This window comes from Paenibacillus sp. BIHB 4019, from assembly GCF_002741035.1.
In the GTDB taxonomy this organism is placed as follows: domain Bacteria; phylum Bacillota; class Bacilli; order Paenibacillales; family Paenibacillaceae; genus Pristimantibacillus.
The window spans coordinates 3,405,344-3,463,014 of the sequence record NZ_CP016808.1; the positions used below are offsets into that span (position 1 = coordinate 3,405,344).

At 48.4% G+C, this 57,671-nt stretch carries 45 protein-coding genes and 1 pseudogene (1 of these 46 cut by a window edge); 40 read left to right on the forward strand and 6 right to left on the reverse strand.

Annotation, left to right across the window (positions count from 1 at the left end; genetic code table 11):
- From moaC to BBD42_RS14590, 7 genes are all read left to right on the forward strand, one after another.
- Positions 1–329, forward strand: partial view of a cyclic pyranopterin monophosphate synthase MoaC gene (moaC, locus tag BBD42_RS14560; RefSeq protein ID WP_056043561.1) — the 3' portion only. It extends 166 nt beyond the left edge of the window; the window shows 329 of its 495 coding nt (coding positions 167–495); its start codon lies off the left edge, out of view; the stop codon is at positions 327–329.
- Positions 330–394: 65 nt separating this feature from the next.
- Complete coding sequence (locus tag BBD42_RS14565; RefSeq protein ID WP_046229101.1) at positions 395–889, forward strand: MogA/MoaB family molybdenum cofactor biosynthesis protein; 495 nt, start codon at positions 395–397, stop codon at positions 887–889.
- 92 nt (positions 890–981) lie between these two features.
- A complete protein-coding gene (locus BBD42_RS14570) occupies positions 982–1,998 on the forward strand; it encodes a molybdopterin-binding protein (protein WP_237163520.1) in 1,017 nt (338 codons plus the stop codon).
- Positions 1,999–2,039: 41 nt separating this feature from the next.
- Positions 2,040–2,270, forward strand: a complete 231-nt coding sequence (tatA, locus tag BBD42_RS14575) for a twin-arginine translocase TatA/TatE family subunit (protein ID WP_056043563.1) — start codon at positions 2,040–2,042, stop codon at positions 2,268–2,270.
- A gap of 37 nt (positions 2,271–2,307) precedes the next feature.
- Positions 2,308–3,123 carry a twin-arginine translocase subunit TatC gene (tatC, locus tag BBD42_RS14580; protein ID WP_099518729.1) on the forward strand — a complete coding sequence of 272 codons (816 nt, stop codon included), beginning with the start codon at positions 2,308–2,310 and terminating at the stop codon, positions 3,121–3,123.
- Positions 3,124–3,363: 240 nt separating this feature from the next.
- The gene (locus tag BBD42_RS14585; protein WP_099518730.1) at positions 3,364–4,521 is read left to right on the forward strand and encodes a YhgE/Pip domain-containing protein; all 1,158 of its coding nucleotides are present in this window, start codon (positions 3,364–3,366) and stop codon (positions 4,519–4,521) included.
- A 71-nt stretch (positions 4,522–4,592) separates the two neighbouring features.
- Positions 4,593–5,180 (forward strand): TetR/AcrR family transcriptional regulator, encoded by a 588-nt coding sequence (locus BBD42_RS14590; RefSeq protein ID WP_099518731.1) that lies wholly within the window; start codon positions 4,593–4,595, stop codon positions 5,178–5,180.
- A gap of 114 nt (positions 5,181–5,294) precedes the next feature.
- Here BBD42_RS14590 and BBD42_RS14595 read toward each other — a convergent pair whose 3' ends face one another.
- The gene (locus tag BBD42_RS14595) at positions 5,295–5,939 is read right to left on the reverse strand and encodes a GntR family transcriptional regulator (RefSeq protein ID WP_099518732.1); all 645 of its coding nucleotides are present in this window, start codon (positions 5,937–5,939) and stop codon (positions 5,295–5,297) included.
- A 227-nt stretch (positions 5,940–6,166) separates the two neighbouring features.
- Here BBD42_RS14595 and BBD42_RS14600 point away from each other — a divergent pair, with 227 nt between their 5' ends.
- From BBD42_RS14600 to BBD42_RS14660, 13 genes are all read left to right on the forward strand, one after another.
- Positions 6,167–7,402: an MFS transporter gene (locus BBD42_RS14600; RefSeq protein ID WP_099518733.1), complete on the forward strand. Its 1,236-nt coding sequence runs from the start codon at positions 6,167–6,169 to the stop codon at positions 7,400–7,402.
- 339 nt (positions 7,403–7,741) lie between these two features.
- On the forward strand, positions 7,742–8,644 hold the full coding sequence (locus tag BBD42_RS14605; protein ID WP_099521615.1) for a carbohydrate ABC transporter permease: 903 nt from the start codon (positions 7,742–7,744) through the stop codon (positions 8,642–8,644).
- A gap of 30 nt (positions 8,645–8,674) precedes the next feature.
- Positions 8,675–9,514 carry a carbohydrate ABC transporter permease gene (locus BBD42_RS14610; RefSeq protein ID WP_099518734.1) on the forward strand — a complete coding sequence of 280 codons (840 nt, stop codon included), beginning with the start codon at positions 8,675–8,677 and terminating at the stop codon, positions 9,512–9,514.
- A 192-nt stretch (positions 9,515–9,706) separates the two neighbouring features.
- Positions 9,707–11,116, forward strand: coding sequence for an ABC transporter substrate-binding protein (locus tag BBD42_RS14615; RefSeq protein WP_099518735.1), 1,410 nt, complete (start codon positions 9,707–9,709; stop codon positions 11,114–11,116).
- A gap of 15 nt (positions 11,117–11,131) precedes the next feature.
- Positions 11,132–11,365 (forward strand): hypothetical protein, encoded by a 234-nt coding sequence (locus BBD42_RS31560; protein ID WP_150131554.1) that lies wholly within the window; start codon positions 11,132–11,134, stop codon positions 11,363–11,365.
- Positions 11,366–11,912: 547 nt separating this feature from the next.
- Positions 11,913–13,766, forward strand: a complete 1,854-nt coding sequence (locus BBD42_RS14620; protein WP_099518736.1) for a cache domain-containing sensor histidine kinase — start codon at positions 11,913–11,915, stop codon at positions 13,764–13,766.
- A complete protein-coding gene (locus BBD42_RS14625; protein WP_099518737.1) occupies positions 13,759–15,405 on the forward strand; it encodes a response regulator transcription factor in 1,647 nt (548 codons plus the stop codon). Before BBD42_RS14620 ends, BBD42_RS14625 begins: the two co-directional genes overlap by 8 nt.
- A 457-nt stretch (positions 15,406–15,862) precedes the next feature.
- Entirely contained in the window at positions 15,863–17,896 is a 2,034-nt protein-coding gene (locus BBD42_RS14635) for a heparinase II/III family protein (protein ID WP_172455503.1), read from the forward strand.
- A gap of 345 nt (positions 17,897–18,241) precedes the next feature.
- Complete coding sequence (locus tag BBD42_RS14640) at positions 18,242–19,396, forward strand: glycoside hydrolase family 88 protein (protein ID WP_099518740.1); 1,155 nt, start codon at positions 18,242–18,244, stop codon at positions 19,394–19,396.
- Positions 19,397–19,467: 71 nt separating this feature from the next.
- Positions 19,468–20,658, forward strand: a complete 1,191-nt coding sequence (locus BBD42_RS14645; RefSeq protein WP_237163480.1) for a DUF2264 domain-containing protein — start codon at positions 19,468–19,470, stop codon at positions 20,656–20,658.
- 403 nt (positions 20,659–21,061) lie between these two features.
- The gene (gene groES / locus BBD42_RS14650; protein WP_046229112.1) at positions 21,062–21,343 is read left to right on the forward strand and encodes a co-chaperone GroES; all 282 of its coding nucleotides are present in this window, start codon (positions 21,062–21,064) and stop codon (positions 21,341–21,343) included.
- A gap of 91 nt (positions 21,344–21,434) precedes the next feature.
- Positions 21,435–23,069: a chaperonin GroEL gene (gene groL, locus BBD42_RS14655; protein WP_056043601.1), complete on the forward strand. Its 1,635-nt coding sequence runs from the start codon at positions 21,435–21,437 to the stop codon at positions 23,067–23,069.
- A 540-nt stretch (positions 23,070–23,609) separates the two neighbouring features.
- The gene (locus BBD42_RS14660; protein ID WP_099518741.1) at positions 23,610–31,058 is read left to right on the forward strand and encodes an InlB B-repeat-containing protein; all 7,449 of its coding nucleotides are present in this window, start codon (positions 23,610–23,612) and stop codon (positions 31,056–31,058) included.
- A 277-nt stretch (positions 31,059–31,335) separates the two neighbouring features.
- Here the strand turns inward: BBD42_RS14660 and BBD42_RS14665 are convergent, their stop codons facing one another.
- Positions 31,336–32,313, reverse strand: coding sequence for a tRNA dihydrouridine synthase (locus BBD42_RS14665; protein ID WP_099518742.1), 978 nt, complete (start codon positions 32,311–32,313; stop codon positions 31,336–31,338).
- Between the two features lie 424 nt (positions 32,314–32,737).
- On the opposite strand from BBD42_RS14665, the gene BBD42_RS14670 reads away from it, so the two are divergent.
- The 12 genes from BBD42_RS14670 (at position 32,738) to BBD42_RS14725 (ending at position 45,859) form a co-directional block, all read left to right on the forward strand.
- A complete protein-coding gene (locus BBD42_RS14670) occupies positions 32,738–34,129 on the forward strand; it encodes an MATE family efflux transporter (protein WP_099518743.1) in 1,392 nt (463 codons plus the stop codon).
- 48 nt (positions 34,130–34,177) lie between these two features.
- Positions 34,178–34,963 carry a DeoR/GlpR family DNA-binding transcription regulator gene (locus BBD42_RS14675; RefSeq protein ID WP_099518744.1) on the forward strand — a complete coding sequence of 262 codons (786 nt, stop codon included), beginning with the start codon at positions 34,178–34,180 and terminating at the stop codon, positions 34,961–34,963.
- 365 nt (positions 34,964–35,328) lie between these two features.
- Complete coding sequence (locus tag BBD42_RS14680) at positions 35,329–36,303, forward strand: CehA/McbA family metallohydrolase (protein WP_099518745.1); 975 nt, start codon at positions 35,329–35,331, stop codon at positions 36,301–36,303.
- Between the two features lie 2 nt (positions 36,304–36,305).
- On the forward strand, positions 36,306–37,268 hold the full coding sequence (locus BBD42_RS14685) for a CehA/McbA family metallohydrolase (protein WP_099518746.1): 963 nt from the start codon (positions 36,306–36,308) through the stop codon (positions 37,266–37,268).
- 8 nt (positions 37,269–37,276) lie between these two features.
- On the forward strand, positions 37,277–38,386 hold the full coding sequence (gene phnW, locus BBD42_RS14690; RefSeq protein WP_099518747.1) for a 2-aminoethylphosphonate--pyruvate transaminase: 1,110 nt from the start codon (positions 37,277–37,279) through the stop codon (positions 38,384–38,386).
- On the forward strand, positions 38,376–39,197 hold the full coding sequence (phnX, locus tag BBD42_RS14695) for a phosphonoacetaldehyde hydrolase (RefSeq protein ID WP_099518748.1): 822 nt from the start codon (positions 38,376–38,378) through the stop codon (positions 39,195–39,197). Before phnW ends, phnX begins: the two co-directional genes overlap by 11 nt.
- Positions 39,178–40,536 carry a (R)-1-hydroxy-2-aminoethylphosphonate ammonia-lyase gene (gene pbfA, locus BBD42_RS14700; RefSeq protein ID WP_099518749.1) on the forward strand — a complete coding sequence of 453 codons (1,359 nt, stop codon included), beginning with the start codon at positions 39,178–39,180 and terminating at the stop codon, positions 40,534–40,536. The genes phnX and pbfA overlap by 20 nt, the downstream gene beginning before the upstream one ends.
- A 148-nt stretch (positions 40,537–40,684) precedes the next feature.
- Complete coding sequence (locus BBD42_RS14705) at positions 40,685–42,064, forward strand: extracellular solute-binding protein (RefSeq protein WP_099518750.1); 1,380 nt, start codon at positions 40,685–40,687, stop codon at positions 42,062–42,064.
- 82 nt (positions 42,065–42,146) lie between these two features.
- Positions 42,147–43,085, forward strand: a complete 939-nt coding sequence (locus tag BBD42_RS14710) for a carbohydrate ABC transporter permease (protein ID WP_099518751.1) — start codon at positions 42,147–42,149, stop codon at positions 43,083–43,085.
- Between the two features lie 9 nt (positions 43,086–43,094).
- Complete coding sequence (locus BBD42_RS14715) at positions 43,095–43,925, forward strand: carbohydrate ABC transporter permease (protein WP_099518752.1); 831 nt, start codon at positions 43,095–43,097, stop codon at positions 43,923–43,925.
- A complete protein-coding gene (locus BBD42_RS14720; protein WP_099518753.1) occupies positions 43,922–45,037 on the forward strand; it encodes an ABC transporter ATP-binding protein in 1,116 nt (371 codons plus the stop codon). The genes BBD42_RS14715 and BBD42_RS14720 overlap by 4 nt, the downstream gene beginning before the upstream one ends.
- Before the next feature lie 18 nt (positions 45,038–45,055).
- Positions 45,056–45,859, forward strand: coding sequence for a histidinol-phosphatase HisJ family protein (locus BBD42_RS14725; RefSeq protein ID WP_099518754.1), 804 nt, complete (start codon positions 45,056–45,058; stop codon positions 45,857–45,859).
- 22 nt (positions 45,860–45,881) lie between these two features.
- Here the strand turns inward: BBD42_RS14725 and BBD42_RS14730 are convergent, their stop codons facing one another.
- Positions 45,882–46,934, reverse strand: coding sequence for a Gfo/Idh/MocA family protein (locus BBD42_RS14730; protein WP_099518755.1), 1,053 nt, complete (start codon positions 46,932–46,934; stop codon positions 45,882–45,884).
- Between the two features lie 219 nt (positions 46,935–47,153).
- Complete coding sequence (locus tag BBD42_RS32850) at positions 47,154–47,234, reverse strand: putative holin-like toxin (RefSeq protein ID WP_425320167.1); 81 nt, start codon at positions 47,232–47,234, stop codon at positions 47,154–47,156.
- A gap of 275 nt (positions 47,235–47,509) precedes the next feature.
- Between BBD42_RS32850 and BBD42_RS14735 the strand changes: the two genes are divergently transcribed.
- Complete coding sequence (locus BBD42_RS14735) at positions 47,510–47,707, forward strand: hypothetical protein (RefSeq protein ID WP_099521617.1); 198 nt, start codon at positions 47,510–47,512, stop codon at positions 47,705–47,707.
- Between the two features lie 88 nt (positions 47,708–47,795).
- Here the strand turns inward: BBD42_RS14735 and BBD42_RS14740 are convergent, their stop codons facing one another.
- Positions 47,796–48,113 carry a hypothetical protein gene (locus tag BBD42_RS14740; protein WP_099518756.1) on the reverse strand — a complete coding sequence of 106 codons (318 nt, stop codon included), beginning with the start codon at positions 48,111–48,113 and terminating at the stop codon, positions 47,796–47,798.
- A 469-nt stretch (positions 48,114–48,582) separates the two neighbouring features.
- Here BBD42_RS14740 and BBD42_RS14745 point away from each other — a divergent pair, with 469 nt between their 5' ends.
- From BBD42_RS14745 to BBD42_RS32860, 7 genes and pseudogenes are all read left to right on the forward strand, one after another.
- Positions 48,583–50,256: a response regulator transcription factor gene (locus BBD42_RS14745; RefSeq protein ID WP_099518757.1), complete on the forward strand. Its 1,674-nt coding sequence runs from the start codon at positions 48,583–48,585 to the stop codon at positions 50,254–50,256.
- A gap of 21 nt (positions 50,257–50,277) precedes the next feature.
- Complete coding sequence (locus BBD42_RS14750) at positions 50,278–52,005, forward strand: sensor histidine kinase (RefSeq protein WP_099518758.1); 1,728 nt, start codon at positions 50,278–50,280, stop codon at positions 52,003–52,005.
- Positions 52,006–52,271: 266 nt separating this feature from the next.
- The gene (locus tag BBD42_RS14755; protein WP_099518759.1) at positions 52,272–53,981 is read left to right on the forward strand and encodes an ABC transporter substrate-binding protein; all 1,710 of its coding nucleotides are present in this window, start codon (positions 52,272–52,274) and stop codon (positions 53,979–53,981) included.
- Positions 53,982–54,031: 50 nt separating this feature from the next.
- Positions 54,032–54,979, forward strand: coding sequence for an ABC transporter permease (locus tag BBD42_RS14760; RefSeq protein WP_237163521.1), 948 nt, complete (start codon positions 54,032–54,034; stop codon positions 54,977–54,979).
- A gap of 19 nt (positions 54,980–54,998) precedes the next feature.
- Positions 54,999–55,922, forward strand: coding sequence for a carbohydrate ABC transporter permease (locus tag BBD42_RS14765; RefSeq protein ID WP_481855953.1), 924 nt, complete (start codon positions 54,999–55,001; stop codon positions 55,920–55,922).
- Positions 55,923–55,972: 50 nt separating this feature from the next.
- Positions 55,973–56,134 carry an endo-1,4-beta-xylanase gene (locus BBD42_RS32855; RefSeq protein ID WP_481855975.1) on the forward strand — a complete coding sequence of 54 codons (162 nt, stop codon included), beginning with the start codon at positions 55,973–55,975 and terminating at the stop codon, positions 56,132–56,134.
- Positions 56,100–56,243, forward strand: a pseudogene (locus BBD42_RS32860) (endo-1,4-beta-xylanase); the annotation flags it as partial. The gene BBD42_RS32855 and the pseudogene BBD42_RS32860, both read left to right, overlap by 35 nt.
- Positions 56,244–56,327: 84 nt before the next feature.
- Here the strand turns inward: BBD42_RS32860 and BBD42_RS14775 are convergent.
- Positions 56,328–57,566 (reverse strand): MFS transporter, encoded by a 1,239-nt coding sequence (locus BBD42_RS14775; RefSeq protein ID WP_099518760.1) that lies wholly within the window; start codon positions 57,564–57,566, stop codon positions 56,328–56,330.
- Between the last annotated feature and the right edge of the window lie 105 nt (positions 57,567–57,671).

A 57,671-nucleotide genomic window follows, 5' to 3' on the forward strand; every position in this document is an offset into this window, starting at 1 on the left:
TTTCGCAGGTTGCAGCTATTATGGCCGCAAAAAAAACATCGGACGTCATTCCAATGTGCCATCCGCTTCCATTGACTGGTGTGGATGTACGCTTTGACGACAATGGCGCAGATGAGCTGTACATACAGGCATCCGTGAAAACAACAGGTAAAACAGGGGTCGAGATGGAGGCACTGACGGCGGTTTCGATCGCTGCGCTTACCGTTTACGATATGTGCAAAGCAATCCAGAAGGATATGGTGATTGGCCCGACACATCTTGTTTCAAAAACCGGTGGCAAAAACGGCGATTACCAGTTTCAAGCGGAAGCAGACTCGAGAGAAAAATAAAGCAGGGCGGCTGTTTCCAGCGATGGAATCACCCATGATCGGACAAGGGATGGGAGGAACGGTAAATGCAGTGGAAAGTGGCTATTTTGACGGCTAGTGATAAAGGCTCGCGCGGTGAACGTGAAGATACGAGCGCTCAAGTTATCAGGGAACTGGTAGAGGAGGAGCTTGGCGGCGTTATTGTCGATTATCGCATCGTTCCGGATGAGCAGGATGAAATTATGGCAGCCATCATTGAGATGACCGAATATTATCAGGCGGATTTACTGCTTACAACGGGAGGGACAGGTCTTGCAATCCGTGATGTGACGCCTGATGCTACATTGCGCGTGGTCGATCGGGTCATTCCAGGGCTGGCAGAAGCGATGAGATTTGGCGCTATTCAAAAGACGAGAAGCGCGATGCTGTCCAGAGGCGTATGCGGCATCCGTGGCAAATCGCTGATTGTGAATTTGCCGGGCAGCCCGAAAGGCGTCCATGAAAGCTTAATGGCCATTATGGATCAGCTGCCTCAGGCGCTTGAGATTATTTCCGGCACACAAGGCGAGGACGTATTATGAGCAGTTCCGGACAGCAAGAGCAACAGCAGAAAGAGCAACAACAGCAACAACAGCAACAACAAGAGCAGGCAGTTACAGCGGCTGAGCTGAGTTTGGAAAGCAAGACGGTGCTAAAGGAAGTGTCCGTCTATGATGCCATTGGTTTGCGGCTGGCTCATGATCTGACCCGCATTGTGCCGGGAGAGTTTAAAGGCCGCATTTTCAAAAAAGGCCATATTATAACCGAAGCCGATATTCCGAATCTGCTCGATATTGGCAAGGAGCATATTTACATTATGGAGCTAGCCGCTGGCGAGCTTCATGAGGATGATGCTGCAAGCAGGATGGCAAAGGCGCTTAGCGGAGACGGCATATGGCTTAGCGAGCCGCATGAAGGCAAAGTAAGCATGAAATCCGAGCTGCTGGGGCTCGTCGAGGTTGACGAAGCACTTGTGCATGCGATTAATTCGCTCGGCGAAATTGCGCTTGCAACGGTAAAAACGAATAGCGTAGTGAAGAAGGACGGGCAGCTCGCGGCTACTCGCGCTATACCGCTTGTCGTACCGGAGTCTAAGGTAGAGGAAGTGGAGCGGCTGGCGGCTGAGTATCGCTTGGCGCATAAGGGCGCTGCGCCGCTTCGGGTAAAGCCGTTTCGCAAGCTGCGAGTGGGTCTGCTTACGACGGGTGGAGAAGTATACGGCGGGAGGATCGAGGATAAATTCGGTCCCGCCGTCCGCAGCAAGCTGGAAGCCTTCGGCTCAGAGGTCATCGAGCAGCGGTTTGCCCCCGACGACAAGCAGGTGATCGTTAATGAAATTAACTATTTGCTAGGACAAGATTATGATATGATATTGGTAACAGGCGGAATGTCTGTCGATCCTGACGACCGCACACCAGGCGCAATTAAGGCGTCGGGTGCACACATTGTTAGTTATGGAACGCCGATGCTGCCTGGCTCCATGCTGTTAATGGGTTATTTGAACGAAGTGCCAATTCTTGGCTTACCGGGATGCGTCATGCATGACCCGTTTACTTCATTCGATGTCCTGCTGGCACGCATACTTGCTGGGCATCAAATTGTGAAGGAAGATATTACAAAGCTCGGTTATGGCGGTTTGTACGGGTGCTGAGTTTGGACAGACATCGAAGAGTGAGAAGGAGGTAGACAATTATGCCATCTATTGGTGCAACGGGAATTATTTTGCTGGTGCTAGTGGCCCTGCTGTTGTTTGGTCCTAACAAGCTTCCTGAATTGGGTAGAGCTTTCGGTCGGACGCTTAAGGAATTTAAAGCGGGTGCAAGAGATGTATTGGATGACGAGCCTAAGGAAAAAGAGGAGAAACGGATCGACGTTTCCAAATCAGAAAATACTGAGTCGAATAACAAGCGGCTGCCGGATTAATCGGGCCCGCTTTTTTTCTGGAAGGAGATTGTGACAGATGGGAATCAGGCAAGACAAAGCTACCGAACAACCCTTTAATCGCGAACGGCTGCGTGAGGAAGGCCTGATGCCGCTGCTGGAGCATATCGGAGAGCTTCGCAAACGGATTTTTTATATGCTGCTTGTTATTTTGGCCGGTCTTATTGCCGGATTGTTTGTGGCCAAGCCTGCATACGATTTCATTATGAGCCTTGAGCCAGCGCGCTCTCTGCCGATGCATACGTTTTCCTTGTGGGATGGCGTCGGCGTCTATATGAAATTTGCGCTCGTCATTGCGCTTATTATTACAATCCCGTTTACGGCGTATCAGCTATGGGCATTCGTTAAGCCGGCTTTGCATGTGAAGGAGCAGCGGGCAACGCTTAAATATATTCCATTCGCTTTATTGATGTTTTTGGTGGGATTGTCGTTTTCTTATTTTGTCGTTTTTCCACTCGCGTTCCATTTCACCAGAAATGTATCGGACAGTTTGAATCTGGTGGAGACGTTCGGAATTATTCAATATTTCACCTTTATGTTTAATATTTTGATTCCGATTTCGCTGTTATTTGAGCTGCCGCTGGTCATCATGTTTTTGACCGCAATCCGGATTTTGAATCCGATTCGTTTGCGCAAAATGCGCCGTATCTCTTATTTTATTATGATTTTTATTGGGGTTGTAGTGACGCCGCCCGACTTTGTATCGGATGCGCTCGTTGCCATCCCATTAATCGGCTTATATGAAATGAGCGTCTTCCTGTCCGCTGCAATATACCGCAAGCAGCTTGCGGCAGACAAACTGCGGGAAGAGGAAATGAACGAAGAAGCGTCATAGCTTCATGCGCGACCGGCGTGATAAAAATCCCTGTATCCGTTGCTTTTATGGCAGCGGGCACAGGGATTTTTATCATTTATTTGGCTGAAGCTCAGCTTAATAAGCTAGCTAGCTGGATATCATAATTTTCAGGTTGACAATTTTTGAAGCAAAATATAATATTAAAACAGTTGTTTAAATCGATTGTTTAAAACATTTGTTTAAACCGGATAAATAGACACAGACAGGATGGGATTGGCGATGAAGAACACGATTCAAGCTTTTATGAAGCGTCCGACAACAATTGTTGGTATTATTACGGCGCTTATGTTTCAAATTGTATTTTCAGTTATATGGATGACAGGTTATAATGGAGTGACCGATCGTATTGATAAACTGCATATTGCAGTGGTCAATGAGGATCAACAGTTCGGCACGCAAATTGCAGGCTCCTTGGTCAGCAGCTTGCCTTTCCAAATGTCGCAGCCATCCAGTCTTGAGGATGCGAAGCAGCAGCTTAATGCACGCGAGCTGCAAATGATTATTTATTTCCCTGCTGATTTCACGCAAAAGGCGATGGCAGCAGATGGCAAAGCGGATATTGGCTATATTATTAATGAATCCAATCCTGCATTAATTAAATCTATTATGAGCGGCGTTGCCGCAGAAGTAACGAAAGAAGCCAATGTACAGGCGATAGAGCAAGGTATTGCCGGTACGCTTGGCAAGGCGGGTGTTCCGACAGAGCAGGCGGCGATTGCCGGCCAAAGCTTAGCGGAACGTATTACGGCGAACATTGAATCGACCAACCAAGTCAAAGGCATGAACAATCAGATGGTTCCGATGATGATGGTACTAGCTTCTTATGTCGGCGCGATGATTATGGGGATGAACCTGGAGCAATCGTCGATGATGGTTAGCGCTGGTGCAGGCCGCTGGAAGCGTTTTGCAGCTCGCAGCATCATTACGGCCGGATCGGCAGTTTTCGTTTCTCTGATTGGTTCTTCTTTGCTAGCTGCATTCAATGGACAAATGGAGCAGGGCTTCCTGAAGCTGTGGCTGTTCCAGCTCATGTTCGTGCTTGCTTTTATGTTTGTTTCTCAAATGTTCCTGTACGTGTTCGGCATGGCTGGCATGCTGTTTAATATTATTGCTCTGTCTGCGCAGCTCGTTTCTTCCGGCGCAATTGTGCCGCGTGAGCTGCTCCCAGATTTCTATGTAAAGCTTGGAGAAGCGCTTCCTGCAACTTATGCAGTTGAGGGGCTAATGAATGTGCTGTTCGGTGGCACGGGCATCGGAAGCGAGGTCGCAGCACTGGCTATTATTGCGATCGTCGGATTTGTGATCAGCATGGCAGCGGTTGGCTTGAAGAAGCAAGCTGCGATGAAGCCAGGACAGATGGCAATGAAGTCTAATTAATTCGTTTCCGCGCTTTCTGGTCAGCCCCGAGTGCTTGCGTCAAATAAAGTGGTTGCCGTTAGGAGGCTGAGATGAAAGCTGCGGATATCGATGTGAAAATGAGAATTTTGCTGGCAGCGAAAAAGCTGTTTGCCGCTCAAGGCTTTGACAGGACATCCGTCCGGCAAATTTGTGAGGAAGCGGGCGCGAATGTGGCGCTGATCTCTTATTATTTTGGCGGAAAAGATAATTTGTTTTTCGCCCTATTTGAAGCTTTTTTTCCTAGCAGGGGCATCGCTTCTATCGCTCAGGATATGGAACCGCTTGAAGGCATGAAGCTCGTTATTCGGGAGCTGCTCACCTTTCGTTATCAGGATGCTGAGCTATCTTACATTATTCAATGCGAGTTTGCGCTGCTCACTCCGCGTATTGAAATGATTCAGGAGCGTGTCCTTCCGCTATGGCAGCTGATTCATAAATGGCTGCTGGAGGGGCGGGAGCAGGGAATATTTGAATTCAATTCGATTCATATGGCTTTTACGGCGGTTAGCTCAACCCTGCTTTTTCCGAAAGGAAATATCCACATGCTGGTGCTTATGGGCGAGGATACGACTACGCTGGAGGAGCGGATTGCAGACACGACAACCTTTATTCTAAAAGCATTAAAACCGTCGGAATAAGCCGAATAACATGATCCATAAATACGAGAAAACCAACTTCAACTCCGTTTGAACAAACGGGGAGTGAAGTTGGTTTTCTTTTTTACCTAAGATGAGCCAATTCAAGCTTTGTGCCTAAGTATGAATGCTTACATTTTTCTTCATCATCAGGGAAGCGGCTTCCGCATCACGGGCTTCCAGCGCGTCAATGATCGCCTGATGCTCTTTAACTCCTACCTGTGCAATCGAAGCAGGCCGTTTGATAAATAAATACTTATAGCGGCGGATGTGCATTTGCAGCGAGGAGGTAAAGGATTGAATATAGGCATTATCCGCCAGCTCCAAAATGACATTATGGAATTCCTCATCATATTCCAGCGCTTCATAAGGCTTGTTTTCCTGAATGCATTTCGCAAACTGTGCATTCAGCTCGCTAAGGCGCGTTATGTGCTCCGGCTGAATATGCGGCACTGCTAGCTCGGCCGCGAGCGCATGCAGCGCAACAAGCGGCGCATAAAGCTTAGGCATGTCCTCTTCCTCAATCATCGTCACTCTTGTTTCCTTGCTGGGCAGCATTTGTACAAGCCCTTGTACTTCAAGCAATTGCAGCGCTTCGCGAATCGGCGTCCGGCTGACGCCAAGTGCATCTGCAAGCTCGCCATCGATCAGCTTCTCTCCGGGCTGAAGCGTGCCTTCTATAATCCATTTCTGGAGCTGGGCTAAAGCCCGGTCCTTCGCAGATATTCGCAGCGGCGAGGAATAATTAGTCGGTATCGGCATTGCATCACCTTCTTCAAAAAATTCGAGCCGCAGCTCCTAAACGGCGTTATTGGCTACTTCCTATCATATATCGAAGCAGCAAGAGGGCGCAAATGGATTAAAGTAAGCTTGGTTTAGACAAAAAGCAGTCGCGAAAATAAATCTTGCTATATCATACACAATCAGAATATAATATGCAATATATCGCATATCAAACGTCGATTTTTACTTCGAAAAAGGAGAACCTAATGTCAACCAATCAAGCTGCTATTCGGCCGGCCAATGTGGCGGCCACCACTTTTTTCCCGATTTTGTTTGCTGCAAGCTCGGTGCATTTGCTCAATGATACGATTCAATCGATTGTGCCTGCGCTGTATCCGGTACTTAAAGATTCTTTTTCGTTAACCTTCTCGCAAATTGGTTTTATTTCTTTAATTATTAATTTGACGGCAGCGATTTTACAGCCGCTCATTGGTATTTTTACCGATAAACGGCCGATTCCAAGGCTGCTGCCGATTGGCATTCTTTTCACCCTGGCTGGTGTGCTGGTGCTGTCCTTCTCGGCGTATTATTGGATGATACTCGCTGCGGTTATGCTAATTGGGATCGGCTCAGCGATATTCCATCCAGAGTCGGCGCGGGTAGCTTATGTGGCAGGCGGGGCGCGCAAAGGACTGGCGCAATCGATTTTTCAATTTGGCGGAAATATTGGACAAGCGCTTGCTCCGATTATGACAGCGATGCTGTTCGTGCATACGGGGCAAAAGGGTGTCGTCTGGTTTTCCCTGCTGCTTGTTGTCGGGTTCATGCTGCAAAGCTATGTCGCCCGCTGGTACACGAAGCACTTAAAGGCGGAGAAGGAGCGCAAGGGGACGGTGCAAAATCATCCGTTCGCAAGAAGCGGCCTCTCTAAGGCAAGAGTTGCAGTTGCGGTTACGATTATTATGATTTTGGTATTTTCTAAATACGTTTATATTTCAGCGATAACGAGCTATTATTCTTTTTATGCCATAGAAAAATTCGGGGTATCGACGAGCCAGGCACAATTGATCTTATTCGTGTTTCTGGTTGCAAACGTTATTGGGCTGCTGTTCGGCGGCATGCTGGCGGATAAATTCAGCCGCCGTGCGCTCATTTGGTTTTCGATTTTGGGCACGGCACCCTTTTCACTTGCCCTGCCGTATGCGAATTTGACGCTTTCGGTTATTTTGATCTTTTTTGCGGGGCTGATTTTGGCTTCGGCGTTCTCGATCATTATGGTGTATACGAACGAGCTGCTGCCAGGCAAGGTCGGGCTCGTATCCGGCATTTTCTTCGGCCTTGCCTTCGGGCTTGGCGGTGCGGGATCGGCGATTCTCGGCAATCTTGCTGATGCGACAAGCATTGTGTTCGTAATCCAGTGCTGCTCGTATTTGCCGCTGCTGGGGCTGTTCACCGTATTTCTCCCGTCTGACAAAAAGAATAAGCCGCTGCAAGCAGCATAAGCGGAACAAGGAAAGAGCGATGATTGGCGCCATAGGGTGCTGGTCATCGCTTTTTTTAATTATAAGAATTTATAAGGTGTGCCCTTATAATCGGCTTATAGTTCAGCGCGAAACGGTAGCTTTGCCGTCAGAAGATGGCGATAGCCGTTTACGCTTGCTTGCCAGAGGTTTAAGCTTGTCTGCGATAAAGTCAAAATAATGATATAGGTTGGCAAAATACCGTCACAGCGCGAGCGCCATTTTTTCTATGATAAAGGTATCCATTATAGATCGAGGTGAAGGCTCATGAATCCGCTACAACAAACAACGACCAAGCAGAAGCATTCAGGCAAACAGCAAATGGCGGCGAGGCGGTCAAGCGGCGCGATCCAACGAAAAGAAACGCTCGCAGGTTTTCTGTTCGTAGGCCCGATGCTCATAGGAGTGACGGTGCTGACGCTGCTGCCGATACTCGCTACCTTCGGGCTGTCGCTGGCGGACTGGAATTTTATCGCTGGCTTTGATGGCCTGAAATGGGTCGGCTTCGATAATTTCGAGCGGCTGGCGAAAGATGCGGCATTCCTAAAATCGCTGAAAAATAATGCTTATTTTCTACTGACCGTGCCTGCTTATTTGGCGGTTTCAATGTTTCTCGCGATTATGATCGACAAGCATGTGTATTTAAAAGGCTATTTCAAGGTTGCGTATTTCATGCCGTACATTTCCAGCATTGTAGCGGTAGCTATCGTCTGGCAGGTGCTTTTCCACCCGTCGGCGGGACCGGTTAATCAACTGCTCATGGCGCTTGGTATTGAAAATCCGCCGAAATGGATTGCTGATCCCAAATATGCGCTTCCATCGCTCATGATGATTACCGTCTGGACGGCTATCGGTTTTAATATGATCGTGTACATTGCAGGACTGCAATCGATTCCGCGGGATTTGTATGAGGCAGCCGATATTGATGGAGCAAACGCTTGGGTAAAATTCAAAAGCATTACGTTCCCGCAGCTGTCGTCAACTTCCTTCTTCCTGCTTGTAACAGGCATTATTTCGACGTTCAAGGTGTTTGATTTAATAGCGATTTTGACCAAAGGCGGGCCGCTTTCCTCGACCAGCATGATCGTCTGGTATTTGTATGATACGGCATTCGTCAATTTGAAAATCGGCTATGCCTCCTCGATGGCAGTCGTCCTGTTCGCTTGTGTGCTGCTCATTACCCTTCTGCAATGGGTCGGCCAGAAAAAGTGGGTGAATTATTAATAGCATTTCTATAAGGGAGGCAAGAAGAGAATGAACCAAAAAACGATAAATACGGTTCGCAAATCGATTTTCACGGTGCTTATGATGGGCATGAGCATTTTGTTCCTGCTGCCCTTCGTCTGGATGCTGTCCACTTCCTTCAAAATTGAGGCGGATGTATTCACTTATCCGATTCAGTGGATACCGAAAACGTGGCATGTCATTGAAAATTACAAGGAAGTGTGGAATGGGCAATTTCCATTCTATAAATACTATTTGAATTCCATTAAAATTACAGTAGTCACGACGATATTATCGTGCATCGTATCCGCGCTTGCCGCTTATGGCTTTTCCAAAATCCAGTTTGCAGCAGGAAAATATTTGTTTCTTATCGTACTCGCCACTTATATGATTCCGCAGCAGGCGATTTTGGTGCCGCAGTTTATTTTGTATCGCTCGATTGGTTTTTTCGACAGCCATGCGGGACTTATTTTGCTCGGCAGCTTCAGCGTGCTTGGCACCTTCATGCTGCGCCAGTTTTTTATGGGCGTTCATAATGAATATATTGAATCGGCGAAAATCGATGGGGCGGGACATGCCCGGATATTTATGCAAATTGCGTTTCCGCTTGTGCGTCCAGCCGTTGCGACGTATGCGATTTTGCGCTTCATTTGGACATGGAACGACTACCAAAATCCGCTGATCTTCCTGCGGACGGACAGCTTGTACACGATTCAATTGGCGATGCAAAAGTTTACGACCATTAACGGCGAATTTTATTCGCTCATTATGGCGGCCGCCGTATCGTCGATCGTGCCGCTGCTGATTATTTTTGTCATTGGGCAAAAAAGCGTCATCGAAGGTATTGCACTGGGCGGTGTAAAGGGGTAGTTTAATCAGTTGCAAGATGTATAACGGCAGGCACTGCCCCAAGCGGGCTGCTAGGGGAAGTCAAAATAGTCGTAAATGTAGTCAATATTGTAGTATAGGAGCGGGCAGCCGCATTGCTACAATAACGATAGATAGAAAGCGCATACACACTTATTTCACACAGCTATCGTTATTTTCATGAGGAGGGTTTGCATGTTTAGAAAAATGAAATGGTTATCGCTTATGCTGATGTCGATCATGATGGTGGCGGCGGGCTGCTCATCAGGCGGAAACGCAGAGAGCGGCGGGGCAGCGGCTTCGCCAGCAGCGAGCAGCAGCACGGAAAGTCCGGCGCAGGGGGCGGCTGATGAAGAGGTTACGATCAAGCTGCATACGTTCGGCAACGAAGCGAGCTATAATTGGAAGCAGACGATTGCGGCATTTGAGGAGAAAAATCCAAACATCAAGGTTGATGTCGTCGTATTGAGCGAGAAGGGCGATACGCAGGAAGCGATTCAGAAGCTGGATCTTGCCGCTTCCTCCAATGAGCAGATGGACGTCATTATGTTCAGTGACCCGGCCGGCTATGCGCAGCGCGTTGGTCTTGGCATGGTTGCTCCGATTGACGATTTTATTGCTAAAGAGGGCTTTAAGGTTAATGAGGAGTACAAGGTTGATACGATGCTGGACGGCAAATATTATGCGCTGCCAGGCAAGTTCAACCCTTGGTATGTTCTGCTGAACAAAACGCAGCTGGCCGCTGCTGGACTAGATGTGCCAACCGAATGGACATGGGATGACTTTATGAGCTATGCGAAGACGCTTACGACAGGCGATGGCGCATCGAAGCATTACGGCACGTATTTCCATGGTCCGCAAAATGGCGGCTGGATGGAATTTCTGAAGCTGGCGCTGGCGAACCAGCCGGATAATACCGAGTTTTTGAAGGCGGATGGCACGTCCAATTTGGACAATCCGCTCATGCGCAAAACGCTGGAGCTGCGCGTGCAAATGGAGAAGCAGGACAAATCGGCATCTCCTTACACCGATATGATTTCGCAGAAGCTGCATTACCGCAATCAGTTTTTCAATCAAGCAGTCAGCATGATCATGATTGGAAGCTGGATGAACACGGAGCTGGGCGGAACTGAGCAATTCCCGCTTAACTTTGAAGTAGCAGTCGCTCCTATTCCAAAAAATGCAGCCGCAGACGAAGGCGGCTACACGATGGTAACGACGGATTATGTGTCGGTTGCGGCTTCCTCCAAGCATAAGGATGCAGCGTACCAGTTTGTTCGCTGGTATACGACCGAAGGGCAGATCGCTCAAGGTAAAAATGTTCCGTCCTGGAATGGCATTGACGATTCCCAGCTGGAATCGATTATTGATACGATTTTGAGCGGCACGGCAAATCCGGAGAAGGTTGACAAGCAGTCGCTGCTGTCGGTGCTGAAAAACGCCAAATCGTCCAAAATCATTCCGCCCGTTACGTATCAAGCGGAAATTTATAAAGTGATCAATGAGGAGTACGAGAAGCTGATCTTTGATCAGCAGGACGTTGATCAAACGATTGCCGCCATGCAGGAGCGTGTGCAGCAGGTGATCGATTCGAACAAAAAGTAGTAGTGGGAGCGTGTGGTGGAAGAAAGTCTGCTGCGCAAAAGATGGGCTTCCGATCGCCGTTATCGTCAAATTTCCTTTGCTTATAGCAAGGGGAATGGTAGAAATTTGACGATAAAAGCGAGCGCTAACGCTTCTCCAGTCCAATCTTATTGCTACGCAGACCTTTTCACCACACGGGTAAAAGGTATAGGGAGAAGTGCAGAGCTGTTGCTGCACTTCTTTTTGCCTGAAACCGCAGAAAATCAATGATTTTGCTGTATAGGTTGAGCTAAAGATTCCAGCCACCCTACTCCTTCTTTGACCAAGTTGCTGCAACTGGGACGGATCTTTTCTGCTGGATGACATTCACTTGGTTCGTACAGCTTTAGCTATTACAGCTGTGGCCCCAACGGCTTTGTAACGTGGCGATCTTGGTATAATTGCGGTCTTTGCGTTGCTCGCGGACTGTAAAGCCCTTATTGACCCATTTTCGTCCTTTTTCACATCGCTGCGGACTGTGAGGCCGTTATATCCCTCAAACTAGGCTCATTGCATGTTAGGCAGCACATATAGCGGCTTCTGAGTCCGCGAGCACGGCCAAAGCTTGCTATTCTCACAAATAACGGCCACACTGTCCGACACAAAGCCAGTTCCAGATTAAGCAGCTTAATCTCAGGGCCAATGCTGATCGACTGATGCTTCCCGATCTTATATGTTCTAGTCCAATCAATACAGAAAAAATCTTAAGGGAAAACGGCGCGGAGATGGTGAGTTTCAGTTACACTTGAAAGAACGACGAAAAAAAGGGGTGGGGGTTATGTCTAGTCAATGGCTGTCGCTGCTGCGGCTGAGGTCGTTTCGCTATCGGCTGATGGTAGCGGCTGTCGTCTGCCTGCTCCTCCCCGCTTTAATTACGCTTGCCGTCTACAATATGCTGACGAAGGATGCGATGAAGCAGGAGGCGGTCACGCAATCGCAGCAAAAGCTGGAGCTGGTGGATGGCTACGTGTCGAATCTGTTTAATTATATGTTTTATATCGCCAATAACGTGCAGTTGGACTCGGAAATGAACCGGATTATGAAAGCGATTGCTTCAGGCAAAACCTATGAAGGCGCGAGCGCGGAATATGACCGCTATCTCGATCGCATGAAGATTATGAATAAAATTGAAAATATGACCGTCGTCGGCGACAAGGCGTATGTGACGATTTTGCTGAAGGACGGGACGAATTTTGCCAATTATTCGTTTGATGAATACGACCCCGGCTTGTTTCGCGAGGAGCCTTGGTTCGCGCAGTTAAATGGGCTGTCCGGGCTGCAATCGTTTTGGCCGGGTGCTACGCCGACGGTGTTTGACAGTGATAAAAGCCGCAGTCCCTACCAGCTGTCCATTGCCCGGGCATTGCGCGGCGACAGCGTAAATCCCTACGGCTACGTCATCGTGACGATACTGGAAACCAAGGTGAGCGATATTTTCCGGAAAATCGAGCTGGAGCAGGAGACGATGCTGCTTGGCAGCGAGGACCACATTTTATCGCATCCCGACGCCACGCGTGTGGGCGAGATTTTTCCTTATGCAACGCTTGCAAGCGAGAAGTCGGACCCGCATATTTTGCAAATTGAAAACGAGGATTATTTAATGGCTTGGCATACGAATTCGCTTACGGGCTGGAAGCTGGTGTCGCTTACGCCGTATGATCGCGCCGTATTTAAGCTGAATGTCATTTTTAAACGCGTCTTTACGTTCCAGCTCGTATCTTTCTGCTTATTTATGGTGCTGCTGCTTTATTTGCTGGGCAAATTCACACGGCCGCTCGTTCGTCTAGGGCGGGTAGCGGAGACGGTGCAGCGCGGCAATTTGGAGGTGCGCTCGGGCATTCGCGGGGAGGATGAGATCGGCTATTTGGGCCAGTCCTTCGATCTAATGCTCGATAAGGTGAAGGAGACGATTGGCGAAATTACGAAGACGCAGGTGCGAAAGCGCAAGGCGGAGCTTGCGATGCTCCAGGCGCAGATCAACCCGCATTTTCTGTTTAATGTGCTGAATTCGATTCGAATGAAGGTGCTGCGCAAAGGAGATTCGGAAAGCGCAGAAATGATCAGCTCGCTATCGAAGCTGCTGCGGATGACCATTAGCCAGGATAAAGGCGTCATTCCGCTTCATGAGGAAGTCGATCTTGCCATTGATTATGTGAGGCTGATGAATATGCGGCAAAAGGAGAAGGTGGAGCTGACGCTCGACCTGTCGCCTCTGAGCCTAACGGCACTCGTCCCGCGCTTCTGCCTGCAGCCAATTATTGAAAATGCGCTCATTCACGGCTTCAGCCAGCAGGCCGGCTTAATGACGATTAGTGCGAGCGAAGCGGAAGGCGGCTATCAAATAACGGTAAGCGACAGCGGCCAAGGCATTGAGAAGGGAAAGCTTGAACGGCTGCGGTATAAGCTGGGCGCAGAAGCTTTAGACAAGCTGGAGCAGGGAGCCGCAGGCGAGGAAGAGAGTGAAACAGGCGCCTTAGCGGGCAAGTTTTCAGGCATTGGACTTGTTAATGTGTATGAGCGGATGGGCATAACCTACGGCGAGCGCTTCCAGATGACGATAGACAGCGATATCGGGCAAGGCACAGTCATTACGCTGTACATTCCGAAGCAGGTGGTGGATTCTGATGGTTAAGGTGATGCTGGTTGATGATGATTATCCTGTGCTGGATCTGCTGGCTTTTGCCATTGAGTGGGAGGAGCTTGGCTTTCGGCTGTTAGGCATGCATGAGAACGGCGAGGTCGCGTTGGCAGCGGCGCTGGAGGAAATGCCGGATATTCTGATTACAGATATCGGGATGCCGCGCATGGACGGGCTGGAGCTCATACGCCGGCTGAAGGAGCGCAAACCAGAGCTTCGCGTAGCGGTGCTCTCCTGCCACGATGAGTTTCGTTATGCCCAGCAGGCGCTCAAGCTGCAAGTGCAGGATTATTTGCTGAAGGATACGCTTGATCCTTCAGATATACGCAAGCTGTTGCTGCAATTTCAGGCGGAGCTGAATGTGACGAAAGATTTGCATATGGAGCAGCTCCGCAAGGAGCATATGGTCGATCGCAATAAGGCGCTGCTGAAGGAGCAGTTTATTAAGGCGACGCTTCATCAGCCGATGCTGGATCCCGAAAAATGGCAGCAGGAGCTGGGAGCATTCGGCCTGCCGTTCGGAGCTTGCGAGCGGGTCATTCCCGTACTGGGCATCATCGACGATTACCCGCGGGCGCTGCAGCGTTTTCGCTCGGAGGAGGTGCTGCGTTTTGTAGTGGACAATGTTACCCGCGAGGTGATGGCGAGCAGGGAGACGGGCTGCCCCGCTGCCCATTTTGTGTACAGTCCACAGGAATCCTTCTTCATGCAGGTATGCCCGCACGGATTGAAAATAAACGGCTTCGACGAGGTGAAGCTGCTGCTCGCGGAAGTGCAGCGTATGCTCAAAAGCTCGTTGAAGCTGACGATGTCTTTTCTGATCGGCGATAGCGCGAGCGATCCTTTAAGCTTGCGGGAATCGCTGGCGGAGCTGCTTTCCGGGGCGGAGGCGCGCTTCTACCGCGCGCCTGGCTCTATTGTGAAGGCAGGCGCCGTGCAGGCGGCGCAGCCTGCAAAGCCAGGCAGCGACAATCCGCTGCTGGAAAGGTTTGGCGAGGCGGCCGAGCTGCTGCGGGAGGCGCTGCTGGGCCATAAGCGCGAGGCGGCAGAGGAGCTGGTGCGCCAGTGGCTGTCGCTCGCGGAGCAGCGAAGGCTGCCGCCCGAGCAGGTGAAGGATTGGGTGTTTAAGCTGCTGCTGGACGTAAAGCTCAAGCTTCAATTGATGCAGCATACCCGCTCAGCAAGCTCGATTGACGTCAGCCACCATGAGGTGTGGGAGTTGGGCAGCCTCTCCGAGCTGCAAGCGTGGCTGATTGCCCACTGCCTGTCAGCGATAACCGCCTCCGAAAATGGCGTCAGCGGCAGTAAGCGGGCAGAGGTCATCGACGCGTGCGAATACGTTTCGCAGCATTTGGACAAAAAGATCAGTCTCGACGAGGTCGCCGACCAGCTGTTTATGAACCCCAGCTATTTCAGCCGCCTGTTCAAGAAGGAAATGGGCGAGACCTTTATCGAATATGTAATACGGATGAAAATGCATCGGGCCAAAGAGCTGCTTGATCAAACGGGCTCGCCCGTCGGCAAAATATGCGAGACGCTCGGCTACGATAACCAGAGCTATTTTATAAAGCTGTTTAAGTCATGTACAGGTGTGACGCCTGTGGAATATCGAAGAGGCCAAAAGCGATTGTAAGAAGGGGAAAGCGATTGTAAGAGATGTTAAGGCAGCTGTAAGCCTGTTATTTTAAGGTGAGATGGATAGTTGCTGAAGGTGTCTGGATCGGATTGGGCACGGCTTGGAAGCGGATAGAGTGGAGAGCGAGAACAGATAGTGAAAGCAGATGGAGAATAGATAGTGAGCCAATCGAGAGCTGATCGAGAACTGATAGTGAGTCAATCGAGAACAGATCGAGAACAGATCGAGAACAGATAGTGAGTCAATCGAGAGCTGATCGAGAACAGATAGTGAGTCAATCGAGAACAGATCAAGAACAGATAGTGAGTCAATCGAGAACAGATCAAGAACAGATAGTGAGCAAATAGAGAGCAGATCGAGAACTTATCGAGAACAGAACGAGAGCGGGTTGTAACGGATAGGGAACGGGGAACAAACGTAAGGCTGTAGAAGTATGGGGAGAGGAGCGGGATATATGGAGCAGAAGAAGCAGCAACAGCAACAGCAACAGCAACAGCAACAGCAACAGCAACAGCAACAGCAACAACTGCCGCTGGAAAGGCGCTTTGCAGTGCGTTTCTCCGGGCAGCTTTATTTGCCGACAGAGCGCCAGAGAGGACTCGCGCTGTTGGTGAAGGGAGAGCCGCTGTCTGCGGGACAGCTAGGCGAGGCATGGTATGACACGCTGCGCGAAGCTGAGGTGCAGCGTCCGTTAGTCGAGGAGATTCGCGCCGAGGCACAGCGCCAATTGGCGAGCGTTGAGCCGGAGCTGAGCGAGACCTTGTTTCGGATGTACGGGGAGACGGGGGAACGGCTGCCGTACGAGCGGGTTTATTTTCAAAAAAGGCGGCGGCTTAATTCATTCGCACTTATGTCGCTGATTGAAGCGGAAGAGCCGCAATATTTGGAAGCTCTTCAGGCTGCGCTTTGGTCGATCTGCGAGGAGCGGGCTTGGTGCCTTCCAGCGCATCTCGGCGGGGCGGAGCAGCAAACGCCCATTGATTTATTCGCTGCGGAGACGGGCTTCGCGCTCAGTGAAATAAGCGTGCTGCTCGGCCCCCGGCTGCCAGAGGAACTGCACCTGCGTATTCACGAGGAAGTGGAAAAGCGGCTGTTTCTGCCATTTTTGACCGAGGGGCCTTACTTCTGGGAAAGAGCGGAGCATAATTGGGCGGCGGTATGTGCCGGGTCGATTGGCGCAGCAGCGCTGCATTTGATGGACGATCGCGAACGGCTGGAAGCGGTGCTTTCGCGCGTATTAGCTGCGATGGATTGCTTTTTGGACGGCTATGGCGAAGACGGAGCTTGTGCGGAAGGGTATTCGTATTGGCAATATGGTTTTGGCTTTTATGTTTATTTTGCACAGCTGCTTAAGGCAGCAACGGATGGGGCTATTGATTTATTCCGCAGCGCAAAAGTACAAGAAATCGCGATGTTTCAGCAGAAATGCTTTACAGGTGGCCGCAGCATTGTGAATTTTTCCGATGCTCCTTCTGAAAGCGGTATCTTTATGGGGCTAAGCTCTTATTTGCATCAGGAGTTTCCAGCTGTGGCTCTGCCGCATGCCAGCCTGCGCGACAGTTACACAGGGGACCACTGCGCAAGGTGGGCGCCTGCGGTTCGGAATTTGCTTTGGTGGGCAGAGTCGGAAACGCCAACGCCCACGACAGCGCCAATGACAACGACAGCGAGAACAACAACGAGAACAACAACGACAAGTGAAAGTGCCGAGAGGCTAAGCGGTTTGGAAAACGCTGCAGCTTTATGGCCGACAGAATCGTTTTATTTGGAAAATGTACAGTGGCTGCTTTCCCGTTATGTTGCAGCGAATGGCGCTACTTATAGCTTTGCCGCCAAAGGCGGACATAACGCCGAGCCGCACAATCATAATGATGTCGGGCAGTTCGTACTTCATGCGGATGGAGAAGCCTATTTGGCGGATTTGGGCAGCGGGGAGTATACGGCGGACTATTTTGGCCCGCTGCGGTATACGATTTGGTGCAACGGCTCGCACGGACATTCCGTGCCGATTATTGGCGGCGCGCGCCAGCGCGAGGGCGCGGACGCGCGCGCCGTGGTTGTGCAGGCGGCGACCAGCGCGGAGCTTGATGTGCTGGAGCTTGCGCTGCAGGCCGCGTACGGCGAGGAAGCGGGCCTTGCAGTGCTGGGGCGGCGCTTCGAGTGGAACAAGAAGGGCGCGCTGCCTGTGCTGACGATCCGAAACCGGTATCGGTTTCGGGAGGAAGTAGAAGGCGGGCGCGAGATTATCGAGCGCTTCGTTGCATGGCAGATGCCGGAGGCCGGGGAGGCTGGCGGTGTCGTGGCCTTGCAGGGACGCAAGAGGCTGACGATTGCGTTCGATGCGCAGCAGTGGAAGCCAGTGGTGACGCAGCGGAGCGACATGGATCATTTTGGGCGTGAGCGGCAATGGTACACGCTGGATTTCCATCATTTGGAGGCGGGAACTGCGGCCGTGGATTCCGAGTTTGTTTTTCGCTTTGAGCCATAAGGTGGAATAGCTAAGTGAACTATAGAAGTTGAACGAAAGAAAGCGATGGGACAAGGGAGAAACGAAAGAGGAAGGTTGGTACTGTAGAGAGCCACAGCTTCCCGCAGGAAAGCCACTTCGTAAACACCGGCTTGGCGTCCGCCTAAAGCTTTCCGAAGGAAAGCATCTTCGTAAGCATGGACTATTGTTTTCTTATTTCATCCTCAATGAGGAATAAAAGCAAGAAAGCAGAAAACAACAGCAGCCGGAGGTCCAATCTTTCTCGCAGCTGCGACCAACGCCATCATGCTAATCAATTGTTCAACTTATATAGATTAAAGCGCCAAAGAAAAGGAGAGCGAAGCAATGACCGTGCAGGAAAAGATGCAGGAGCAGCAAAATTGGGTGAATGAAGCTTGGGACAAGGTGAATCAGAAAATCGGACGGACGAGTGGCCGAATCGGCTCGCAATTTCCCCATGCAAGCGTGAACGGGGTTTATGTGCTGGAACCGGCGCATTGGTGGACGGCAGGTTTTTGGCCGGGGCTGCTATGGCTGCTCTATCAAGATGAGAATTCGCGCACGGAGCGCTACAAAGAGCTTGCCGAAGCCTGCGAGCTTAAGCTCGACGAAGTCATCATGGGCTATGACCGGCTCGACCATGATATCGGCTTCATGTGGACGCTGACTAGTGTGGCACGTTATAAGCTGCTTGGGGAGGACGATTCCCGGCGGCGGGCGCTGCTTGCGGCAAACCTGCTGTGCGGCCGCTTTAATATTCAAGGGCGCTATATTCGGGCATGGAACCCTTGGCGGGAAGGCGAGCGCAATGACGGGCTGGCTATTATCGACTGCATGATGAATTTGCCGCTGCTCTACTGGGCTTCGCGCACGACGGAGGACCCGCGCTACAAGCATTTGGCCATGGCGCATGCCGATACGGTGCTGGAGCATTTTATTCGGCCGGATGGCTCGGTTTATCATATCGTAGAGTTTGATCCGCAAAGTGGCGAAGCAGCTGCGAAGCATGGCGGGCAAGGATTTGCAGCCGAATCGGCATGGTCGCGCGGCGCGTCCTGGGCGATTTACGGCATGGCGCTCAGTTACGCCCATAGCGGAGAGCAGCGGTATTTGGATGCGGCTAAGCGCACGGCTCATTTTTTCCTGGCGAATTTGCCGGAGGATTCCGTACCGCATTGGGATTTCCGGTTGCCGGATGGCGTGGAGCCATACCGCGATTCATCAGCGGGCGCTTGCGCGGCCTGCGGTTTGCTCGCCATTGCGGATGTAGTGCCAGAGGTCGAGCGTGAGTTGTATCGCAGTGCGGGCGAGCGGATTTTGAAGTCGCTGTACGAGAACTATGGCGCATGGGCGGACGATGGACAGGAGGAAGGGCTGGTTCTGCATGGCACGAGCCATTACCCGGAACGCAAAAATCTCGACGTCCCGCTCATCTACGGCGATTATTTCTTTACGGAGGGCTTGTCCAAGCTGCGCGGCTACGATAGCTTCTGGTCGTAAGGCGAGCATCAAGTGTCATCTGATCGTTATTTAATTCGCATAGCTAGGGAACAGAAAGGGGCGAACGGCCGTTGATTGGGGAAAAAGGTACGGATTCAGGCGAGAGAGTGCGGTTAGCGGAGGAACGCAAGTATTGGGTGAGCGAGCTATGCCGGGTTGCTGAGCCTGTGCTGCGTCTGCTTGCGGCTCGTGAGCTAAAAAAAACGATGCCCGTGCAGTCTGCTGCGGGACAGGACCGCTCTGATGTGACCCATCTGGAGGCGCTGGGCCGCCTTTTATGTGGAATAGCGCCCTGGCTTGAGGGCAGCGGCGGGGCAGACGAAGAGGAAGAGCGGCTGCGCCAGCAATATGCGGAGCTGTCTCGCGGCGCAATTGCCGCCGGCTGCGACCCGGAATCGCCTGATTATATGAATTTCGCTGAAGGCTACCAGCCGATTGTCGATACGGCGTTTCTGGCGCAGGCGATTTTACGTGCGCCGACGGAGCTTTGGGACAAGCTGGATGCCAAGGCGCAGAAGCACGTTGTCCAAGCTTTCAAACTAACCCGCTCGCGCAAGCCCTTCGCCATGAATTGGCTGCTTTTCTCCGCGATTATTGAAGCGGCCTTGTACCGCATGGGAGAAAGCGACTGGGACCCGATGCGCATTGATTACGCCCTTAAGCAGCATGAGCAGTGGTATGTCGGAGATGGGGCCTATGGTGATGGGCCATCGTTCCACTTCGACTATTACAACAGCTTTGTAATCCAGCCTATGCTCGTTGACATTGTAGCAGCCGTTCAAGGCTGCTATGAAGATTGGGATGCAATGCACGCGAGCATCAAGGAGAGAGCGAAGCGCTGGGCGGAGGTGCAGGAGCGGCTCATTTCGCCGGAGGGCACATTTCCGCCGCTGGGACGCTCGCTTGCGTACCGCTGCGGCGCCATGCAAAGCTTGGCGCAAAGTGCGCTGCTCGGCGAGCTGCCAAGCAGCGTAACTCCGGCGCAGGCGCGATGCGCATTAACAGCGGTTATCCGCCGCAGCCTGTCTGTGCCCGGCACATTTACAGCGGACGGCTGGCTGACCATCGGCTTTTGCGGCAGCCAGCCAAACATTGGCGAGCATTATATTTCCACAGGCAGCCTATATTTATGCGCGGCTGTGTTTCTCCCGCTGGGCCTTGCCGCCGAGCATCCCTTTTGGAGCGGCGAGCCTGAGGATTGGACAGCGCGCAAAGCGTGGTCAGGGTCCTTTTTTACAATTGATCATGCACTAAAGGGATAGCAGTCATAATAGGTTGCGAGAAAGCTGCCAGCAGCAAGAGAAAATGAAGAAGCGCAGCCATTTTCGTACAGGGGCGCTTTCTTTTATTTTTGCAGCTATTTGTGGCCTGCGCACTTTATAAATGCGAAGCTTCAGCCGCGCCTCAAACTTTTACAGAAGACCGTTTACCTAGGCATAAGCTCGGCTACAATGGATGAGGGGCTTTGCTAGCGCAGCATGAGTTGAAGCGGAAGGGTTCATAAAGCGGTCTTTTTGCCAATGGTATGTAAATTTCCTGCAAAAATCATTCCCAAGCACTTGAAATTAATAACGAAAAAAAGTATGATAAACATGATTGTTAGCACTTCATGCTCATGAGTGCTAACAAAAATAAGCGACAAATTTTTAAAGGAGGCTATTTTCAATGATCAGACCTTTGGGTGAACGTGTATTAGTAGAAGCGATCGCGAAAGAAGAAACGACTGCAAGCGGTATCGTTTTGCCAGATTCGGCTAAGGAAAAACCGCAAGAAGGTAAAGTGGTGGCTGTTGGCAGCGGCGCGCTGAAAGACGGAGTTCGCGTAGCGCTTGAAGTTAAAGAAGGCGATCGCGTCCTTTTCTCCAAATATGCGGGAACAGAAGTTAAATACGACGGCAAAGAGTATTTGATTATGAAAGAAAGCGACATTCACGCGATCTTTGAATAGGCTGCTAACATACAGCTTGACTGGACTTAAACGAAACGGCGCAGGCCGTTAAGCATACTTATATGAATATATTTTCGGGAGGTAAATGATAATGGCAAAGGATATTAAATTTAGCGAAGACGCTCGCCGCGCAATGCTGCGTGGTGTAGATGCACTTGCAAATGCTGTAAAAGTTACACTCGGACCTAAAGGCCGCAACGTCGTGCTGGAGAAGAAATTCGGCAGCCCGTTGATCACGAACGATGGTGTATCCATCGCGAAAGAAATCGAGCTGGAAGATGCATTCGAGAACATGGGTGCACAGCTTGTTAAAGAAGTAGCAACAAAAACAAATGATGTTGCCGGTGACGGTACAACTACAGCTACTGTTTTGGCTCAAGCGATGATTCGCGAAGGTCTGAAAAACGTAACTGCTGGCGCTAACCCAATGGTTATCCGCAAAGGTATTGAAAAAGCGGTTAAAGCTGCAGTTGAAGAGCTGCAAAACATCGCTAAACCAATCGAAGGCAAACAATCCATCGCTCAAGTTGCGGCTATTTCTTCCGCTGACGATGAAGTGGGCCAACTGATTGCAGAAGCTATGGAAAAAGTGGGCAACGACGGCGTTATTACTGTTGAAGAGTCGAAAGGCTTTGTAACGGAGCTTGAAGTGGTTGAAGGTATGCAATTCGACCGTGGATACATCTCCCACTACATGGTTACTGACACAGACAAAATGGAAGCTGTTCTGGATAACCCGTATATCCTGATCACTGACAAAAAAATTACAAACATTCAGGAAATTCTTCCTGTGCTTGAGAAAGTCGTTCAATCCGGCAAACAGCTTCTGATCATTGCAGAAGATGTTGAAGGCGAAGCGAACGCTACTCTGGTTGTGAACAAACTGCGCGGCACATTCACTTGCGTAGCGGTTAAAGCACCAGGCTTCGGCGACCGTCGTAAAGCGATGCTGCAAGATATCGCTGCTCTGACTGGTGGTCAAGTGATCACTGAGGAACTGGGCCTTGAACTGAAATCGACTACGGTTGAGCAACTGGGCTCCGCTCGTCAAGTACGCGTAACAAAAGAAAACACAATCGTGGTTGACGGCAGCGGCGACGCTTCTGACATCGCGGCTCGTGTAAGCCAAATCCGTACGCAGCTGGAAGAAACAACTTCCGACTTCGACCGTGAGAAGCTGCAAGAGCGTCTGGCTAAATTGTCCGGCGGCGTAGCGGTTATCAAAGTCGGCGCTGCTACTGAAACAGAATTGAAAGAGCGCAAGCTTCGCATCGAAGATGCTCTGAACTCGACTCGCGCAGCGGTTGAGGAAGGTATCGTATCCGGTGGTGGTACTGCTCTAATTAACGTATATAAAGCAGTTGCTGCTGTTAATGCAGAAGGCGACGAGCAAACAGGCGTTAACATCGTTCTTCGTTCCCTTGAAGAGCCGCTTCGCACAATTGCTGCGAACGCTGGCCAAGAAGGTTCGGTTATCGTTGAGCGCTTGAAAAATGAAGAAATCGGCGTAGGCTACAACGCTGCTACTGGAACATGGGTTAACATGTTCGAAGCAGGTATCGTTGACCCTGCCAAAGTTACACGCTCCGCGCTGCAAAACGCAGCTTCCGTTGCAGCTATGTTCCTGACAACTGAAGCGGTTGTTGCTGACAAGCCAGAGCCTAAAGGCGCTGGCGGCGGCATGCCTGACATGGGCGGCATGGGCGGAATGGGCGGCATGATGTAGAAATCATTATCATCGAAGTCATTCGATGATGAGCGACCGCGCTTAAGCGGTAGATTTCATCGCCGATGGAGCTGAAAAACGCTCCATGCGGCAGGGCAGACAAGGCTTCCGAGCTTTTCAGCTTTATATCATCCCAGCATTTTGCTTCATAAATTGAGGCTGTAATGACCACGACTTGTGAAGCAGACACAGCTATAAATAATAAATCAAATAAAAACCACTTCTTAATGATTCTATTAGGGAGTGGTTTTTTGTGTTGTTTACGTTTGTGAATGCGGTTACAAGTTTAAAGTTTTCTTTGTACTTCACTGATGATTCTATCAATCATGGTAGGATAAGAGGGAAAAAAAGATAGGATTTTCGCACTTACTGTCGTAATTTTAGTTGTTATGTAAGGAAGATAGGTATAACTGAAGGCGGGGGACGATGCATTTGTGATGACGAAGCGGTCAGTGGGATAGCGTATTTGAGCCTGATAATAAGCGTGCCAACAGGGCAACGAAAGAGATTCAAAACTACTAATAGAGAGGATAAAAAGGGATGAAACAAGTAATTAAACAGGCATGGAAATTAAAATCGCCTCTACTTGCATGGATGATTGCCATCAGCATGGTAATGAGCTTGTTGCCAGTGCCTCAGGTGGCAGCATCAGAACCCAGTGGTTTTCAAAATATGAATCGAACGATTGAATTTCAAGATGTTAGTTCAACGGATTGGTTCTACGATGAGGTAGTTTATGTCCAGCAGAATGGATTATTTAACGGAACGGGTGAGGATACTTTCTCGCCTAATGGAACGATGACTCGCGCCATGTATGTGACAGCACTAGGAAGAATGGCAGGTGTGGATATAAGGGAGTATCCTGTCTCGTCTTTTGCCGATGTGCAGACGGGTGTTTGGTATGCACCGTATGTGGAGTGGGCAGTTAAGACAGGGATTACTGTTGGTACGGGCAACCAGAGCTTTTCTGCAGATGCCACAATAACTAGGGAACAGATGGCGACGATGACTTTACGTTATTTTGAACACTATCAAATTCCCTATCAAACTAGTAATTTCATAACCACAGCACCAGCAGATCTTGCGAGTGCATCACCTTGGGCAGCCAATGCTATTGTAAAACTATGGCAAGCAGGCTTGTTCGTTGGTGATAAAAATAGTAACTTCAAACCGCATGCCCAAGCAACTCGTGCGGAAGCAGCTGCTACCTTCATGCGTAGTGACGCGATTGTGAAGGAGTGGCAAGGCCAAAATCAACCGACGACAACACCAGCACCAACATCTACACCAACACCTGAACCTAGCAGTAACAGTGGTGCTGGTGGAGGCAACAGCGGCAATAACAACGGTGGCAACGGCACTAAATATACGCTGACGTTCGAGAGCAACGGCGGATCAGCTGTAACAACCCTGACGGTACCGCAAGGGGAAGCGTTAAGTAAGTTACCTGTCCCGACAAAAGACGGATTCATTTTCCAAGGATGGTTTAGGGATAGTGATTTGTCACTTATCTTCGCGGAAGGCAGCAGCGTTACTGCTGATACGAAGTTGTATGCGAAGTATATTGATCAAGTGAGTAATGCTGTACAGAGTATTCCTAGTTATTCGGTAATGGATGTTGCGCCTGGTTTTACCATTACTGTAAACGATGCATCCGGTAACTTGACGGCAGAGGAAGTAAAGGCAGGAATGACATTTGTCGATACAGCGGACCCTGATTTTACGGGAATTAGCGTCATTGGTATGACGGGTACTTTCAATGTAGTGTCTGCTGCTGTAGACGGTAGATTTGAAGAAGGCCACACTTATCAACTTACCTTGACGAACGACAGCCTGTCCTTTCAAGGTCAAGACGCAACGACGAGAATCTATGTTTTTAGCGTTGCCAAGGAAGAAGTTATGAACATTCCGCTCAATCCGGGCATGATCTATTTGCCCTTCGCGGAAGTCAGAGATATGATGCTGGACGGCGCGGATGTAAGTTCACCCGTGATTCCGGTGGTCACAACGACGGTGGGCGGCAGCGAGACTGGTCTCGCTGCGGCGAATGCAAGCAGCGGAACGTTCACGTATACCGGAAGCGCCGCGATTCAAGTTGGCGATGTCGTCGCCATCTATGAAGGGGTTCAACCTAATCTGCGCACGGTAGACACAACCGGCGCCGACGACGGTGATGTTGCCTATGTACAGATCACAGCGATTAACAGTAATACCTACACCTATGACCACGCAGATTCCAAGCAAGTGTTGTTCAAGCCGGATGTTCTGCCTGTGAGCGTAGAGGCGGATCTCGATGAAGAACGGGATAACAACTCTATCACGATAGCGCACAGCGCGATGAACTACAGCGACAGCGAGTATGCGCCACTAGGTTTGAGTGAACTCACCACCGTTGATGTGGGCGATTTTATCGCTTTCTATGAGGGTGAATTAATTGAAGAAAGCTCCAAGGTAATCGCTTATGGGCGCATTACGTCGATTACGTCCGCGATGGAGAACGATATCATTACGTATACCGATGCCACAGAGGAAGATATCAAGCATGTCTTCGACATCTATCAGCAGCAAGCGATTGACGGCGACCTGCTGCTGTCGAAGGAGGATATCGCGAAGCTCGAGGATCAAATTGAGCAGCAAGCGATAGCCAGTGGATTCGTCGATCAAGCCGCGGACTATCTATCTACTCTGGCTATGGAGACGAATGCATTCAAGTCACAGAAGGAAGTGAGTATGCTATCGGCTTCAAATGACGTAGGCGAAGTTAGTGTGGAGAATCTGACCGTCAAAGCTTCACTTGGCACGACAGTGAAAAATATTGCCGGACAAAACTCCGGAGTAAGCGCTACGCTTCAAGTAGGAGCCGATATTGTCATTCGTATCCATGAAGAAAGCGACCTCGTCATCCATATGACCGGTACATTCCTTGAGGAGATTAGCTTGAATCTCGGCGTCAATGGGGAGACGGACTGGGGAGAGGCATGCTTGTGGCGTATCTGCATTCCTTACCCTGAGGATTACCGTGTCACCGTTAATCTGGATGCCTATACGTATACCGGGATCAACATGACGGCGAAGATCGCTACCGTCGAACACGATAAACTGGAAGATGCGCTGGATGACTGGGATAAAGCGAATACTGGTGGCGTGCTAGGCGACGTGCGAGACATCACGACAGAGATTCAAGCGTTAATGGAGGGTGTGCAAGATACCGGAGTAGACGCGTCGACGTTGCAGGAACAGTATAAAGAGATGATGGAGAACGAGACGGACTGGGTTCCATTAATTAAGGAGGAACTGTTCGAGGTGAGCAAGAACGTAGCTTATGGTATCATTGAAGTCAACTTTAAAGCAGAGTTCGTTGTCACCGGCAATGTTAACCTGACGTTAGGGCTTGATTTCAACTATACGACTGCCAAGCGCTACTCGGCTACCCTGTTCGTGCTTGGTCTCAGAGGCACGAGCAGTACCGTACCCTTGAAGGGTGACGGCAATTACCAGTTTACCTTCTATGTCATGGGGACGCTCGGATTGAAAGCGGGTATTAATCTGGAGCTTAAAGCGGGGGTTGGAAGTGTCGATCTGAATAGCATTGGGCTAACCGTAGAACCCGGGGCTTATGTGAATTTGTGGGGATTCTTCTATTCTCAGTTGAAGCAGCTGAACGGGGTGAAGTCCGCCCGATCTTTAGGCGCTATGTATGTAGAAATTGGCATCTATCTGGAGAGCGCAATTGGCGTCCAATTGGGTGATGGAATGCTCTCGGCTAGCGTGCCGGTGTACGAGAATAAATGGCCGCTGTACACGGGAGGGGCAGAGAAAAATGTTTTCGACTTCGCCTATCCGCAGGATGATAAGCTCGGAATTACATTAGCAGGAAAGGCGTCATCTCTCAATTTACCAACGAAGCTAGTAACGATGAGCTTATTCGATTTGAAAACAGGGGATATAAGTGAAGAGATGTATCTCGAACACGGTAAGTTTTCGATTGATCCTGCGAAATTCGATGTCCAGTTAGATAATCCGAACTTCTCCTATAACAAAGAACGCCGGGTGATAAGGGTAGTCGATACGAGTGTTCCAGTAAGCACGGGCAACTTAGTCATTACATGGAAGGACTCACCACTTACGTTCAATGCTGCACCGCTCAAGCGCACGATTCCGTTGACTTGGTTTGCCAGAGTAGGGGATTATACCCTGCAATTGGATCCACAGAATGGAGAAATGACCGAAGTTATCGCTGCCGCTTATAATGCGCCGCTTCGTGTAACAACTCCGATCAAACCGGGATACACCTTTGATGGATGGTACACGGAGGCTTCTGGTGGTCAGAAGATGACGATTCCAAGCCAAATGCCTGCAGAGGATCGCAATTTGTATGCGCACTGGATTGTGAATACGAATACACCTTATACCGTTGAGCATTATTTGATTGATCCGAATACAGGAACAGCGTCTTCGCCTGCTTATACGGAAACATTGACCGGGACTACTGATACAGAGATCAGGATGACAGCCGATAGGTTTAATGATCAAGGCTACAGGAATAGCACGGTAAGTGGGGTGTATATCAAGGGAGATGGTTCGACGGTCGCTAGATTATATTACACTCCAGCGAATCGTACGATGAGCTTCAACTTGGGCTACACAGGCCCCCAGATCTTCAAGGTAACGGAGCAATTCGGCAAGAACATTGCCGCACGTATACCATTAATACCGACGAGGCTCGGATATACGTTTGCCGGTTGGACACCAGAGGTTCCTAGAACTATGCCGACTTCAGATACAACCTATACCGCAAAGTGGATAGCAAGGGAGGATATATCTTACCAAGTCGTTCATCTACATCAAAATATTTCAAGTAATACTTATACGGTGGCAGATACAGAATCTTATCGCGGTACAACGGGCACCGAAGTGGATCTAATGACAATTCAGCCTAAGTCCTATGAAAACTTTACAGTTGATTACAGCAATCCGGGAACTGTGCTTAAAAGCAAAATAGCAGGCGACGGTACAACAACTCTGAAGGTATTTTACAAGCGCAGCAATTATAAGATGACGATTAATTACAATGGCGCAGGCATGGAGACTAGTGAAGTTGACGTACCATATGGAGCGACTACGTCGCTACGTTTAGGTAATCCGATTCGGGAGGGATATACATTCGCAGGATGGTTGCCTGCACCACCGCAAGCGATGCCTAATCATAATGTTGAAGTTACCGCACAATGGAAGCCTAACAGCTATACGGTAAGCTTCAATGTTAATGGCGCTTTACAGGAGGTTGCGGATCAGACATTGGGCTATGGTGATAAGGTGATTGAGCCTGCTGCACCTACGCGGGAAGATTATGTGTTCGGTGGCTGGTACAGAGACAGCACCCTTAAGAATGCGTATAATTTCGCTACAGCAGTGGTAACCGATAATATGACGTTGTATGCGAAATGGAATGAATTTAGTTATAAGGTTAGTTTCGACAGCAGTGGCGGCACAGCAGTGCCTGACCAGACGGTAAAAAAAGGAGCTGTGGCTAGCATACCTACAGACCCTACGCGGGCAGGTTATGAGTTCGCTGGCTGGTATAGAGATACCGAGCTAACGAACGCCTATGATTTCACGACAGCGGTGGTAACAGGTGATATTACGTTGTACGCGAAATGGAATGAAATTAGTTATACGGTTAGTTTTGACAGCAGTGGCGGCACATCTGTGCCTGACCAGACGGTAAGAAAAGGAGCTTTAGCTGTAGCACCTGAAAATCCAACGCAGGAAGGTTATGTGTTTGACGGTTGGTACCGTGATCATGCTCTAACGAGCGCGTACAACTTTATGACAGCGATCGTAACAGATGATATTACGTTGTATGCGAAATGGATTATGAAACAGCAAGATAGTTTAACGGTGACCTTCGACAGTAATGGCGGCACACCAGTGGCTGGACAAACGGTGCAAAAAGGATCAATTGTTGGAATACCTACAAGCCCAACGCGGGCAGGTTATTCGTTCGAGGCTTGGTACAGTGATAGCGCCCTAACGAACGCCTACAACTTCTCGACACGGGTGGACACGGGTGAACTTACGTTGTATGCGAAATGGTATAGACATAGTTATTCAGTAACTTTCAACCGGAATGGCGGTACAACAGTGCCTGGCCAGACTGTACTAGGGGGAGACATGGCTATAGAACCTGTTGGGTTTACACGGGAGGGTCATACGTTTGCTGGTTGGTACAGTGATAGCGCCCTAACGAACGCCTATAATTTCACGGATCCTGTGGTGAGAAATATAAGCTTGTACGCCAAATGGACGAGAAATTCCTATACGGTGAGCTTTGATAACAATGGCGGAGGGCAGATTAATAGTGTTAAAGTGAATCACGGCTCCACCATAGATATACCTGGCAATCCTGGGCGGGAAGGTTATGTGTTCGCCGGTTGGTATATTGATCCTGCGTTGACGGAGGCTTATAATTTCAAAACAACATATGTGAATAACGATTTTACGTTGTATGCGAAGTGGACGGTCAACTATACGGTGAGCTTCGAAACGAACGGCGGTTCGGCAGTGGCTAATCAGTCTATTGTACATGGTGAAACGGCTACGGTCCCGAATTCAAATAAAGATTCTTATGCGCTCGAGGGCTGGTACATCGACGCCGATCTGACTGAAGTATATGACTTCAAGACACCGGTGACGAATCATATCACATTGTATGCAAAGTGGATAACGGGTTCTTACTGGATCACTTTCGATAGTAACGGAGGATCGAGTGTAGGAGGGGAGAGAGTGCCAACGGGCGGCAAGATTTCGAAGCCTTCAGGTGTATATTATGCACCGAGATTGGAGGGTTATGTGCTCGCCGGTTGGTATAGCGATAGCAGCTTGACAAATCCTTACGACTTCGATACACCAGTGACAGCAGACATGACGCTATACGCCAAGTGGGTGCCTTCACCATGGGAAGCTATAGGCAGCCCAACAGGAGAATACTCTCCACGCTATGCAATAGATAGCAAAGGCAATATTTTTGTAACCTATCAGCAGGGAAGCTTTGTCATCGTGAAGAAGCTTGAGAATGGCGGATGGATAGAGATTGGCAGTAGTGGAGACAGTAATGTAACCATGGGTAGTCCAGATATTGCTATAGACAGCAATGACACTATTTACATTGCTTATTCACTTAAGGATGGGAATTACGTTGATTATTATACCGTTGTGAGAAAATTCGATGGATTCAATTGGGATACTATAGGCTCGCCTACTAATGGGCTTGTCAATAAGAAGAATCCAAAGATATCGCTCGACGGTGCTAACAATCCATATGTCGTATATACTTCTGCTGGCGATGAAAGTCGACTTCAAGGGGTGGTGAAATATGACGGCGCAAATTGGGTGAGCGTTAGTGGTGGTGTGGATCTATCGAAAGGTGCTTACTATCAGCCAGATATTACATTCGATAAAAACAATACCCCGTATTTGTTTTTCCAAAATTCTGAAAAAGCTGTGTTGAAGTATGAGGACGGTGCTTGGAAGGATATCATCATTGATAAGTCATCTGGGGGCGTAGGGGCGGGAAGCTCATCAGTAGCATTTGGCTTGAACAATGAGCTTTATTTCGCCTATAGCGGCAACAATGTAATTGGATTGGCACAATATACAGGACCTGACGGGGAACCTGTGGCCATAAGCCATTCTTTACAGACATCGAGTAGAGGATTGGGCATACCTATGGTAGTTGATAGCAACGGTACTCTGTATATTGCCTATAATGATTTAGCCAACGGCAACAGGCTGACCGTAATGAAATACGACGGCAGTTGGCATCCTGTGGGCGAAGCTGCTATCTCTGGGGATATGCCGGACTATTTACAGCTTATTATAGATAGCCAAGACAATATCTATGTGATGTATCAGGAAATCTCTAATCAAGGAGAAGTTAAAACGTTCGTGAAGAAGTATGAGCCGAGCTTGGATCTGGTCTCTCCGTAATCTTAGTTAGTACAGGGCAGTCTATTCCCACCGGAATAGGCTGCTTTTCTGTTAGTCCATTCAAGGCATTAGCTAGAAGATGTAAGTATTTGGTGAAAAAAATGATACGGTTCTGCCCCATGGGGCAATAATCCAAGAGTTTTTTATGTTTTAATTTCACTGAATTATGAGGAAGCCTCTGTTTCATTGTCTTAGTGGCATGTACCACAAAACACAAAAATAAGAGACCTTTTCTAAGTTCAATGAACTTTCGAGAGGTCTCTCATCACTTAATGGCTCAATCTAATTCTTGCTCTAAAACAGCTTTCACTAAAAGACGTACTTCATCTGTCGATTTTGTTTCCATTAATTGATTTCTCAGCTCGCCTGCGCCTCTAAAGCCGCGAACGTAGATTTTGAAAAAGCGAAGCAGCGGTTTAAAGGAGCGCGGCAGAATTTCCTGCGAATACTTATCGTGAAGATCCAACTGCAAAAGAAGCAATTGGAGAAACTCCTTCGGGCTATGTTCTTTAGGTTCTTTTTCAAACGCAAATGGATTGGTGAAAATGCCGCGGCCAATCATGACGCCATCAACGCCGTATTGCTCCACTAATTTTAATCCTGCTGCACGGTCCGGAATATCGCCATTAATCGTTAACAGCGTATTTGGAGCAATTTCATCGCGTAATTTTTTTATTTCAGGGATTAGTTCCCAGTGTGCAGGAACCTTGCTCATCTCTTTTTTAGTACGCAAGTGAATGGAGAGATTCGCAATATCTTGCTTCAATATATGTCCTAACCAATCGCGCCACTCGTCAATGTTATGGTAGCCTAATCTTGTTTTAACGCTAACCGGCAATCCGCCTGCTTTTGCGGCTTGAATAATTTCTGCTGCAACTTCAGGATGCTGGATTAATCCAGCGCCTTTTCCATTAGAAGCGACGTTTTGCACGGGGCATCCCATGTTTAAATCAATACCACGAAACCCAAGCTTTTTCATATCCATGCTCATCTGTTCAAAAAATTCTGGTTTATTGCCCCAAATATGAGCGACAATCGGCTGCTCATCTTCTGTGAACGTTAACCGGCCACGTACACTGTCTTTTCCTAAAGGGTGACAATAGCTTTCTGTATTTGTGAATTCCGTGAAAAATACGTCAGGCTTTGCAGCTTCACTAACGACGTGACGAAATACAACATCTGTGACATCTTCCATTGGCGCTAATATAAAAAATGGCTTTGGTAAGTCAAGCCAAAAGTTTTGTTCGTTACTCATAGTATCTCCTCTTGTTGCAATATATAAAAACGATATAAGTTATAGCCAAGTCCTTTACCCATCATTCATAATATCATTTTTTTTCGTTTGATGCACTGAATCGATTGCATCGCCTCCCATAAACAGCCGCTATTATTGTCAGTCACGTCTGCACCGTGTTGTGAGCCAGTCATTCAGCCTGCTTCCTCAAACAGGGAGGTAGGCTTTTTTATTTAATTGGTCTGAATGCAATGATAAAAATTTAAGTATTTGTAAAAGCTGTTTTCTCTTGCGATCTTGCATTGATTAATCGACAAACAATAGGTATGATAAATGAGGCAACAAAAAAGCAATTAAAACAACATGAAAGCTACGGTGTTTTAATTGAAAAAAAGTGAAAAGCATGCAAGGTATCGTACAATTTGAATGTGGATGAGGGATAGGCTTGGGGAAGCGTACGATCGGAAAGTCTGAATTTACCCGCGAGATGAAAGGATTAGTCGTTCCATCTGTGCTGCAAATGCTAGTTGCTAATTCGTTCTCATTAGTTAATATGCTGATGGTGACCAGCTTGGGAGATGGAGCAGTCGCGATTACGGCCGCAGCAGGCAGAATCAGCTTCATTTTATCAATGATTCTTACCGCCGTTTATGGAATGACTGCTTATATGACCCAGTACTATGGAAAACAGCAGTATACGCTTTTGCGAGCGACATTCGGCTTTATGCTGCTGACGGGTATCGGCATCAGTCTTCTGGCATTTGCTGCTGTGTCGATTTGGAAGGAGTCGATCCTCTTTCTATTTATTAAAGACGCTGAACTCATGCCGCTTGGCATTCAATACGTGACGATTATGGCGTTTGTTTTTCTAATCAGTGCAATTAGAGATGCTTATGCCCAGGCGCTTGGATCTATAGGGAAGGTTAAGATCACTTTGTATGTCGGTCTATGTGCGATGGCCGTCAATATTACGCTGGACTATGGGCTAATCTATGGCAGGCTCGGCTTGCCTAAGCTTGGTGTTGCCGGAGCTGCATGGGGAACGTTAATCGCTTCAGGTGCAAGTCTGCTGGTTTTGCTCGTTTTCATTTATAGTAAATCCTATTATGTAAACATTCGCGTCCGCGAGCTATTTAGCTTGCCTCTGCTGCTGCGCAAACAGGTATTGAAAACGATCACGCCGCTTGTGTTCCACGAAGGCATGTGGTCGATTGGCAATATGCTGTATGCCGTAGCTTTTGGAGCAATGGGCATCGCGGCATTGACTACATTTCAGCTGGGGAATACGCTGCAGGGCTATTTTATGATGGGAATTCACGGGTTTGCTTATGCAGCAAAGGTTATGATTGGACAAAAGCTGGGACAGGATGAGCCGGAGCAGGCGATGGATTATGCGCGCAGATTTACTCGCATTTCGGTCATTGCTGGTATAATCATAAGTGTTGTCATTATTATGGTTTCGCCGTTTGCAGCCTTGATTTTTCCTCACCTAAGCGCGGAGGTTCATGCATCATTAGGGAATGTGCTTCTGCTGCAAGCACTGGCAATGACTGCTTTTTTCTTGAATAATGTGTGGATTGTCGGTATGTTTAGAGCAGGCGGAGATAATTTGTTTACGATGAACATGATTTTAATTACAACATGGGCCATTGCCTTGCCGGCAGTATTTGTTGGCGTGTATCTGCTCCATCTGCCGCTTGAATGGGTCTATGCTTTATTTTTATGTGAAGAGATTAGCAAAGCTTTGATCGGGTATAAACGTTATCGTTCCCAGAAATGGATGCGGAATTTAGCTGGGCCTAGCCCGGAAGCGCCAGCAGCGGCGGCATCTTTGTAGGGTTCTGGGTGCGTGAGCATAGTAATGAAATAGAATGGAGGGTTTGTGATGTCTCTAGCAGGCGAAGAAAGAAAGCTAAGCATTATGAACTTGCTGAATGAGCATGGGAAGGTCATTGCGGGCGACCTGGCGCGCATGTTTGAGGTTACAACAGAAACGATTCGCAGAGATCTCGATGAGCTGGAGAAGGAAAATAAGCTTAAGAAGGTGTATGGTGGCGCAATCAAGCTCAAGGTAGAGATAGAGCCGACATTGTTTGAAAGAGCCTTCACTAATCAAGAGGCGAAGGAGAAAATTGGCTATCTTGCTTTTACTCTAATCGACGACCATGACATTATTTTTATTGATGAAGGCACAACACCGCTGCAGATTATCCCTTTTTTATCGCAAAAGAAGGAGGTTACTGTATTAACGAGCTCAATATCCGCCATGATGGCCTTGATTGAGCTTAAGAAACGAGAGCAATTTGATGGTCGCATTATTATGCTTGGCGGCGAGGTGAATGTAAAGCATTCCCGTGTCACGGGCGCTATTGCGGAAGCGAATATGTCGGATATTTTTGTGAATAAAGCATTTGTAACCGTAGATGCCTTATCGATCGAGCACGGATTTACGAGCTATGACTATGAGAAGGCAACGTTGACCCGCAAATGGATTCAGCAGTCGGAAACGTCGATCATTTTGGCAGATTCATCGAAATGGAACAAGCGGTCCATGGTGAAAATATGCGATTTTGAAAATGTCGATATCGTGATTTCGGAACTGGAGCCTCCGGCGGAATGGAAGACACAGTTGGAAGAGAAGAATACGAGATGGATGATGCCAACGGAATAGCAAAGCAGAAGAAAAGCATGAGTAAATTATGAGTAAATTATGAGTAAATTATAAGGTTTGCATCAATCAATTGAATGAAACGATCAAATGAAACGTTCGAATGAAATGAGCGAATCAGAAGGTCCCATGAGAGGGTCCAAACCGTCGTAAAAGCCAGCAGAGAAGCACAACTTCTCTGCTGGCTTTTTTTAATGTTGTTTGTTGTTGTGTCAAAATTGTAATCCCTATGTTAAATCTTTTGAATCGCATTGTATTGGTCATTTTTTCGCAGTAGAATGTTTAAAACAACATAAATAAAAATAAAAGCAATAAAAAGCAATTATTTGCTAAGCGAATGGATAACTAGGAAAACAGGAGTGATGACGATGAAGGACGCCGTGTATTTAGACAAAAGCAAAAGAAAGTACAAGGGGAATTTGCATACGCATACGACATGGTCAGATGGATCGCAGGAAGCGGAGGATGTTGTGGCTGCTTTCAAGGCTAAAGGCTATGACTTCATTAGCATAACCGATCATGATATTTACGCTCGAACGGCTGATTATGACACTGAATCCTTCGTCGTGCTGCCAGGCATGGAAAGAGGCGGCTTGAATTTAGTGCCGGACGAAGACCCAGGCTACCACTTTGGCGTGCTGGATGATCCGACGATGCGACCGGAGAAAGAGAGATTTCAGCATTTGCAAGCATTCGAGGTTCCCATTCCTTGGGAGGGGCCGCAATCCCCGCAGAAGCTGATTGATGAAATGAAGGCACATGGCAATCTCGTTATTTTCAATCACCCCGAATGGCATTTGACACGCTTCGAGGATATGGTGCAGTACGATGGATTTTTTGCAGTCGAAATTTATAATCATGCAACAGAATGGACACCAAGCTCTTCTTATGGGGCGGCCTACTGGGATCATGCGCTTCAAAATGGCAAGCGTGTGTTTGGCATCGCTGCTGATGACTCGCATGAGCATGACCAGGGCAGCAAAATATCTGAGTATGGTGGAGGCTGGGTATGTGTCGAGGCGGAGGAGCCTACGCAGCAAGGGATTATTACAGCCCTGAAGAACGGACAGTTTTATTCCAGCTCGGGTCCCGAAATTGTGGATTATCGTGTGGAAAATGGGGTTGTCCATGTGGAGTGCTCGCCCTGCCAGTATATTATGTTTAAAGCATTTCCGCTGCGCGGACCCTTTCTCGTGGAACGCGAGACGGGCGAGCTGATGTCCTCTGGAAGCATGAAGATTAAGCAGGGCATGCAATATATCCGGGTTGAGTGTGTGGACGAGAAGGGCAGAATAGCGTGGTCTAATCCAATCTTTGTGGCAGATTTGGCGGAGGGGAAATAGCGATGAGGGATGCTGTTATTTTAGATGCTGAGCGTCAAAAGTATAAAGGCAACATTCATGCGCACTCCGTTCGCAGTGACGGGGAATATACGATAGAGCAAATGAGAGAGGCTTATCGTTCAAAAGGCTATCATTTTATGTGCTTAAGCGACCATGAAATATATTTTCACAGCGATGCGTATGACACCGGGGATTTTATTATGCTGGACGGCTATGAAATGGCATGCGAGATGGATCGTGAAACGACTGGCCAGCAGTATCATCTGCATGGGCTACTGGATCGCTCGCTGCAGGCGGAGAAGCCCTTGCAGCATGATGAGGTGCATGCGAAGCCCGATTACGAGAACCTGGATACGATTCAGCAATTGATTGACGACATGAGGAGCAAAGGCAATTTCGTCATTATGAACCACCCAGAATGGTCGAAAAATCGGGAAGAGGATTTGCTTCAGCTGGAGGGTTATGCAGCGATCGAAATCTATAATCACCAATCGGAAATTCAAGAGGCGGTAGGCTACGGCATATCCTACTGGGACTATGTCCTAAAACGAGGCAAGCAGGTCAATGCCATTGCGGCAGACGATGCCCACGGCGGTCCGACGAATATGGCCGTTTCCGAATTTTATGGGGGCTGGATTGCCGTAGAGACCGAGCGATTAGAGCAGCAGGCGATTATTGAGGCGATGAAAGCAGGGCGTTATTACAGCTCCAATGGTCCGTCCATTTATGATCTTCGCATGGAGAACGACAGGCTTACGGTCAAATGCTCCCCCGTGCAAAGTATTCGCTTTATTACCTTTCCCCACAATGGCTTGGCTGAAATGGACCCAACTGGCGAATCCATCACCGAAGCGGAATATTTCATTCAAAATGATGAGCAATATGTGCGAGTGGAATGTGTAGATGCAGCGGGCAAAGTTGCGTGGAGCAATCCGATCTATCCCAAATCCGAGTGGCAAGTATAGGAGGAGCTATGAGCAATCCATATGTATTATTGACGCCGGGTCCCTTATCCACAACATTAACGGTCAAAGAGGCGATGTTAAAGGATTGGTGCACGTGGGATCATGACTATAAAGCCATTGTCCAGCAGATTCGCCAGCAGCTGCTAGAGATTGGCCGCGCATCTCAGGAGCACTATACGGCTCTGTTCATGCAGGGCAGCGGCACCTTTGGAGTTGAAGCGGCGCTTGGCTCTGTCATCCCGAATGATGGCAAGCTGCTAATTTTGCAAAATGGCGCCTACGGGAAGCGCATGGAGGATATAGCAAAGGTGCTGCATATTCCGCATGCATCCCTTGAGTTTGAGGCTAATGAGCAGATAGATCCTCAAGCCGTTGAGAGGAAGCTAATTGAGGATACAGCGATTACGCATGTCGCTATGGTCCATTGCGAGACGACGACCGGCATTTTGAATCCGCTGGAGGCGGTAATGGAGGTCATTAAGCGAAATCATCGAATCGCAATCATCGATGCCATGAGCAGCTTTGGCGGCATTCCGATTGGGGTAGAGGAGCTGAAAATCGACTTTATCATTAGCAGCGCAAATAAATGTATTCAAGGTGTTCCAGGCTTCAGCTTTATGCTTTGCAAAAGGGAGGAGCTTATGAAATGCAAAGGGAGAGCGCGCTCGTTATCGCTCGATTTATATGACCAGTGGGAGACGATGGAGAACGACTCCGGCAAATGGCGCTTTACTTCGCCAACGCATGTCGTACACGCATTTGCACAGGCACTAGAGGAGCTGGCTGAAGAAGGCGGTGTGGAAGCACGCCATGCAAGGTATTGTACCAACCAGCAAATCGTTGTAGAAGGGCTGGCGCTAGCTGGCTTTACGGCATACTTGCCGAGAGAGCTGCAATCTCCCATTATTACAACCTTCTTGTACCCGACGCATATCCCTTTTGAATTTGAACATTTTTATAGCTTTTTGAAGCTGGCTGGCCTTGTTATCTACCCTGGAAAACTGACAGACGCCCAAGTATTTCGAATCGGAAATATCGGGGACGTGCATGCCAAGGATATGGAGCATTTAAGTGAGCAAATATTACGTTATGTTGGAGAGGTCAATTATGAAAATTGAAGGCGTTATTTTAGATTGGGCCGGGACGACCATTGATTATGGCTGTTTTGCGCCCGTGCAGGTGTTTATGGATGTTTTTGAGGAGCTAGGCGTTCCAGTTACGATGGAAGAGGTTCGTGTTCCTATGGGGCAGCTCAAGCGGGATCATATTCAATCGCTGCTGCAAATGCCAAGAATAGAAGCTGCTTTTCAAGCGAAATTTGGACGCAGCTATACGGAGGCGGATATTGATGAGCTGCATGACCAGTTTGAGCCTAGATTGCTGGCTATCCTTTCGCAATACGGAAAACCAAACCCCTATGTTATAGAGACGATACGGCAGCTGAGACAGCAAGGCTTGAAAATCGGAGCGACTACAGGCTATACGTCTACCATGCTGTCCATTGTGGCGAAAGCAGCTAAGGAATACGGTTACGAACCTGATCATTGGGTAACACCCGATCTTGTGATGGACAAGGGCAGACCGTATCCCTATATGATTTATGAAAATATGAAGCAGCTTGGCCTTTGCCATCATGCGCAAGTCGTAAAGGTTGGCGATACGATTTCGGACATCCAAGAAGCGAATAGTGCTGGCGTATGGGCGATTGGCATTGTGAAGGGCAGCTCCATGCTGGGCTTTACGGAGGCAGAGGCGCAGCAGCTGACGCCAGAGGAAGAACGCTATATTATCGCTGCTGTGAGCAAGAGCTATATGGAAGCAGGAGCCCATGCCGTTATTGAGGACATGTCCGAGCTGCCAGCAATGATTGAGCAAATCAATGAACGTTTGATGAAGGAGGAGCTGCCTTATGCCAAACCGCATCAATAGCCGCATAGAAGGAGATATCAATGGAACGGATGCCCGTCAAGCTTGGCAGGATGAGCATCTAAGCAAAGAAACGCTTGCTGTACTCGAACAGGACAGCAAGCTTTTTCTTCATCAGTCTATGTCAACGCCATGCTTAAATGCCATCGTAAATGCAGAAGGCATTTACATTGAGGATCAGGACGGACGCAAGGTGATTGATTTTCATGGAAACAGCGTTCATCAGGTCGGCTACAAAAATGAGTATGTGATGAATGCCATCATGAAACAGATGCAGCAGCTGCCGTTTCTGCCGCGCCGATATACGAGCCAGGTTGCTATTCAACTGGCCCAGAAGCTAGTCCAGCTTGCGCCGGGAGATTTGAACAAGGTGCTGTTTACGCCAGGCGGCACTAGCGCAATTGGAATAGCGCTAAAGCTAGCCCGCAGGGCAACTGGCAAGCACAAAACGATATCGACCTGGGATTCCTTTCATGGCGCAAGCTTGGATGCGATATCCATTGGCGGCGAAGCTGTATTCAGAAGCGGGATCGGACCGTTAATGTCTGGTACGGAGCATATGATGCCCTACAACAGCTATCGTTCGATCTTTGGAGATGGAGAAGCCGCAGCAGCCAAAAATCTCGATTACTTAAGCTATATGCTGGAGCGGGAGGACGACGTGTGCGCGGTCATTCTAGAGCCGATTCGCAGCACGGATGTACAAATTCCTACCATTGCCTATATGCAGCGGCTGCGTCAAATTTGCGATGATTATGGCGTGCTGCTCATTCTGGATGAAATACCGACGGCATTAGGCCGTACGGGCAAAATGTTCGTTCACGAGCATTATGAGATTGTCCCGGATATCGTTGTTATTGGCAAAGGCTTAGGTGGCGGCATTTTTCCGATGGCAGGCATTATTGCGAGAGAGCATCTAGATATTGCTGGCGATATTTCACTCGGTCATTATACGCATGAGAAAAGCGCTGTAGGCTGTGCGGCAGCTTTGGCTACCATTGAATACATCGAACAGGAAAACCTGCTGGAGCACGCGCAAAAGATGGAGCAGTGGCTGACGCTGCAGCTTCAGGAGCTGCAGAGGAAGTATACCGTAATCGGCGATGTACGGGTAAAAGGCATGCTGGCGGCAATTGAGCTTGTATCTGATCGCGAGACGAAAGAAAAGGAAGTTGCAGGTGCCGAAAAGGTTCTCTATGAGTGCTTGTCCCGCGGATTAAGCTTCAAGGTGTCTGGAGGAAATGTCATTACGCTTGTTCCGCCATTAATGACAACCCTTCCACAAATGGAAGTAGCAATCACGATTTTGGATCAAGCACTTGAACAAGTGTTCACCAAATAAAACAGATCAATCATCTTGAAAACAACAACATTGCAATTAAAAGAATAAAAAAACAATTTATTAATGTGTAATTGACACAGGTTTTACAATTCTCCTTTATAGTTTAGTTAAGCCAGTGATAACTGGATAACGAGGAGGGTTTAAAAGCATGAAGAGGCTTGCACTTGGATTGGTTAGTGTAATGGCTAGTACCGCATTGTTAGCTGGATGTGGGACAGGCTCAAACTCTGGCGCTGCTGCAAATAGCGGTACAGAGACTTCCAGCAATGGGGCGAAAATGAAAGAGGTCGTGATTTCCGTACGCGAGAACACATGGGGAGCACGGAAGGACAATTTTGTAGAAGCAGAAAAGCGTTTGAATGAACAATTGAAGCCGGAAAACGTGCAGGTGAAAATAGATTGGTGGCCTGGTATTGGCGATGATGAGCTGATTTTGCAGGCACAAGCGAATAAGGTAGCAGATGTATTTATTAACTCCAGCGTGGATATTGGCTGGCAGCTGAACGCCGGGCTCATTCGTGATGTGGACTGGGTTGGAACGTCAGACGTGTTCAAAAATATGCCGGAGTCCTACAACAACATTATGAAATACGAGGACCATTACTACGGCGTCATTCAAGATATGGATGCTTCTCCCGTATTCATTAGCCGCAAAGCGCTGGAAGGCTTAGGCTGGACAACGACGCAAATCGATGAGCTGAAGGCTCGCGTTGATGCTGGAGCCTTCACATTCAGTGAGCTTGTGGATCTTGCAGATGCGGCTGTTAAGCAAAAGCTGGTTAAAGTGGGCTTTGGCGTTGAGGATACAAGGTTTGAAGGCTGGAATTATACATTCGGCAACTTTAATTATAGTGCGGAACAGAACAAGATGGTACTGTCGAAAAATACGCAGAAGGTTTATGAGTTTTGGCAAGATGCTAAGCAGCGCGGCGTCGTTACGGAGGGAATTGCCGAGATTGATACGGACAAGGCTGCCGAGCTGTTCATTAAAGGCGAATTGTTTGCCGAATTTGCCCGTACTGAATTTTATCAAGTGATGCGTACACAACTTGGCATGGAAGAGGACTTGGCTGGCTATGAAGCATGGTTTAAGGAAAATGCGATCTGGATTCCGGTTCCGTCGGTCGAGCAGGGAGGAAAGCCTGTATCCTACAGCAACCCTGCGATGATCTATGTGGGACCTACTGTGGATGATGAGAAGATGCCTTATGTTCAAAAATTGATTGAGCATGTGCTGGATCCGGACCTGCAGGTTAATCATACGCTTAAGAGCGGCAAGCTGCCGGTAACAGCGGCAGCGCAGGAGGATGCCCGCTTCCAGCAAATGAGCTTCTATAAAGATCATGCTTATTTAATCGAATTTACGAAAACGCGTCCAGCCCAAATGGATTATGCGGTCTATATGAAATCCTTTACGCTTGGCATTGATGCCATTCTGACGAAAGGGCAAACCGCCGCACAGGCCTTTGAATTATTCCAAAAGGATGTAAAGCAAAACGTGCCAGCGGACAGTCTCATTGTAGAATAACGATGATACAAGGAAAGGTGCTCTGATTATAAGAGCACCTTTCCATCTATTTTGCTTATAGGAAGCAGGTGCAGATCTCATTATGGAGATCCCGGTAACTTCAGCCAAGACAGCTTACAAGAAACCTTTTGCCAAGAAAGTGTACCCCTATTTATTCATTATGCCCTTTGCCCTTCTGGTGCTGGTCTTTTTTATTCTTCCGGCTATTGCGACCATTATAATGTCCTTCACCGATTTAAATGCATCGATGAAAATCAACTTTGTTGGCTTCGATAATTTCAAGCGCATATTTTCCGATTACAGCATGCCGCAAATTTTATGGAACACCGTTATATTTGCTGTGATTACGCTCGTGTTCTCTTTGATTTTTGGTTTGTTTATATCGATCGCCACCCAGTACTTCTTAAAGGGCAAATTGACGGCAGTCATTTATCGTGTCCTATGGTTAATTCCGAGCAGCATTCCTGCAGTTGTATATGTAACGTTCTGGAAATATTTATTTGATCCGACGGAGGGCGGGCTGATCAATAAATTTCTGCTCTTATTCCAGCCAGACAGCGATCCCGTCTCTTGGTTTACGAAAATCGCGATGGCCATTGTAATCATTGCTACAATTGTATCTACAACTTCAGGAGGCATGATTTTATTATCTGCTGCAATCAGCTCGATACCTGAAGATTTGTATAAGGCTGCGAAAGTAGATGGAGCAAGTGAAAAATCGGTCATCACTAAAATCATCCTTCCATCTTTAAAATGGCCGTTAATGTATATTACGATATCCGATCTTATTGGCTTTGTGTCCTCCTATTTCTTCATCCTGCTGCTGACGAATGGCGGACCTATGCGCGACACGACGACGTTATCTTTATATGCGTACCAGCAGGCCTTTCATTTAAAATATTATGGCTACGGCGCCGCTCTTTCGCTTTTGGTTGTGCTGATCTCGCTTATTTTGACCTTATGGCTGCTGAGGCTGTTCGATTTCGATGAAATGATAAAGCCATCACGGATTGAAGATTAGGAGGCAAATATGTCGACAACGATAGTAAAAAGGCTGCTCGTGCACACGTATCTGCTGCTCTTCACGATGCCTATTATCGGCATGATTATATGGTATTTTCTTGCAGCCACCTTTAATGGCACGACAGGCCAATTTTCGCTTGAAAACTTCAATTTTGTTAAGGAGCCAGTCGAGTATGCGGGCGTTCGTCTTCCGGCGATTTGGCCCATTGTTCTAAATACATTAGTCTATTCATTTCTTATTGTATTGATTGAAATCGGCATCGCTGTTCCTGCTGCGTATGCGTTCTCTCGGCTCGATTTTAAAGGAAAGCTGGCCGCCATGAAGTTTCTGTTTCTTATGCGCTCCTTTCCGGGCATCACGCTCATTATCGCTACGTTTTTCATATTGGTTCAAATGGGTCTGGTAAATACGTACTTAGGCGTTATCCTCGTTGCTATAACGGGCTCCTTGCCAGGCAGAGTGTATATTATGAAAGGTTTCTTCGACGAGGTGCCGTGGGATTTGGAATGGGCGGCGATGGTAGATGGCTGCTCAAGATTTCGAGCGCTTATGAAGGTACTCGTTCCCTACGTCTTGCCGGGCATCGGGGCAATTGCTGTTTTTGCCTTTTTAGGCGCCTATGGCGAATGGTTTCTGTTCAAGCTGTTTATATTCGATGACAATATGCTGACGCTCGCTGGCTATCTGTCGCGGCTCGTAACGAAGGAAAATGTCATTATGAACTATGGATTGATTACTGCGATTGGTTTGTTTTATACAATTCCGCTAATCGTGTTTTATATTTTTACCCAGAAAATATTCCTGAAGGTGAATTTGGGAGGAGCAAAGCAGGTATGATTTCTCTTGTAAATATTGTGAAAAACTATGATGGCAAGCAAAATGGAGGCCGAGCGGTTGACGGATTGAATCTCGAAATCGCAAAGGGCGAATTTGTCGCGCTGCTAGGCCCTTCAGGCTGTGGAAAGACGACTACGCTAATGATGCTGGCAGGGCTGCTCAAGCCAACCTCCGGAGAAATTTATTTTAAGGATAAGCTGGTCAATCATGTGGAGCCGAAGGATCGAAATATCGGAATGGTGTTCCAATCCTATGCGCTGTATCCTCATTTGACGGTTCGAGACAATATTGCGTTTCCGCTTCGCGAGCGAAAAATGGCTAAGAAGGACGCCTACGAGCGTGCTTTACAGACGAGCAAAATATTGCAAATCGATCATCTGCTCGATCGCAAGCCGTCGCAGCTGTCAGGCGGACAGCAGCAGCGTGTCGCCATGGCGCGCGCGTTATCCAAGGACCCGGAAATTTTGCTGCTGGATGAGCCCATGTCCAATTTGGATGCCCGGTTAAAGCTGGATGTACGGGATGAAATTCGAAAAATCCAGCGCAAATTAGGCGTAACGACTATTATTGTCACGCATGACCAAGAGGAAGCTTTGGCCATCTCTGATCGGGTAGCCATTCTAAATGGCGGAAAAATTCAGCAATATGCCCCTCCAAGCGAGCTATTCAATCATCCATATAACCTGTTCGTCGCAAGCTTTCTAGGCAATCCGCCTATGAATTTGATTGAGGGCATAGTGGAGCAAAGAGAGGATCGGCAGTGGGTAAAGACAGAGCTGTTCGAGCTGGAGATCCCTCAGTCGCGCAGGCTGGAGGAGCAGCACATAGGAAAGGCGGTCAAGCTGGGCATACGTCCGCATGATCTGTACATTCCCGAGCAGCCAAGTGAGACATCGATTAATCTCGAAATTGATCTGATTGAGCATCTAGGCAGCGGGCAGCTCGTTAAAATGACGGATCGGGCTGGACAGTCCGATATGATGATTCGCCTGCTGACCGATAACGAGAAGCGGTTAAAGGAGCGGGAGACGGTCTCGATTGATATCAGGCCGGATAAAATCCATTTGTTCGATATGACAGATGAAGGGCGCAATTTATTGCAGTTTCAGTAGAATGAGAAGGAGAAAAGGATGACAATACCTAATCTTTTAATCGATCAGCATGTGCATTCCTCCTATTCGCCAGACTCCAGCTCAAAGCTGGAGGAGCTAGTGCGATATTCGCTTGCGCTGGGAAAGCCGGCTGTCGTAACGACAGACCATTTAGAGTATGATTGCAAATATTTCAAACAAAATGTTCTCATTGATTGGAAGAGCTACAAGCAAGAAGCGGAAGAGCTGGCGCAGCGCTATAAGATGGAAATTCGCAAAGGCATTGAGGTCGGCTATCGGAGCGATTATAAAGACGTCATAAACGGCTATTTGGCTCAGCAGCCGTTTGATGTCATTCTGCTTTCGGCGCATAACGATGGCACCCTCGATTTTTCCGAAAAAGCCTATCATGATCTGCCGATTCAGCAAAGGCTTAAGCATTATTTTAGGCATGTAAGAGAGGCTGTCGACCAGATGGACAATTTTGATATCGTTGCCCATTTGGATTATGTCGCGAGATATACGACCTATCCGGTTGAGGAACAAGATATAGCGGCTTGCAAGCCTATTTTGTATGATATTTTAAAGCTGATTATTGAAAAGCAAAAGGTGCTGGAGCTGAACACAACCGGACTATATCGCCAAGGCTGGATTCATCCGCATCCTTATATTCTGGGCATGTATGTGGAAATGGGAGGCAGAGCGGTGTCCATTGGCTCAGATGCCCATCAGGTAGGGCATTTAGAGCAAGGCTTCGCAGAAGCGATAGAGCTGCTGCAAAGCCTGGGCCTTCGAGAGGTTGTGCAATTTAAGGGGAGAGTGCCATATACGGTGTCTATTTAGCTTCTGAAAATGAACAAGCTGGCTACAGCACATTTACTGCAAGGCCGGTAGCAATTGACTCATCTATAGCAAGGGATAGACGAACATCAATTAAAGCCTCGGATAGTGAATAAAAGCTTTCTCCGCTTGCTATATATGCCGTCATGCGTGTCAAAACTTCGGCTATCGCAATTTCCTCATCAGATAGCTGGGCAGGATGGTACGGATTGCGAAAAACGCACTCTGATCCTGCCCGCAATTCCCGAAGCGAAAGCGGAGCAAGGCTGCCCTCCAAGCCGTCTTGCATTCTTCTAATCGTTACGTCTTCATAGTTGTTGGCACCTAAACTCCGGGTTACCTCATTATCCCGGATTTCCCCTTTAGAGCCGCGTATTAGAATGCGATTGTGTCGTATTGGCGAAAAATATTGAGAGCGTGCGAAATCAAGAACGGCACTTTTACCATCTCCAAAAGTTATAATGGAAATATCCTGAATTTCGGTCTCCAGCCGGTCTTGCGCAGCTCGTCCTCGATGAGGGACTTCTTGAATAGGAAGTTCAAAACGCCGCGAAACGATTTGGCAGCTGGAATCCGTGACAGAGAGCCACTGTCTAATTAAACTAATGCCATGATAACCATGTGCCGCCGATACTTGTACGTGGCGTACTTCTCCCAGGCTTCCCGATTGAATCATGGCGGTTCTGGCTTGATGATGCGGCTGCAAAAGGTATTGCTCGGCAATTTGAATACGGGCGCCGGATTGGATGAGCGAGGAAACGAGCTGATAGCCATCTTCGTTGAAAGCAGGAGGCGTTTCGGCCAGCAGCGGAATGTCTAGTAACGCCGCTTCCTTCAGGACGTGGGGCATAGAAGTTTTTGAGACGGCTGCAACAAGAAATTCACAATGCTTGGCCAGCTCCTGCGGCGTTGAATAAAGGGTCACGCCCCATTGATCTGAAGCATGCTCATATTTTGCCGAATCTCTGACCACGATGCCGACTATTTGAAATAAATGCGGCAGCTGCTTGGCAATCCGCAAATACGCTTCCGCTCTCCAGCCAAATCCGATGATGCCGAAAGGTACAGGTTTTAGCATGATTTATCTCCTTTGTGGTAGCTTTAAATTCAAGTGTCCCTATTGGACGTTCATTTACTTATCCAAGTTACAATGTTATATTATTAGCAACAGAAACATATAATGCAGAAAGGAGCCGTGCGCTAACACGACTCCCCTGCAACAGCTGCTTTTAAGGGCAGTAGGCTTTAATCAGGTGTTACGACCGAAATAGACCGCATTCCTTGACCGGGGGGCGGTCTATTTTCGTTTTTCGGACAGTAGCGCTACGATAAGCAAACCAAAAGTAAGCATGATCATGATTGCTTCAAATACTGTCACAAGGCATCACCTCCCTTCCGGGAGACTAGCCGACCGCCCATAAAGCCGTATCTATTGCTCGCTGATTATAGCACAGAAATATCCATTTGTACTGATCCCAACGCCGTATCTTTCATATTTTAAAACAATCCCTATAAGTCTAATGAGAATAGTAACATATAAATATAACACAGTATGTAATTAGAAATCAACTACTAAAGCTTGTTATTTTGTGGGAGTTGGTTTATGATAAGGGAGGAAAATAACTGATGAATTTGAAAGTGGAGGTGAGAATAATGACGACAAACATGATGATGATGATGTGTATGGAAGAAATGATGTGCAAGATGAAATGTATGAAAATGATGATGGATTCCATGGACAGCAAAGAAATGATGGACAGCGACATGATGATGTCCAAGATGCAAGAGTGCGACGAAATGATGACTGGTATGATGGCTATGATGCGCGACAAAAAGGAAATGATGGCCTAAGCCTCGCTGGCCGGTCCTTATAAAAGTTAGCGGCATAGCAGACAACTGCTTGCCTTTTTTATTTTCAGCCCAAATAACCGTCTAATTACTAGGCTTGCTTGATTTGTTTTGCTAGATTAACTCTTCTAAGCTTTAGGCTCCACAGCTGTTTCTCTATATTTAAATCCTCTTTAAATGCGCTATTGCGCAGTTGTTCATAAATGGCCAGCATTTGCCGAAGCACCTCATCATACTGGCGCCACAATTGCTCCTTAACAACCTCTTCCGAAGGGTAGCTCGGCACATTCATTTCCTGCAAAGCAGCTACAAGCTCAGCTTGCCATTCCTGATCCCCGATTTGCCCTGCATAATTGATTAAATCTAAATGGTCATTGATCCAAATCTGAGTGTACGCTTCAACTGTCATGTCCGTTATCTCCCCGCTCAAGTTATATACCAAGTATTATACTCGGTTTTATCGGTTAATCAACCTTTTTTTGAGAAGCATGAAAAAACAGGCTTCTGCTCAGCAAATGAAGGACAGGAAAGGTGATAGCATTGGGTTTCATAGGAACGATAAAAGTCATATCGGGCACTGCATGGATTATCGCTTTTTGGTTATTTGTCATTTTAATGGTGGTTGTCGTTTATAATACGTTCTTTAGAAGAAAGTGAGTTTGTCCTGCTCCAAAAAAGTCCTTTAATCTTCTAAACAAATCCTAAACATTGTGGGGTCAAAAAGAAAACCCCGCTTTTATAATAAAATGTAAGCGTTTTCTTTGAATCGGCAACTAACATGCATCTGCCATTTTTTGAGTTATTTTTTGCATAATAAAGGAATCTGAAGCAACATCTGCGAATTATAGAGTTTCATTAGGAACAAGGGAGGAAACCGAATGTATAAGGTGCTGCTGGTGGATGATGAAATGTTTGTCCGCAGAGGGCTGATGAATTTAATGGACTGGGAAGCATTGGGCTATAAAATTTGCGGCGAGGCTGAAAATGGCATGGATGCGCTGGAGCAGATGAAGCGGCTTAATCCGGATGTCGTAATGGCGGACATTCGTATGCCGATGCTGGATGGCCTGGAATTGATTCGTGCAGCTTCGGAAATGGAACAGGAATGTCCGGCCTTCATTATTGTAAGCGGCGTTCACGATTTTCATTACGCCCAGCAGGCGCTGCGCTATGGGGTTCATGACTATATATTAAAGCCTATTGATGAGGGCGAGCTTGCGACGACGCTGAAGAAGCTGACCGGAACGCTCGCCCTTAAGCGTATTGCGAGCTTGACGGGCGATAAGCTGGCTGCCGACTCGATTTTTGAAACGTTGATTAAGGGGAGCTTTAAAGAAGAGGATATGAAGACGCTATGCTCAGCCCTTGAGCTAGAGGAGGTTGGCACGTATGTTTATGTGCTGGCTGAACTGCATACAGGCATGGCGGCCAAGGAAACAGAAACAGCATCAGAAACGGCAATAGAATCGGGAGTCCACATGGCGAGCACCACTGATACGACGTCGAAAGCCTTCACAGCCGCTTGTCAGGCGGCTATCCGCCTTATCCAATCCAGCCAATCCAACCAATCCAGTCAAGCAGCGGACAAAAAGCATGAGTCTCCTGCCATATTCACCTATGAGCAGCAGACGGGGCTGTATGGCTGCCTGCTGCATATGAACAGCTTGCTGGCGGACGATTCTGATAGGCATTATATTTTTCGCCTCTTGCACAGCACCTTGGAAAATCAGTTAGGACATCCGGTCACTTTGTACGTAGGCAATCCAGTTGAGCGGCTGCAGCAGATTAAAGAGTCCTACCGCGGGGCGAATGAAGCGTTGGCCTATAAATTTGCGGAAGCGGACCAAGTTATTGTGCATGCGAGCCGTGTACAGGGAACGCCGCTGTATTATTTTGATATGGAGGCAGCATTGTACAGCAGACTGATTGAGAAGGTGGAGGAAAATAAACCGGAGCAATATGCCGCTGACATCGACCTGCTGTTTCAGGCGTTTCGCGAGAAACGTTTTGCTCCCGATGCCGTATCGAATGCGATGGTCCGCTTCGTCATCGGCATCATTAATATTATTCGCAAAATGAATGGGGATGAAAAGCAGCTGAAGCAGCTTCCCGCTATGATGAATTGGCAGCAGCAGGGCACACGCTTATGCGACTTGAAGCAGCTGTTTCTCGCTTTTACGAACGAGGCATCTGCCTGCATCGCTCTGCTTCGCAGCGACCAATCCAAAGGCGGCATCGAGAAGGTTAAGAAATACATTGAAGCCCATTATAACGAAAATATTAGCTTAAAGGGGCTGGCGGGGAAGTTTTATATGAATTCCGTTTATTTGGGGCAGCTGTTCCGCAAAACCTATGGCGTCTATTTCAACGAATATTTGCTCAGCATTCGGGTCAGGGAAGCGAAGAAGCTGCTGCGGCAAACCGATATGCGAATGTATGAGGTGGCAGAGATGGTTGGCTTCCAGAATTCGGACTATTTTGTCACCCAGTTTGAAAAGCTGGAGAAGGTTACTCCAACCGACTATCGCAACGGCCTATTTGGCAAAACCTAAACGGATGGAGGCGGCAGGTGGATGCATTTATTAAATCAATTGAAATTGCGGGATAAGCTGCTTGTTATGTACATATGCTCGGTGTTTATTCCGATCGTACTGACGAACGTCATCTTCTACAACGTGACCACAAACAACATCAAAAACCAGAAGACGCGCGATGCGGACATGGTTTTGGAGCAATTGCAGCGGGAGGTGCGATCCGTCATTGATGAGGCGGCGGGCATCTCCTATTTATATTATATCGATCCGCTGCTGAACGGGCATTTGGATCACACGTACACGTCAAAGCTGGAATATGTAGAAGCGTTTACGGATATGAAAAGCGTGTTTATGAAGTCGGAGCAAGCCTATTCTACGATTAGCTCGACAGTCATTTATACCGACAACCCGACGGTGCTTGCCTCGGGGCAGATTTTGCCGCTCGATGATACAGCTCTCGATGCCGACTGGTACAACCAGTTCAAGCAAACGAGCGCTTCGTATCCCGTCCTCATTCATAGCGGAGATACGATCAGCCTTATTCAGCGTTTGAATAATAGCGGAGACGGGAGATACAACAGCCTGATCAAAAGCGATTTGAATATGGCGACCTTCAGGCAGCTGTTTGCCGGCATCGGTTTTGAAGGGAACATGTATTTCGTCAATGCAAACGGGACCATTCATTATACGAATGAGGCGGGGGCAGACTGGGAGGCGGGAACGCTGCGGCTTGAGCAGATGGCGATGCCGGAAAAGTCAATTGCATTCGATAAGCCGTATGCGAACAACAATTATTTAAACGGCTGGCGGCTGTATGGCGTCATGGACGAGAAGGTTATTTTGCAGGAGGTACGCAAGTCGGGCACCTTTGTTTTATTTTTGGCGAGCATTAACATTGTCGTTCCGTCTTTGATTATTGCCGCCATTTCTCGATCTATCCACGTAAGACTGGTCCGCATTTTAAGGCATATGAAGAAGGTGAAAAACCAGCATTTCGAGACGATTCCGTTCGAGGAGTCGCGCGATGAGATCGGGCAATTGACGGGCGAATTCAACCGGATGACCATGCGGATCGACAATTTAATCAACGACGTCTATATGGCGGATATTCAGAAAAAGGATTTGGAAATCCGCCAGCGGCAAGCGCAGCTTCATGCCCTTCACAGCCAGATCAACCCGCATTTTCTCTTTAATGCGCTGGAGACGATCCGCATGCGCAGCTTAATGAAGGGGGAGACAGAGACGGCGCGGACGATCCATTCGATGGCCAAAATATTCCGCAAGTCGATTATATGGAAGCGCAGCTGGGTGTCGGTTCGCGAGGAGCTGGAGCTGATTGAATGTTTTCTGGAAATTCAGAAATACCGTTTCGGCGACAAGCTGCAATATCAATTGACGGTCGAGGATGCGGTATACGAGCATACGATTCCTAAAATGACCTTTCTTCCCTTTGTCGAAAATGCCAGCATCCATGGTATTGAGAGCTCGCCGGGCATCGGTCTCATTGGACTGCATATTGGTTACGAGGATGGCCGGATTTTATTCCGTCTGACGGACAATGGCATAGGCATGCCGGAGGACAAGCTGAGCGAGCTGATGCAATATTTGCAGGAGGACGGGGCGATGGGCGACAACGTAGGGATGAAAAATGTATACACCCGGCTCAAGCTCTGCTATAAAGACGCCTTCGATTTCACCCTCCGCAGCGAATCCGGCTCCGGCACCACCATAGAGCTCCGCCTCCCGGTAATGGATAAGGGCGCGTAATAGGGACGCCACGCCCTCTTGTCCATCCCGCTAGGGGAGGGGGAATAAGGGGGGAAGCGGATGTGAATGGTTTGGGCGGAATGGCGATCAGAACCCGGACCTTTCGCGCAGCGCAGCCCCAATGTTCCCCCGACCCTGCTCTTGACCTGACCTATAGTTTTCACAGTAAAAGCTAAAGTTTTTAGGGTAACGGAGCCTCTTCCCACGTTTTACAATGAAAGTGCTTACAAAAAATAAACCAATAGATGGAAAGGGGTCATACCAATATGGTCAAAAAGAAGCTTTGGACAATGGGACTAGCAGCGACGCTGTCTGTCGCATTGATCGGCTGCAGCAGCAACAGCAACAGCGGCAATTCAGGCAATGCTGGCAATGCTGGAAAAACGTCAAGCAGTCCGGCATCCTCCTCGGAAGCAGCGGGTGAGCAGGAGCCCGTCACCTTCACGTATTACGGTTTTGCGGCTAACAAGGATACGCTCGCCAGCGATACGGTCATCGGCAAGGAGCTGCAAAAGCAGACCGGCGTTGATTTCAAAATGGAGTTTATCGTCGGTGACGTAAAAACGAAATCCGGCGTTATGATCGCCAGCGGCGACTATCCTGATGTTATCGTGCCAGATGGCGAAATTGATAAGCTGATGGATGCCGGCGCCTTCATTCCGCTGGACGATTTAATCGAGAAATACGGCCCTAATATTAAGCGCGTATATGGACCTTATATGGATAAATTCAAGCAGGCTGACGGCAAAATCTATCATCTTCCTTTTTCCGCGGACCAAGGCTACATTGGCGACCCAGGCATTAGCCAAGGCGCATTTTGGATGCAGCGCTCGGTCTTGAAGGAATTCGGCTATCCGAAAATTAAGACGCTGGATGAATATTTTGACCTGATCAAGCAGTATCAGGAGAAGCATCCGCAAGTGGATGGCAAGGATACGGTAGGCTTCGTTATTTTTGCAGGTGTAGCTGACAACTTCTTTACTCTTACAAACCCTTCGATGCATCTGGCCGGTTATCCGAACGATGGCGGCGTGCTCGTTGATATGGCTACGCATGAAGCGAAAACCTATCAAGCAAGCGAATACGAGAAACGCTGGATTCAGAAGCTGAATGAGGTAAATGCCGAGGGGCTGTTCGACCCTGAATCGTTCACTGCAAACAAGGATCAATATTTGGCGAAGCTGACCTCCGGCCGTGTGCTCGGCTATTTCAACTACGGCTGGCAGGTTGGAGATGCAACGAACAATTTGAAAAAAGCGGGCATTGACGAGAAACGCTATACGCCGCTTCCAATCGTATTTGATCAAAATACGAAGGATCAATATGTCGATCCCCCTGCCTTCGTTAACAACCGCGGTATCGGCATTTCGATAAATGCGAAGGACCCGGTCCGCATTATCCAATACTTTGACAATATGCTCAAGGAAGAAAATCAAATTCTCGTGCAATGGGGCATCAAGGACCAAAATTACAGCGTCGATGCAAACGGGCGTTTTATTATGAACGAACAGCAAATCAGCGAGCGCAATGACACGGAGTTCACTCGCGAGTTCGGTTGGTCCTACTTCCAATACAATTGGCCGCGTTACGGCAATAATTCCCTGCTGGCGGATGGCAACTCCTATGCGGTAGGCAATCAGCCGGAGGTCGCTTATGCAGGCTATACGGACGGGGATAAGGCGATTTTGGATGCCTATGGCGTCAAGACGTTTGCTGAAATGTTTGCGAAGCCGGATGAACGGCCGTGGTACCCCGCTTGGAGCATTAATAAAGGGCAAGGCACGCCGGAGCAGATTTTTGAACAGAAGAGCAGCGATATCGCGAAAAAATATTTGCCTAAGCTCGTGCTCGCTGATCCGGCGCAATTCGATTCCATCTGGAGCGAATATACGGCTGAATTCGGCAAGCTGGATTCCGCAAGCTATGAGTCCTTTATAACGAATATCGTCAAGGAGCGTGTAGCAGGCAATTGGTAGACGGTTTTAGAGAGGAGAGTTTTTAGGTGGAGAAGCAGACACAGCCAGCTATTTCAACCGATGAGGGGCGAGCGCTTAGGCGCTCGCGCCTGCCCTTTTTTTTCAAAAAGCTGCTGCAGCAAAAGGTTCTAGTGGCGATGTCCGTCCCTTTTTTACTATGGCTGGTGTTATTTAAATATGTGCCGCTATGGGGCTGGACGATCGCATTCCAGAAATTCCGCCCGGCTAAGGGACTGTTTGACCAGGAATGGGTAGGCTGGAAAAACTTTAAGTTTTTATTTCAGGACGATACGTTTTATCAGGTGCTGCGCAATACAATCGTCATGAGCACGATTAATTTGGTTTTCGGCTTTCTAACGGCAATAACGCTGGCGATATTGCTCAATGAGCTGCGCCATATTTTATTCAAGCGGGTCGTGCAGACAATCAGCTATTTGCCCCATTTTATATCGTGGGTCGTTGCGGCCAGCATTGTATCCTCGGTGCTTTCGCCGGAGGGCATTATTAATATTTTGCTCGTTAAATGGCATATTATCGAACATCCAATACTTTGGCTCGGCAAGGGCGAGTATTTTTGGGGCATTATCGGCTCAGCGGAAGTGTGGAAAAATGTCGGGTGGAACACGATTATTTATCTCGCGGCCATTACAACGATTGATCCCGCTCAATATGAAGCGGCTGAAATGGATGGTGCGAACCGCTTCCAGCGCATCGGGTATATTACGCTGCCAGGCATGAAATCGGTCATCGTCATTTTGCTCATTATGAATTTAGGGCATATTTTGGAGTCGGGCTTCGAGCCGCAATATTTGCTGGGCAATGGGATGACGGTCGAATACTCGGACAACCTTGATATATTCGTATTGAAATACGGGATGGATATGGGCAACTATTCGCTGGCGACCGCCGCGGGCATATTCAAAACCGCCGTCAGCTTTATCTTCCTCTTGTCTGCTAACGGGATTGCGAAACGGCTTGGCGAGAGCAGACTATTTTAATAGAGCAGGAGGGATCGCATTGAAGGAAGGGCGTTTGGCGCGGAACAAATTTTATAATTGGCCGGATAAGCTGTTCGATTTATGCAATATTGTGTTTATGATCGGCTTAATGATCGTTACGCTGTATCCCTTTATCAATATGTTCGCGCTGTCGTTTAACGATGCGAATGATTCGATTCGCGGCAATATTTATTTATGGCCGAGGCTGTGGACGCTGGACAACTATAAATATATTTTTAATGAGGCCTCGATTTATTATGCGACGACGATATCGGCACTGCGGACGATCGTGGGCACGATAGTGTCGGTGTTTTGCACCGCCATGCTGGCGTATACGGTCAGCCGCCAAAGCTTTGTGCTGCGCAAATTTGTCACGGTCGCTTTTATTTTCACTATGTATTTCAGCGGCGGGCTCATCCCCGGCTACCTATTAATTAAGGAGCTGCACCTGATCAATTCATTCTGGGTGTATATTATTCCCGGCATCATCGGCGTATTTAATATGATCGTTATTCGTTCGTTCATTGAAGGGCTGCCGGACGGCATACTGGAATCGGCGAAAATCGATGGAGCAGGCGAGTTTACGACGTTCATGCGCGTTGTTTTGCCCCTTACTGTACCCGCGCTTGCAACGGTATCGCTGTTCGTGGCGGTTGGACAGTGGAACTCCTGGTTCGACGTATTTTTGTACAATTCCTCGCGAATTGAGCTGAGTACGCTGCAATACGAGCTGATGAAAATACTTCAGACGTCGAATACGGCGGCCACCTCATCGACCGCAGCCGACCAGTTCGCTTCCGGCCAGAGCGGGGTCACGTCTGTCACGCCTACCTCGATTAGAGCTACGATGACGATTATAGCGAGCGTACCGATCATTATGGTTTATCCGTTTTTGCAAAAATATTTTGTGAAGGGCATGACGGTCGGCGGTGTGAAGGGCTAATGGAGGAGAATGGCGAGCCTTCTGCCAATCGCGAGACGCTGCTTGCCCGGATGAAGGCGCATATTGCCGCAGTCGTAGGCCGCTACAAGGGGCAAATTTACGCCTGGGATGTGGTGAATGAAGCCATCGAGGATAAAAGCGGCGTGTGGCTGCGGGATTCAAGCTATTTGCGAATCACTGACATCGGTGACCTTTTGGGGAGCGGCGGATGATTATACGTGGCTGGACAACTTTCCGGTGAGAGGCAGGAAAAATTGGCCATTTGTGCTCGATGAGCAGCATCAGCCAAAGCCCGCCTTTTGGAAAATAGCAAGCTGGTGAAAGGAAAAACGGCCTGACGATTCACGGAGCCCAGACTTGCGCCCCGCGAGTTGGTCAGGCCGTTTTAAGCAGGCGGACAGGCTGCTAGATTAGCTCTTTGCGAGCCGCTAAATAACGGTAAAGGAAGACGCCGGTTACCGCGCATAAGAGCAGGCAGAGGCCGATGAAGCCGTAACCGGCTTGAAGTCCGCGCAGCAAGCCGATTTGCGTCTCGGCACCGTAATTATTTTTCACCAGCTGGGTAACTGCGCCAATCAAATAGTTGAAAATAACGCTGCCGATGCCCATGATCGTAACCGTAAAAGTAATGGCGGATTCGCTGCCGCGCGGATAACGCTTGGCGATGAAGGCCATAACGGTCGGATAAATCGGGGCGATGCCGATGCCGGCAGCGGCGAATAGAAACGCCAGCGACTCGCCGCCCCACACCGCGATAAACGTACAAATCGACGAGACGCCGGCGAAGAGCAGCAGTGACAAGTTAAAGCCGATTTTGTCCGTGAGCGGGCCAAGCAGCAGCCGTGCGCCAGCGAAGCAGAGGAAGAAGGCGGACAGCATGCCGGATGCGGAAACATTTTTCCAAGCGTAAGCCTTCTCCAGAAAATTGACCAGCCAGCCTCCTACCGCAAGCTCTGCGACGACGCCGAAGGTGAGAATGAGCGCCAGCAGCCACAATGCCGGATCACGCATCAGCTCCCGGAAGCCAGAGCGCGGCCCATCTGCTGGATCATCGCCGGGAAATTTGCTCAGCAGCGTCGGTATCATCGGAATGAGACAGAGCGACAGCATAATGAGATACATGCCGCGCCAATCCAAAACATGGCCGTAGACGCTCACTGTAATGAGGCCTGAGGCAATCATCGGGGCAACGGTTGAGCTGAGCCCATAAAAAAAATGGGATAAATTCATCATCGTTCCGACATTGCGCACGAAGATGCGCGCCCCGATGACCGCTAGCGCAATTTCCAGCATGCCGTTGCCGATATACATGAGGAAATAGGACGCCCCGAAGAAAGAATAGCTTTTGGAAAAGAAAATAAGGACGCCTGAAAGAACCATCGAGCCGAATGCAACCAGCGTGACCAGCTTGACGCCGAACTTGCGTGTCAGAAAAGCGGTGAATGAGCAGGCGAGCATATAGCCGAGCGCGTTTAACGACAGCAAGGAGCCAAGCTGCTGTTCATCAAGGGCGAAATCGTATTGGATCCGGGGAATCGCGGGTCCTTTTACATTTTCAGAAATGCCGAACACAATAAAGCCGATGAAAATAGCTGCGAGCTGCAGCGCATAATTTTTGTTAACGGTACGAAGCTGGTTGAACATTTGCAATAGCCACCTTAAGGGAAGTAAATTTGGTACCTGCTCATTGTATAGACTCACCCGCTTGTTTTCAATATAAGCTTTTTCATCGGCCATTATGAAAGTATA

Coding starts and splice junctions, on each gene's coding strand:
- BBD42_RS14615 (WP_099518735.1), top strand. CDS start 9,707: ATGTTTAGAAAAATGAAATGGTTATCGCTTATGCTGATGTCGATCATG.
- tatA (WP_056043563.1), top strand. CDS start 2,040: ATGCCATCTATTGGTGCAACGGGAATTATTTTGCTGGTGCTAGTGGCC.
- BBD42_RS14635 (WP_172455503.1), top strand. CDS start 15,863: ATGGAGCAGAAGAAGCAGCAACAGCAACAGCAACAGCAACAGCAACAG.
- BBD42_RS14675 (WP_099518744.1), top strand. CDS start 34,178: ATGTCTCTAGCAGGCGAAGAAAGAAAGCTAAGCATTATGAACTTGCTG.
- BBD42_RS14715 (WP_099518752.1), top strand. CDS start 43,095: ATGTCGACAACGATAGTAAAAAGGCTGCTCGTGCACACGTATCTGCTG.
- BBD42_RS14565 (WP_046229101.1), top strand. CDS start 395: ATGCAGTGGAAAGTGGCTATTTTGACGGCTAGTGATAAAGGCTCGCGC.
- pbfA (WP_099518749.1), top strand. CDS start 39,178: ATGCCAAACCGCATCAATAGCCGCATAGAAGGAGATATCAATGGAACG.
- BBD42_RS14665 (WP_099518742.1), bottom strand. CDS start 32,313: ATGAGTAACGAACAAAACTTTTGGCTTGACTTACCAAAGCCATTTTTT.
- groES (WP_046229112.1), top strand. CDS start 21,062: ATGATCAGACCTTTGGGTGAACGTGTATTAGTAGAAGCGATCGCGAAA.
- BBD42_RS14705 (WP_099518750.1), top strand. CDS start 40,685: ATGAAGAGGCTTGCACTTGGATTGGTTAGTGTAATGGCTAGTACCGCA.
- phnW (WP_099518747.1), top strand. CDS start 37,277: ATGAGCAATCCATATGTATTATTGACGCCGGGTCCCTTATCCACAACA.
- groL (WP_056043601.1), top strand. CDS start 21,435: ATGGCAAAGGATATTAAATTTAGCGAAGACGCTCGCCGCGCAATGCTG.
- BBD42_RS14755 (WP_099518759.1), top strand. CDS start 52,272: ATGGTCAAAAAGAAGCTTTGGACAATGGGACTAGCAGCGACGCTGTCT.
- BBD42_RS14710 (WP_099518751.1), top strand. CDS start 42,147: ATGGAGATCCCGGTAACTTCAGCCAAGACAGCTTACAAGAAACCTTTT.
- BBD42_RS14590 (WP_099518731.1), top strand. CDS start 4,593: ATGAAAGCTGCGGATATCGATGTGAAAATGAGAATTTTGCTGGCAGCG.
- tatC (WP_099518729.1), top strand. CDS start 2,308: ATGGGAATCAGGCAAGACAAAGCTACCGAACAACCCTTTAATCGCGAA.
- BBD42_RS14685 (WP_099518746.1), top strand. CDS start 36,306: ATGAGGGATGCTGTTATTTTAGATGCTGAGCGTCAAAAGTATAAAGGC.
- BBD42_RS14745 (WP_099518757.1), top strand. CDS start 48,583: ATGTATAAGGTGCTGCTGGTGGATGATGAAATGTTTGTCCGCAGAGGG.
- BBD42_RS14605 (WP_099521615.1), top strand. CDS start 7,742: ATGGCGGCGAGGCGGTCAAGCGGCGCGATCCAACGAAAAGAAACGCTC.
- BBD42_RS14600 (WP_099518733.1), top strand. CDS start 6,167: ATGTCAACCAATCAAGCTGCTATTCGGCCGGCCAATGTGGCGGCCACC.
- phnX (WP_099518748.1), top strand. CDS start 38,376: ATGAAAATTGAAGGCGTTATTTTAGATTGGGCCGGGACGACCATTGAT.
- BBD42_RS14640 (WP_099518740.1), top strand. CDS start 18,242: ATGACCGTGCAGGAAAAGATGCAGGAGCAGCAAAATTGGGTGAATGAA.
- BBD42_RS14625 (WP_099518737.1), top strand. CDS start 13,759: ATGGTTAAGGTGATGCTGGTTGATGATGATTATCCTGTGCTGGATCTG.
- BBD42_RS14730 (WP_099518755.1), bottom strand. CDS start 46,934: ATGCTAAAACCTGTACCTTTCGGCATCATCGGATTTGGCTGGAGAGCG.
- BBD42_RS14620 (WP_099518736.1), top strand. CDS start 11,913: ATGTCTAGTCAATGGCTGTCGCTGCTGCGGCTGAGGTCGTTTCGCTAT.
- BBD42_RS14595 (WP_099518732.1), bottom strand. CDS start 5,939: ATGCCGATACCGACTAATTATTCCTCGCCGCTGCGAATATCTGCGAAG.
- BBD42_RS14680 (WP_099518745.1), top strand. CDS start 35,329: ATGAAGGACGCCGTGTATTTAGACAAAAGCAAAAGAAAGTACAAGGGG.
- BBD42_RS14720 (WP_099518753.1), top strand. CDS start 43,922: ATGATTTCTCTTGTAAATATTGTGAAAAACTATGATGGCAAGCAAAAT.
- BBD42_RS14610 (WP_099518734.1), top strand. CDS start 8,675: ATGAACCAAAAAACGATAAATACGGTTCGCAAATCGATTTTCACGGTG.
- BBD42_RS14750 (WP_099518758.1), top strand. CDS start 50,278: ATGCATTTATTAAATCAATTGAAATTGCGGGATAAGCTGCTTGTTATG.
- BBD42_RS32855 (WP_481855975.1), top strand. CDS start 55,973: ATGAAGGCGCATATTGCCGCAGTCGTAGGCCGCTACAAGGGGCAAATT.
- BBD42_RS14585 (WP_099518730.1), top strand. CDS start 3,364: ATGAAGAACACGATTCAAGCTTTTATGAAGCGTCCGACAACAATTGTT.
- BBD42_RS14740 (WP_099518756.1), bottom strand. CDS start 48,113: ATGACAGTTGAAGCGTACACTCAGATTTGGATCAATGACCATTTAGAT.
- BBD42_RS14775 (WP_099518760.1), bottom strand. CDS start 57,566: ATGTTCAACCAGCTTCGTACCGTTAACAAAAATTATGCGCTGCAGCTC.
- BBD42_RS14660 (WP_099518741.1), top strand. CDS start 23,610: ATGAAACAAGTAATTAAACAGGCATGGAAATTAAAATCGCCTCTACTT.
- BBD42_RS14725 (WP_099518754.1), top strand. CDS start 45,056: ATGACAATACCTAATCTTTTAATCGATCAGCATGTGCATTCCTCCTAT.
- BBD42_RS14735 (WP_099521617.1), top strand. CDS start 47,510: ATGACGACAAACATGATGATGATGATGTGTATGGAAGAAATGATGTGC.